This is a genomic window from Paenibacillus sp. cl6col (assembly GCF_900102125.1).
In the GTDB taxonomy this organism is placed as follows: domain Bacteria; phylum Bacillota; class Bacilli; order Paenibacillales; family Paenibacillaceae; genus Paenibacillus_B; species Paenibacillus_B suaedae.
In genome coordinates, this window is the sequence record NZ_FNAZ01000010.1 from 1 (window position 1) to 57,671 (window position 57,671).

The 57,671-nt window shown below is 42.5% G+C and carries 49 protein-coding genes and 3 pseudogenes (1 of these 52 running past the window's edge); 44 read left to right on the top strand and 8 right to left on the bottom strand.

The genetic code is table 11. From position 1 onward, the window contains the following. On the top strand, positions 1–3,132 hold a 3,132-nt coding region (locus BLS15_RS22515), incomplete at its 5' end, for a non-ribosomal peptide synthetase (protein ID WP_139170713.1). Between the two features lie 146 nt (positions 3,133–3,278). On the opposite strand, the pseudogene BLS15_RS30085 reads toward BLS15_RS22515, so the two are convergent. After that, a pseudogene (locus tag BLS15_RS30085) lies at positions 3,279–3,350 on the bottom strand (IS3 family transposase); the annotation flags it as partial. 235 nt (positions 3,351–3,585) lie between these two features. Here BLS15_RS30085 and BLS15_RS22520 point away from each other — a divergent pair. The 17 genes from BLS15_RS22520 to BLS15_RS22600 all read left to right on the top strand — a co-directional run bounded on the left by BLS15_RS22520 (position 3,586) and on the right by BLS15_RS22600 (position 20,029). Continuing rightward, a complete protein-coding gene (locus BLS15_RS22520) occupies positions 3,586–3,987 on the top strand; it encodes a hypothetical protein (protein ID WP_028532704.1) in 402 nt (133 codons plus the stop codon). A gap of 123 nt (positions 3,988–4,110) precedes the next feature. After that, positions 4,111–4,842 carry a DUF695 domain-containing protein gene (locus BLS15_RS22525; protein WP_028532703.1) on the top strand — a complete coding sequence of 244 codons (732 nt, stop codon included), beginning with the start codon at positions 4,111–4,113 and terminating at the stop codon, positions 4,840–4,842. Between the two features lie 317 nt (positions 4,843–5,159). After that, positions 5,160–6,554, top strand: coding sequence for an MATE family efflux transporter (locus BLS15_RS22530; protein WP_021260479.1), 1,395 nt, complete (start codon positions 5,160–5,162; stop codon positions 6,552–6,554). 316 nt (positions 6,555–6,870) lie between these two features. Next, on the top strand, positions 6,871–7,377 hold the full coding sequence (locus BLS15_RS22535) for a DinB family protein (protein ID WP_028532702.1): 507 nt from the start codon (positions 6,871–6,873) through the stop codon (positions 7,375–7,377). A 170-nt stretch (positions 7,378–7,547) separates the two neighbouring features. Continuing rightward, positions 7,548–9,146 (top strand): response regulator, encoded by a 1,599-nt coding sequence (locus BLS15_RS22540; RefSeq protein ID WP_028532701.1) that lies wholly within the window; start codon positions 7,548–7,550, stop codon positions 9,144–9,146. Between the two features lie 7 nt (positions 9,147–9,153). Next, positions 9,154–10,896 (top strand): sensor histidine kinase, encoded by a 1,743-nt coding sequence (locus BLS15_RS22545; protein WP_036667181.1) that lies wholly within the window; start codon positions 9,154–9,156, stop codon positions 10,894–10,896. After that, positions 10,893–11,864: a substrate-binding domain-containing protein gene (locus BLS15_RS22550; protein WP_028532699.1), complete on the top strand. Its 972-nt coding sequence runs from the start codon at positions 10,893–10,895 to the stop codon at positions 11,862–11,864. The genes BLS15_RS22545 and BLS15_RS22550 overlap by 4 nt, the downstream gene beginning before the upstream one ends. Before the next feature lie 136 nt (positions 11,865–12,000). Then, positions 12,001–13,029: a galactose ABC transporter substrate-binding protein gene (locus BLS15_RS22555; RefSeq protein ID WP_028532698.1), complete on the top strand. Its 1,029-nt coding sequence runs from the start codon at positions 12,001–12,003 to the stop codon at positions 13,027–13,029. 96 nt (positions 13,030–13,125) lie between these two features. Beyond that, on the top strand, positions 13,126–14,637 hold the full coding sequence (locus tag BLS15_RS22560) for a sugar ABC transporter ATP-binding protein (protein ID WP_028532697.1): 1,512 nt from the start codon (positions 13,126–13,128) through the stop codon (positions 14,635–14,637). 25 nt (positions 14,638–14,662) lie between these two features. Continuing rightward, positions 14,663–15,673 carry a galactose/methyl galactoside ABC transporter permease MglC gene (gene mglC, locus BLS15_RS22565; RefSeq protein ID WP_021256053.1) on the top strand — a complete coding sequence of 337 codons (1,011 nt, stop codon included), beginning with the start codon at positions 14,663–14,665 and terminating at the stop codon, positions 15,671–15,673. 161 nt (positions 15,674–15,834) lie between these two features. Continuing rightward, positions 15,835–16,176, top strand: a complete 342-nt coding sequence (locus tag BLS15_RS22570; protein ID WP_021256052.1) for a helix-turn-helix domain-containing protein — start codon at positions 15,835–15,837, stop codon at positions 16,174–16,176. A 188-nt stretch (positions 16,177–16,364) separates the two neighbouring features. Continuing rightward, positions 16,365–16,859 carry a hypothetical protein gene (locus BLS15_RS22575; RefSeq protein WP_090513803.1) on the top strand — a complete coding sequence of 165 codons (495 nt, stop codon included), beginning with the start codon at positions 16,365–16,367 and terminating at the stop codon, positions 16,857–16,859. A gap of 44 nt (positions 16,860–16,903) precedes the next feature. Continuing rightward, complete coding sequence (locus tag BLS15_RS22580) at positions 16,904–17,530, top strand: immunity protein Imm33 domain-containing protein (RefSeq protein ID WP_090513805.1); 627 nt, start codon at positions 16,904–16,906, stop codon at positions 17,528–17,530. Between the two features lie 134 nt (positions 17,531–17,664). Continuing rightward, a complete protein-coding gene (locus BLS15_RS22585; protein WP_021256049.1) occupies positions 17,665–18,249 on the top strand; it encodes a DUF5071 domain-containing protein in 585 nt (194 codons plus the stop codon). Between the two features lie 143 nt (positions 18,250–18,392). Then, positions 18,393–18,773, top strand: a complete 381-nt coding sequence (locus tag BLS15_RS22590; RefSeq protein ID WP_302848156.1) for a DUF4279 domain-containing protein — start codon at positions 18,393–18,395, stop codon at positions 18,771–18,773. A gap of 43 nt (positions 18,774–18,816) precedes the next feature. Then, positions 18,817–19,320, top strand: a complete 504-nt coding sequence (locus tag BLS15_RS22595) for a hypothetical protein (protein WP_090513808.1) — start codon at positions 18,817–18,819, stop codon at positions 19,318–19,320. A 163-nt stretch (positions 19,321–19,483) separates the two neighbouring features. Next, a complete protein-coding gene (locus BLS15_RS22600) occupies positions 19,484–20,029 on the top strand; it encodes a GNAT family N-acetyltransferase (protein ID WP_090513811.1) in 546 nt (181 codons plus the stop codon). Between the two features lie 194 nt (positions 20,030–20,223). On the opposite strand, the gene BLS15_RS22605 is transcribed toward BLS15_RS22600, so the two are convergent. Then, entirely contained in the window at positions 20,224–20,697 is a 474-nt protein-coding gene (locus tag BLS15_RS22605; protein WP_090514026.1) for a hypothetical protein, read from the bottom strand. 426 nt (positions 20,698–21,123) lie between these two features. On the opposite strand from BLS15_RS22605, the gene BLS15_RS22610 reads away from it, so the two are divergent. The 3 genes from BLS15_RS22610 (at position 21,124) to BLS15_RS22620 (ending at position 24,457) form a co-directional block, all read left to right on the top strand. Continuing rightward, entirely contained in the window at positions 21,124–21,930 is an 807-nt protein-coding gene (locus BLS15_RS22610) for an AraC family transcriptional regulator (RefSeq protein ID WP_021260465.1), read from the top strand. A gap of 77 nt (positions 21,931–22,007) precedes the next feature. Beyond that, positions 22,008–22,970 carry a proline dehydrogenase family protein gene (locus BLS15_RS22615; RefSeq protein ID WP_090513815.1) on the top strand — a complete coding sequence of 321 codons (963 nt, stop codon included), beginning with the start codon at positions 22,008–22,010 and terminating at the stop codon, positions 22,968–22,970. Positions 22,971–23,251: 281 nt separating this feature from the next. Further along, positions 23,252–24,457, top strand: a complete 1,206-nt coding sequence (locus BLS15_RS22620; protein WP_090513817.1) for an MFS transporter — start codon at positions 23,252–23,254, stop codon at positions 24,455–24,457. A 93-nt stretch (positions 24,458–24,550) separates the two neighbouring features. On the opposite strand, the pseudogene BLS15_RS22625 reads toward BLS15_RS22620, so the two are convergent. Continuing rightward, a pseudogene (locus BLS15_RS22625) lies at positions 24,551–24,802 on the bottom strand (Lrp/AsnC ligand binding domain-containing protein); the annotation flags it as partial. A 47-nt stretch (positions 24,803–24,849) separates the two neighbouring features. Between BLS15_RS22625 and BLS15_RS22630 the strand changes: the two are divergent. From BLS15_RS22630 to BLS15_RS22660, 7 genes are all read left to right on the top strand, one after another. Beyond that, entirely contained in the window at positions 24,850–26,028 is a 1,179-nt protein-coding gene (locus BLS15_RS22630) for a serine hydrolase domain-containing protein (RefSeq protein ID WP_090513820.1), read from the top strand. A gap of 366 nt (positions 26,029–26,394) precedes the next feature. After that, a complete protein-coding gene (locus BLS15_RS22635) occupies positions 26,395–27,672 on the top strand; it encodes a S41 family peptidase (RefSeq protein WP_090513823.1) in 1,278 nt (425 codons plus the stop codon). Positions 27,673–27,776: 104 nt separating this feature from the next. Continuing rightward, complete coding sequence (locus tag BLS15_RS22640; protein ID WP_028532467.1) at positions 27,777–28,379, top strand: YdcF family protein; 603 nt, start codon at positions 27,777–27,779, stop codon at positions 28,377–28,379. A gap of 456 nt (positions 28,380–28,835) precedes the next feature. Continuing rightward, positions 28,836–29,648: a DUF4097 family beta strand repeat-containing protein gene (locus BLS15_RS22645; RefSeq protein ID WP_028532466.1), complete on the top strand. Its 813-nt coding sequence runs from the start codon at positions 28,836–28,838 to the stop codon at positions 29,646–29,648. A gap of 240 nt (positions 29,649–29,888) precedes the next feature. Continuing rightward, a complete protein-coding gene (locus BLS15_RS22650) occupies positions 29,889–32,231 on the top strand; it encodes a S9 family peptidase (protein ID WP_090513826.1) in 2,343 nt (780 codons plus the stop codon). Positions 32,232–32,571: 340 nt separating this feature from the next. Beyond that, positions 32,572–33,159 (top strand): sensor domain-containing protein, encoded by a 588-nt coding sequence (locus BLS15_RS22655; protein ID WP_021256030.1) that lies wholly within the window; start codon positions 32,572–32,574, stop codon positions 33,157–33,159. Between the two features lie 101 nt (positions 33,160–33,260). Beyond that, positions 33,261–35,060: a helix-turn-helix transcriptional regulator gene (locus tag BLS15_RS22660; protein WP_090513829.1), complete on the top strand. Its 1,800-nt coding sequence runs from the start codon at positions 33,261–33,263 to the stop codon at positions 35,058–35,060. A gap of 125 nt (positions 35,061–35,185) precedes the next feature. On the opposite strand, the gene BLS15_RS22665 is transcribed toward BLS15_RS22660, so the two are convergent. Continuing rightward, positions 35,186–37,174 (bottom strand): serine hydrolase domain-containing protein, encoded by a 1,989-nt coding sequence (locus tag BLS15_RS22665; protein WP_090513832.1) that lies wholly within the window; start codon positions 37,172–37,174, stop codon positions 35,186–35,188. Positions 37,175–37,425: 251 nt separating this feature from the next. On the opposite strand from BLS15_RS22665, the gene BLS15_RS22670 reads away from it, so the two are divergent. From BLS15_RS22670 to BLS15_RS22685, 4 genes and pseudogenes are all read left to right on the top strand, one after another. Beyond that, positions 37,426–37,704 carry a hypothetical protein gene (locus tag BLS15_RS22670; RefSeq protein WP_090513836.1) on the top strand — a complete coding sequence of 93 codons (279 nt, stop codon included), beginning with the start codon at positions 37,426–37,428 and terminating at the stop codon, positions 37,702–37,704. Between the two features lie 36 nt (positions 37,705–37,740). Continuing rightward, positions 37,741–38,769, top strand: coding sequence for a methyl-accepting chemotaxis protein (locus BLS15_RS22675; protein ID WP_139170714.1), 1,029 nt, complete (start codon positions 37,741–37,743; stop codon positions 38,767–38,769). A 57-nt stretch (positions 38,770–38,826) separates the two neighbouring features. After that, positions 38,827–39,702: an S-layer homology domain-containing protein gene (locus BLS15_RS22680; protein WP_028532463.1), complete on the top strand. Its 876-nt coding sequence runs from the start codon at positions 38,827–38,829 to the stop codon at positions 39,700–39,702. A 121-nt stretch (positions 39,703–39,823) separates the two neighbouring features. Further along, positions 39,824–41,764, top strand: a pseudogene (locus BLS15_RS22685) (prolyl oligopeptidase family serine peptidase). Positions 41,765–41,897: 133 nt separating this feature from the next. Here BLS15_RS22685 and shc read toward each other — a convergent pair. Then, entirely contained in the window at positions 41,898–43,790 is a 1,893-nt protein-coding gene (gene shc / locus BLS15_RS22690; RefSeq protein WP_090513842.1) for a squalene--hopene cyclase, read from the bottom strand. 506 nt (positions 43,791–44,296) lie between these two features. On the opposite strand from shc, the gene BLS15_RS22695 reads away from it, so the two are divergent. The 6 genes from BLS15_RS22695 to BLS15_RS22715 all read left to right on the top strand — a co-directional run bounded on the left by BLS15_RS22695 (position 44,297) and on the right by BLS15_RS22715 (position 49,676). After that, positions 44,297–44,626: a DUF2834 domain-containing protein gene (locus BLS15_RS22695; protein WP_028532458.1), complete on the top strand. Its 330-nt coding sequence runs from the start codon at positions 44,297–44,299 to the stop codon at positions 44,624–44,626. 32 nt (positions 44,627–44,658) lie between these two features. Next, entirely contained in the window at positions 44,659–45,600 is a 942-nt protein-coding gene (locus BLS15_RS22700; RefSeq protein WP_231515110.1) for an MBL fold metallo-hydrolase, read from the top strand. Positions 45,601–45,841: 241 nt separating this feature from the next. Then, a complete protein-coding gene (locus BLS15_RS22705; protein ID WP_090513845.1) occupies positions 45,842–46,279 on the top strand; it encodes a MarR family winged helix-turn-helix transcriptional regulator in 438 nt (145 codons plus the stop codon). Between the two features lie 51 nt (positions 46,280–46,330). Continuing rightward, positions 46,331–47,548: a serine hydrolase domain-containing protein gene (locus BLS15_RS22710; RefSeq protein ID WP_090513848.1), complete on the top strand. Its 1,218-nt coding sequence runs from the start codon at positions 46,331–46,333 to the stop codon at positions 47,546–47,548. Between the two features lie 390 nt (positions 47,549–47,938). Then, the gene (locus BLS15_RS29135; RefSeq protein ID WP_155987265.1) at positions 47,939–48,094 is read left to right on the top strand and encodes a hypothetical protein; all 156 of its coding nucleotides are present in this window, start codon (positions 47,939–47,941) and stop codon (positions 48,092–48,094) included. A gap of 79 nt (positions 48,095–48,173) precedes the next feature. Beyond that, positions 48,174–49,676, top strand: a complete 1,503-nt coding sequence (locus BLS15_RS22715) for a malate:quinone oxidoreductase (protein ID WP_021255257.1) — start codon at positions 48,174–48,176, stop codon at positions 49,674–49,676. Between the two features lie 105 nt (positions 49,677–49,781). Here BLS15_RS22715 and BLS15_RS22720 read toward each other — a convergent pair whose 3' ends face one another. Beyond that, complete coding sequence (locus BLS15_RS22720) at positions 49,782–50,531, bottom strand: MerR family transcriptional regulator (RefSeq protein ID WP_302848155.1); 750 nt, start codon at positions 50,529–50,531, stop codon at positions 49,782–49,784. Between the two features lie 312 nt (positions 50,532–50,843). Here BLS15_RS22720 and BLS15_RS22725 point away from each other — a divergent pair, with 312 nt between their 5' ends. Then, positions 50,844–51,137, top strand: a complete 294-nt coding sequence (locus BLS15_RS22725) for an RNA polymerase alpha subunit C-terminal domain-containing protein (RefSeq protein WP_028532453.1) — start codon at positions 50,844–50,846, stop codon at positions 51,135–51,137. A gap of 124 nt (positions 51,138–51,261) precedes the next feature. Then, positions 51,262–52,089 (top strand): CPBP family intramembrane glutamic endopeptidase, encoded by an 828-nt coding sequence (locus tag BLS15_RS22730; RefSeq protein ID WP_028532452.1) that lies wholly within the window; start codon positions 51,262–51,264, stop codon positions 52,087–52,089. Between the two features lie 186 nt (positions 52,090–52,275). On the opposite strand, the gene BLS15_RS22735 is transcribed toward BLS15_RS22730, so the two are convergent. Next, positions 52,276–53,934: a S41 family peptidase gene (locus BLS15_RS22735; protein WP_090513853.1), complete on the bottom strand. Its 1,659-nt coding sequence runs from the start codon at positions 53,932–53,934 to the stop codon at positions 52,276–52,278. Between the two features lie 161 nt (positions 53,935–54,095). Here BLS15_RS22735 and BLS15_RS22740 point away from each other — a divergent pair, with 161 nt between their 5' ends. The 4 genes from BLS15_RS22740 to BLS15_RS22755 all read left to right on the top strand — a co-directional run bounded on the left by BLS15_RS22740 (position 54,096) and on the right by BLS15_RS22755 (position 57,242). After that, on the top strand, positions 54,096–54,500 hold the full coding sequence (locus BLS15_RS22740; protein ID WP_036667066.1) for a YhfM domain-containing protein: 405 nt from the start codon (positions 54,096–54,098) through the stop codon (positions 54,498–54,500). A 69-nt stretch (positions 54,501–54,569) separates the two neighbouring features. Next, positions 54,570–54,839, top strand: a complete 270-nt coding sequence (locus BLS15_RS22745; RefSeq protein ID WP_090513856.1) for a hypothetical protein — start codon at positions 54,570–54,572, stop codon at positions 54,837–54,839. A 211-nt stretch (positions 54,840–55,050) separates the two neighbouring features. Continuing rightward, positions 55,051–55,566: a GNAT family N-acetyltransferase gene (locus tag BLS15_RS22750; protein WP_090513859.1), complete on the top strand. Its 516-nt coding sequence runs from the start codon at positions 55,051–55,053 to the stop codon at positions 55,564–55,566. A 185-nt stretch (positions 55,567–55,751) separates the two neighbouring features. Continuing rightward, entirely contained in the window at positions 55,752–57,242 is a 1,491-nt protein-coding gene (locus BLS15_RS22755; protein WP_090513862.1) for a leucine-rich repeat domain-containing protein, read from the top strand. Between the two features lie 185 nt (positions 57,243–57,427). Here BLS15_RS22755 and rluF read toward each other — a convergent pair whose 3' ends face one another. Continuing rightward, positions 57,428–57,671 carry the 3' portion of a 23S rRNA pseudouridine(2604) synthase RluF gene (gene rluF, locus BLS15_RS22760; protein WP_021252566.1) on the bottom strand. The gene runs 470 nt beyond the window's last position, so 244 of the gene's 714 nt are visible here — the last part of the coding sequence; its start codon lies beyond the right edge, outside the window; its stop codon occupies positions 57,428–57,430.

The window sequence follows — 57,671 nt, forward strand, 5'->3', positions numbered from 1 at the left end:
TTCGACGCGTCAACCATCGAGCGGATGGCGGTACACTTCGAGCGATGGCTGCATGAAGTGGCGGAGCATCCAGAGCGATCGATAGGCCAGATGCAGTTGATTAGCGAAGCAGAAACGAAGCAGCAACTGGAGATATGGAACCGGACGGAGACGGCGTATCCACGGGATCCGGTAATTCAAGAACTGTTCGAGGAGCAGGCGGCGGCACAGCCGGAAGCGGTGGCAGTCGTTGACGAAGACCGCCAGCTGACGTATGGGGAACTGAATGCGCGGGCGAACCAACTGGCGCACTACTTGCGGAAGAAAGGCGTGAAGCCGGAGACGCTGGTTGGGATCTGCATGGAACGCTCGGCGGACCTGATCGTCGGGATCCTGGGGATCTTAAAAGCTGGTGGCGCGTATGTGCCGATGGATCCGTCGTATCCGCAGCAGCGCCTGACTTACATGACCCACGATGCAGGAATTGAGTTGATGGTGACCCAGAGGGAGACAAGCGGATGGGTGCCGGAGCCGATCACGCGCATCTGTCTGGACAGCGCTGCCGATCAGGAGATGCTGTCACAGGAGAGCGACCGGAATCCGTCAATCGCCACGACGCCGCACAACATGGCCTATCTGATTTACACCTCAGGAACTACAGGGAATCCGAAAGGGGTTATGGTCGAACATCACACACTGATCAATATGGTGTTCTGGCACCAGCAATTTTACCAAGTAACGGAACAAGATCGTGCGAGTCAAATAGCAAGCATCGCATTCGATGCCGCAGTTGCAGAAATATGGCCCTACCTGAGCAGAGGCGCCAGTTTGCATGTGTGCAAGGAAAGCGTAAGAACGGATCCTGAAGCGTTGCAGAATTGGGTCGTTGAACAGCAAATTACGATCAGTTTTATGCCAACGCAGATGGCCGAAATCATGATTCATCTGCCCTGGCCGTCGCATACATCCTTACGCTGTTTGCTGACGGCGGGGGATATGCTGCGGCAGTCGCCGCCAGCTTCATTGCCTTTTGCACTCATCAACAACTACGGCCCTACAGAGTGTACAGTCATAGCTACAGCAACAGAGGTCAGCCCCTTGCAGGAGGGCATACCGCCAATTGGAGGACCAATAGCGAATACGAAGTTATACGTATTGGATCCACATCAACAACCTGTACCAATCGGTGTCGCCGGGGAGCTGTACATTGGCGGGGCAGGGGTCACTCGTGGATACTTGAATCGTCCAGAGCTGACGGAGGAGCGATTCCTTCCGGATCCTTTCAGCGGTGAGTCTGGAGCGAGAATGTACAGAACGGGAGATGCTGTTAAGTATCAGCCGGACGGCAACCTGATCTATGTAAGCAGGATCGACGACCAAGTGAAAATCAGAGGATTCCGGATTGAGCTCGGAGAGATTGAAATGGTGTTAAGTCAGTTGCCGGCGATCAAGCAAGCTGTCGTCATCGTGCGGGAAGATAGGCCGGGGGAAAAGCAACTGGCGGCGTATTTGGTCGGAGAAGGAAGCGCACAGGAATGGCGGACATACTTGAGCGAGCGCTTGCCAAGCTATATGGTGCCGACCTATTTTGTGCAACTGGACAGTTTGCCGTTAACGCCGAACGGGAAAATCGATACGAAATCTCTCCCGAAAATCGACAGTGTACTGCAAACATCTGCAAGTTATATCGCGCCTCGTCATGCAACAGAGAGAAAACTTGTACAGATTTGGTCAAGCGTGTTAGGGATGAAGGAAACTTCAATTGGCGTCCACGATTCCTTCTTTGACTTAGGCGGACACTCCATGAAAATTATGGAGGCATTGGCAAAAGGGCTGACAGAAGGATGGCATGTAACGGTTAAGGATTACTACGATCTGCAAACCATACAAAAAATCGCGCAAAAGATTGACCATGGTTCAAAAAAATACTTGCATTCCGATACATCTAGGCTGCAATTTCTCAAGCCTCCGAAGAAAGACATCGCTCATGCAACCTACGACCCTATCGGTAATGTATTGCTTACAGGGGTCACGGGTTACCTGGGCATACATTTACTTGCGGAGCTGCTGGATGGAACCAATAGCAGAGTATACTGTTTGATCCGGGGAAGTGACCCGAGGAATCGGTTGTTGGAACAGATTTCCTTTTACTTTCATGACAAGTTTGAAAAGTATAAAGTTATGCTAAGCAGCCGGGTTGTTATCGTAAAGGGGGATTTGTCTGAGAAACAATTCGGCTTAAGCGATGCTGAATATGCTCAACTTGACAGTACGATCAATAGTGTCATTCATTCTGCCGCGTTGACCAAACACTTCGGTAATTACGCTGATTTTGAAAAAGCGAATGTGACAACACTGGAAGAGCTTATATCGTTCGTAGGGCGTAATAAAAGACTGCATTATATGTCCACGATGAGCGTATCAGGTCATATAACATTTGGGGAAGAGCAGCATGTATTTACCGAAAATGATTTTTACGTACAACAAAATTATGAGGATAATGTGTATGTGAAAAGTAAATTTTGGGCGGAACATGCACTGTTCCAAGCGATCTCGAATGGGGTGGACGCTGCCATTTACCGGGTGGGCAATCTGACCAACCGGCACAGTGATGGGCAACATCAACATAATATCGCGGACAATGCATTTATGAGCCGCTTCAAATTTATGTTGCAACATGGGGTTGCATCGAACCAATTCATATCTAATGATATAGAGTTTACTCCTGTTGATGCGTGCAGCAGAGCCGTCGTTGCCTTAATAAAAGCAGATGCAAGCGCTGGGGAAAACTACGTTTTCCATTTGTACAATCATCATAAAGTGGGACTCGGCGAGGTCGTGCAATTGCTATACAAGTCAGGGCATGCGATTGAATTGTTGGATGGTGCGGCGTTCCAGGATCTTATGCTTCGATTATCTCAGGATGATAAGCACATTCATGACATTCAAATGTTAATGGCAGCTGGAGAACAGCTTGAAGGCGATTATGCCATTGTCAAGCATGATTCGTTACAAACACAAATCGCCTTAAGCAAGGCCGGATTTTATTGGCCGAAAATTGATGCACTGTATATGCAAAAAATCGTGACCTACTTGCAAAATTCCGGATACTTACCAGTGAATGAGATGAGAAGCTTGATCCAGCACGTGTAGTGCTATGGCTGTGTAACTTGGTTTCGATCTCACATGATTCCAGGATTGACATCTAAACTGAGCATATATGTAACCTCGCAGCAGCTCCATTGTGATTGGAGCCTTGCTAAACTCTCGTCAAGTAGACATCACTAAAGAAGCAGCCTTTAAGCAACCTTAGTTCGGTATTGAACCGGACTAAGGTTGTTTAGTCTATTTGGAAAACGCTCGTTGTTATAGAACTCTTAAAACCTATATCATTTACGTATGGCTTATTGTCTTTTCCAAATAAAAGCTTACAATAGGTCTTGTACCATTTGCTATTTCGAGGAACATTTTGTCAACGAAATTCATCTAAGGGAAAATAAAAATGAAAATAACATTTCGAATTAGACTTCTATGATCGAGAACTCTGGAAAAGATGAACATCACCTAACAACTATTTACGCATCGGGCTAGAAAGGTATGAGAGAGATGGAACAAATCAAAGCTATAAAAACCGAATTGGGTGAAATTCATGGAAGAGACGCGATCTTCCTTGATGATATTCAATTCAATTATCAAAAGAATGAAGTTACATTAATTGGTGAGATAAGTGGAGGATTATGCACAGAATCAGATGATGATGAGTTTATTAAATACGAATTGCTATTCAAGAAAGTTTATTACTTTAATATGGTTGAGTTAGATGTAAGTTTACAGATGTTTGATCATTCATATCATGAAAGTAGTAGCTTCGTAGAAATAGGTAATACAAAAATACTTAGAGATATAAAGAATGCAAGAGGTCTGGAATTAAAGCAATATGTAATATATACATATGACGAGGTTTTCGTTATCGCATGTCAAGATTTTGAATTACGTTTAAAGAAATAAAAGCAGGAAGCAACAATACACGAAAGATTGGGTATAGGTTTTGTCGTAATATATGTTTGGCTAAGCACTTGGTTCGCAAATAGTATGAAGAAGATGAGATTTCCTGAGGAGGTATAGATCGATATGTCTGATCATTGGGATATTTATTTTTGTGAGATTGAAGGTAAGTTTGCATCAGTTGTATTGGATATGGATATCTGGAAGGAGATTGAGAAATCTGAGTATCCACATCCGATGGTTTTAAGAATACGAATCAAAAACCCTGGAGAAAGCGGTACTCCAATTAATGAAGAGGCTGAATTAATCAACGACCTAGAAGATAAAATCAATGATGAAAGTGCAGATTTTGGATTCCATGTTGGCAGGGTGACTACTGATGGGATACGGGATGTATTTTATTATTTTTCTAAACCTTACGAGCTAGAGAAAGCAGCAGAGACGTATTTTTTGGAACATGGATATGAGATAGAGGTTCTTCATCTTGAAGAGGAAAATCCTTGGGATTTTTATTTTGAGTACCTTTACCCCGACAAATATCAAATTCAACATATGGGGAATCGAAAAGTTGTCGATCAATTACGAGAGTCAGGGGATACATTTGAAGATGTGAGACAGGTAGATCATTGGGTCTATTTTCAATCTATTGAAGATAAAGAGTATTTCGATGCTAAGGTTAAACTTTTGGGATTCGAAATCGATTCAGATGCTCCTAATGACGATAAAATTTATTCTCATATCTATCGTTCTGATTACGTCGACTTCCATTCGATAAATGAAGTTACGGATATTCTTGTTGATTTAGCAGGTGAATGTCATGGTGAATACGATGGATGGGGAACTACAGTAGTTAAGTAGATTAGAGGAAGAGGCAACTTCGCCTGGCTCAAATCATAACAACAAGAGAAAGTAAAAACCCACCCTAAGGTTGCACGCCGAAGGTAAAGTATGTTTCATTATGATTGGACATGATGTGAAGGCGAGTAAGAAGCCGCATCTCTGCTATATGTACATAAAATGACTGCAAAAGCGAGTGCGGTGCTCGGAAACCACGAAATATGCGTAAATAAGGACACACACCTCACTTTCATCTCCTCTAAAGAGTGGTATAATAGTGCGTCACTATGTGAGGTCAAGGGGATCCTTGGCACAATACACGAAGAAGAGATGATACGGTGAGTACAATTGTTCCCAGTATAAAGAGAAGAACGACCTTCCTGTTGAATAAATATTTCACAGGAGAAACGCTTGATTATAAGCAAATTATCGCGATTATTATTCCGATATTTGTGGATCAAGCTTTTATTATTTTGATGAGCCTGTTGAATACGGCCATGATCAGCTCCTCAGGGGTAGCGGCGGTAAGTGCGGTCAGCATGGTGGACTCGTTGAACATCTTCTTGGTCAACGTGTTTGTAGCTGTGGCGACGGGGGGAACCGTCATCGTCGCACAGTATAAAGGCAGGGGCAATGCGGATATGGTTTCGAAGTCAGCTGCTCAAGCCATATCGGCAGTTGCACTGCTGTCGATCTTGATCAGCGCGGTCGTTATTATTTTTCATAACCCCACACTGGACTTATTGTTCGGTCGTGCGGAAGCGGATGTACTGGATAACGCAAGGATCTTTTTGATCGGGAGCTGCCTCACGTACCCATTCATTGCAATTTTCCAAGCTGTGACGGGGGCGTTGCGCGGCGTGGCAGAGACGAAGGCCTGCTTGGGTCTATCGTTCATTATGAACTTGACCTACCTGTTTCTGAATATATTGTTCATTACGGTACTCGATATGGGCGTAGTCGGATTGATCATTTCCATGCTTACGGCTCGTGTGCTGGGGATGGTGATATCGTTAATTTATTTGTTGAAGATAAATCAGACGCTGCAGTTCCGAATTCAGAATGCACTGAAGTTGGATTTCTCAATTTTGAAAAAAATTATGATTATAGGCGTTCCATTTGCAGCGGAGCAGATGTTCTTCAACGGCGGGAAGCTGCTGACGCAGACGTTTATCGTTCAGCTCGGTACGCTTGCGATCACGGTCAATGCCATAAGCGGCTCCATATCGCTTGTGTTCCAGATCGGAGCGAATGCCTTAAGCATCGCGATCGTCACGGTCGTAGGCCAATGCATCGGACGACGCAACATTGAGGACGCGAGGAAGTTTATCAAGTCGTTCCTGTGGCTGTCCTCCATCATATTCGTTATTGCGGCAGTGATTCTCATGCCTTTATTCCCTTGGATCGTGAGATTGTTCTCTCCTCCGGCGGAGATCATTCCTGAGATCTTTAAACTTACGGTGCTGATTGCGATTACCCAGCCATTTTTATGGTCGATCAGCTTTATAATGCCATCGGCTCTTCGTGCAGCGGGTGATTCCAACTTTACTTCGATTACTGCTATGCTCACGATGTGGTTGTTCCGTGTCATTCTGGGCTATGTACTCGGGATACCGCTTGGCCTTGGTATCTTAGGGGTATGGATTGCAATGGTCATAGAGTGGGGGATCCGAGGCTCCGTCTTCCTCTGGCGCTTCCGCGGGGAGAAGTGGTACAGCCGGAAGTTGATTTGATAGTTTCATGAGCCATTACGTTAGCTCTTAAACAAGTAGAAAAGACAGCGAAATCCTAGTTAAGGAGGAGTCACGCTGTCTTTTTTTGCTCTCGTACACTGGATGACTCCCGGAGAGGAAGGAACAGGAAGGCATTTTGCAGAATATTCTAAATGAAATGTATTTACATATGATAGTAGCAGCCCAGTCATACATCGGCAATTACGTTTATCCGCATCGTGCAGCCCCATCTATTGTGCAATTTTACAGCCACCTGACAACCACTTCGTAATGTTCCAAACGTTTCATCACAACAATTAATGAAAGGGAGGTTTCTATGGAACTGGAAGAAATCAAGCAAAACATAAAAGAAACAAGAGACAAACTGCTCGGAATTCTGAAAGGATTAACTGAAGACCAATTAAACGAACGGAAAGACGAAGATAGTTGGAGTATTGGTCAGATATGTCAGCACCTTGCCAAGGTGGAAGAAGTATATGTCGTAGCCATTAAGAGAGGGTTACAGAACACAGAAGAATCATCCGTGGAACACAAGCCAATCGATTCTTTACTAGACAGAAAAATAAAGCTAGCGGCTCCGGACATTGTAAAGCCAACGGATGAACGTTTCGAATATGAAGACATCATTGCAAAGCTAAACATTTCTAGACAACAATTTGTTGAGATGCTAAACGCCTTAGAGGATCCATCGATACTGAGTAGAAGACATTTTGTTCACCCTGCCTTTAAAGAGATGTTATTGATTGATTGGGTGAAATCAACGTATGTACATGAAGAAAGGCACATTCAACAAATTCAAGACATTATAAATGGGGTTAGATAAAGACTGGCATGCGGAAGATTCGGTCAATTAATTCCGAATTATACAGGTGAAGTCAATTCACTAGCGAATAATAATTTCATACGAGCAACAGCCGGTAATTGAAAGCGACTTTACGCTTGCATTCGATTGCCGGCTTTTTTTTCAACTTTTCTCATAAAAGGGGGATGTCCATGTACAAATTAATACTCGTTGATGATGAAGAAGACGTACGAGAAGGTGTGCTGCATGAAATGGATTGGGAGTCATTAGGGTTTACAGTCGTGGAGACGTCAGAGAATGGTCAAGAGGCAATGGAGTACATAGAAAGATTGCAACCGGATATTGTGGTGACCGATATTCATATGCCTTTCATGAATGGATTGCAGCTAGCGGAGTGGATTCGCAGTCATGATCCTTCAATGAAAATAATGATATTAACGGGCTACGATGAATTTGAATATGCGCAGAAGGCGATCAAACTCCATATAGACGAATACGTGCTCAAGCCATTTTCCGCTGCGGATTTGCAAGCCGCATTGGTGAAGGTCAAGCAGCAGATGGATCAGGAGGTTGCGGAGAAGAACAATCTACTAACGCTACAGGATCATTATCGAAAGAGCTTACCTGTATTGCAGCATGTGTTTCTATCTTCTCTTCTTACCGGCAAATGCTCTTTGGAGGACATTCAAGAGAAATGTGAGCGCTATGAGATTGATTTATCGGGTATCGCTTACTTGGTCTCTGCGATTCAAATGGATCATAACAAAGAAGAGAAGAACCGTTATTTATTGCAATTCGCCATATGCAATATTGCTGAGGAGCTTGTGCTGAAGCATATGTCGGGACGGGTATTTATTCACCATGATCATGTCATTGTGTTAACGATGAGCGCAAGCCGAGAGGGAGATAGGATGAGTCAGGAGACGATCGGGATCGTAGAAGAAATTCTTCAGAGTGTCCATCGATTTCTCAAAATAACGGTAACGATTGGCGTGGGAACTGTCGTGAATGATTTGTCCGAGTTGGCATCTTCTTACCAGGAAGCGGTACAAGCACTGCATTATCGATTGATTCACGGAAATCATCGCGTCATCTGGATTGAAGATGTAGAGGCGAAGCGGGTGAATCCACTTGTATTCGACGACATGAAGGAGCAGGCCTTAATCCGCTGTATGAAGGTAGGGACGATAGAAGAAGCGCAAGCGATGATGGGCGAGTTATTTGATGTCGTGGAATCCAGCACGGTTTCGCTGCAAGATTTTCAAATCTATTGGATCGAAATTTGGACAGCCATGATGAAAGTGGCGAAAGATATGGACGTCAACTACGAGCAGTTCCTCGGAGGTGCCGCACATCCATTGATGGAAATCTATCAATGCAATAATGCGTCAGAGGCAAAGAATTGGATGCTTCATCAATGTATGAAAATTATGAATTGCATCGCCGTCGAGCGGCAGACTGGCTACAAGAAGCTGGTGGATGACGCAAAAGCGTATATGAAGCTTCATTATGCGGATCTGGATATTTCGATTCATACGGTGTGCAGGCATTTGCACATCAGCACAGGCTACTTCAGTCATATTTTTAAGAAGGAAGCCAAAACCACCTTCGTAAGCTACCTACTGGAGCTGAGAATGGAAGCGGCGAAGGAGCTGCTGCGGTCAACGGATCTCAAAGCGTTCGAGATCGGTGAGAGGGTTGGGTATGCGGATCCGAATTATTTCAGCTTTAGCTTCCGCAAGCGCTACGGATTGTCGCCCAAGGAATACCGCAATCGGGATCGAGGGTGAAGGTGGCATGATCAACGTCAAGAGCATTCAGTTTATTATCGCAAAAACATTTATATTCATAACCGTTGCGGCGGTGTGTATGGTCAGCATCATGCTGTATAACAAATTTTCCAGTACGGCGGAGACAAATGCGGACTTGAATATTCAACAAGTCGTAGAGCAGGTCAATTATAATTTGGAGATATATGTGAACAACATTACAAGTATCTTCGACGTCGTTCAGGACCTGATTCGTAGGAGTCCTTCTGTGACGAATCCTATTTTAGTAGAGCAGCTGAAATCTATTATGAAAACAAGAGAAGATTTGATTTCGATCGCCTTGTTTACCAAGCAAGGAAAGCTGGTCTTCAACACTCCTCAACTGACCATGCGGAGCAATACACAATTAGAGCGGCAAAGCTGGTTCGAGGCCGCTATGGCGCGCCCAGATCAATTATCGTTCTCCTCGCCTCATATTCAGAATTTATTTAAAACCACTTACAAATGGGCCGTCTCCATCAGTAAGCAAGCTGGGTATCGTACAGGGGGAGGGCAGCCCGATCAGGGTGTGCTAGTTATCGATATGAACTTCAAGACGATCAACGAATTAAGCAAGCAAGTATCCTTTGGCAAGAGGGGCTATATCTACATTATCGATTCGTTCGGCAACATCGTCTACCATCCGCAGCAGCAACTGATTTATGCAGGGTTAAAGTATGAGAACTTAGAACGCGTCCTTACCTACGCATATGGAAGCTTCCAAGATAGCAGCAATGACGAGAGCAAGCTGATTACCGTCAAAACGGTAAATCCGATCGGCTGGAAAGTTGTAGGCGTCGCCTACAAAGATGAGATCGTAACAACCAAGTCTGAACTAAATACCTTTATACTGTGGTTTCTCGTCATCGTCATTCTGATCGTTCTATTCGTGTCGATCGTCGTCTCTGCGAGAATCTCACTGCCCATTCAGAATTTAGCGAAATCGGTAAAGAGCGTGGGGGAAGGGGATTTTACAGTACCGATCTCGACGATGGGCATTTATGAAGTGGACCAATTGTCCAGTAGGTTCAACATGATGCTTCGGCAAATTCGGCAGTTAATGGATCAGATTATTGTGGAGCAAGAGGCGAAGCGAAAGAGTGAACTTGATGTGCTGCAGGCACAGATCAATCCACACTTCCTATACAACACCTTGAATTCGGTCATCCGGCTATCGGAGCGGGGAGAAACAAGGGAGGCTGTTACAGCAATTACATCCTTATCGCGATTTTTCCGGATTAGCCTGAGCAAAGGGAAGAACATCATCACCGTGCAAGAAGAGATTGAACATGTCAGACATTACTTAATCATTCAGACCATCCGTTATAAACGCAAATTTCAATATGCAATAGATATCCAGGATGAGGCATTGGATTGTATGACCATGAAGCTTATTTTGCAGCCAATTGTCGAAAATGCGATCGTGCATGGGATTGAGATGATGCAGGAGGAAGGGAAGATCACCATAACAGCCGCTATTGTAGAAGATAAGTTGATGCTGCAAGTAACGGATAACGGATTAGGCATGAGTCCTCAGATTGTGAACAGTCTTCTAACGAAGAAGGTAAGAAGTGAAAGTGGGTCAGGCGTTGGCGTGAAAAATGTACATGATCGGATCCAGCTATGCTTCGGTCAAGGCTACGGTCTGGAGTTCGAGAGTGAGCTGGAAGAAGGCACAACGGTCAAAATCTGGCTTCCCATTGTCCGGGATGATAGGGAGGCAGAGTCGTGAATCGAAGAATGAATCTATTGTTAATCGTGATTTTATCACTCTCCTTCTCGCTGTCGTCCTGTTCCATCCAGTCCAATATGATGTCGGATAATATGCTCACCATTGACCTGATCGTCAAAATGAATCAAGGCGATTACTGGAACACGCTGAAGAGCGGGGCTGAGGCTGCAGCCAAGGAATTCAATGTGAAGCTTCAATTCTTGGCTCCGAATCATGAAGATGATATTCCAGGTCAGATTGAATTAGTGAATCAATCCATTCAGAACCGTCCGGATGCCATCATTCTTGCAGCGAGTGATTATATGGGGTTAGCACAAGCGACTGATCGAATTGCCTATGAAAACATACCGATCATATCCATCGACTCAGAGGTTGGATCCGCACGTGTGAAGACGTATGTCGGTACGAACAATTATGAAGCAGGGCAGCTGGCCGCGAAGCGAATGATCGAATTGATTCATGAATCGGGTCAAATTGCGGTCATGAACTTTGTAGCGGCAGCCAAAAATGCGAATCAACGGGAAGAAGGGTTTCAAGATTATGTGGCCAGATTTCCTAATGTTCGTGTAGTGGATATTCAATATTCACAGTCCAATCAACGAAATGCGGAGGAGATCACACGCAGATGGCTCGCACAATATCCGAGTCTGGATGGGATAGTCGCACTTAATGCAGAATCTTCAATTGGCGTAGGGCGTGAGGTTCAACGATCCGGCCATGGTGGAAGTGTGAAGGTGATCGCATTCGATAGTCCACCCGAGACAATGGGGTTGTTGCAGGATGGAGTTGTTCAGGGGTTGGTTCTTCAGAATCCATTTAATAACGGATATCTCGCCGTGAAGTACGCCGTCGACATTATTGAGGGGCGAAACGTACCTGAAAGAATAGATACAGGCGTTAAGCTAATTGATCTGGACAATATGCTGTGGCCAGAAAACCAGAAGCTGTTGTTTCCGTTTGTAAAATAACTCAGTGCGCAAGGTGATGAGAATTTCGATAGAACTCAGGAGGATTTTCGATACCGGATCCCATGAGAATCCATCATAATGAAAGCGTATTCTTTTCTAGGGTATTCAGGAATGATGTTGAGGAGGTCTTGATCAGATGAAGAAAGTATCAGCTTTGATTCTGGCGAGTGCATTAATTGCGACAGTTGTTAGCGGCTGCGCAAACGGGAAAAGTTCAGGTGGGAATGGCGGCAGTGAACCCCAAGTAGGTGTTGCGATTTATAAGTTCGACGATACGTTCATGACAGGCGTACGGAATGCGATTTCGGATTCAGCGAAAGGGATTGCCCAAGCCGATATCGTGGACAGTCAGAATTCACAGCCGACCCAAAACGATAAAGTGGATTTGTTCATCACGAAAGGGGTTAAAGCCTTGGTCGTTAACCCTGTTGACCGTACGGCAGCGGGTGTCATTATCGATAAGGCGATGGCCAAAGACATTCCGGTTGTATTTCTGAATCGCGAGCCGCTGCCGGAAGATATGAAGAAATGGGATAAAGTCTATTATGTTGGTGCAAAGGCCGAAGAATCCGGTACGATGTCCGGTCAGCTCATTGCGGATTACTGGAAGGCGAACCCGGGAGCGGATAAGAACAAGGATGGCGTTTTGCAATATGTCATGTTAAAAGGGGAGCCTGGTCATCAGGATGCTGAACTCCGTACGAAGTACTCGATCCAAGCGATCGAAGACGCGGGGATTAAAGTTGAGAAGCTGCAGGAAGATACCGGGATGTGGGATCGCGTAAAAGGGCAAGAGAAGATGGCGGCGTTCTTGGCTGCACATGGCGATAAGATTGAAGCCGTCTTTGCGAACAATGACGATATGGCCTTGGGCGCCATTGAGGCATTGAAGGCGAATGGCTATTTCAAGGATAACAAATTCATTCCTGTGGTAGGTGTCGACGCGACAGCGCCGGCGCTGCAGGCATTGGAAGAAGGAACCCTGCTTGGAACCGTTCTGAATGATGCGAAGAACCAAGGAAAGGCTGCGATCACGCTTGCAAGCGTGCTGGCGAAGGGCGAGAAACCTACGAAGGAAAATGTCGGCTATGAGATCACGGATAATCATTATATCTGGATTTCTTATAAGAAAATTACGAAAGACAATATGGCTGAAGCGAAGTAATGTGAACCGTTGAACTATTGGCTTCAAGTTGGGGAGGTAGAATGATTCGTTATTCGTACCTCCTCTTTTTACGAAGAGACTTAGGGGGCGAAAGGGATGGGACAGCATGAGTTTGTGCTCGAAATGAACAACATCTCCAAGGAATTTCCAGGAGTTAAGGCGTTGGATCAAGTGACGCTGCAAGTGCGGCCTGGAACCGTACATGCACTGATGGGCGAAAATGGAGCGGGCAAATCAACGTTAATGAAATGCCTCTTCGGGATCTATACCCCTGATGAAGGCGAGATTATGGTGAATGGCGAAGCTGTGCAGATTCCGAACTCCAAAACGGCATTGAATATCGGGATATCGATGATTCATCAGGAGCTTCACCCTGTACCTTACCGAAATGTGATGGAGAATATTTGGCTGGGACGATTCCCGACGAGAGGGATTGGCCCTATTCAATTTATCGATCATAAGCGCATGGCGCGAGATACGCGTGATTTATTCAAACAGCTGGACATCGAGTTGCAGCCCGAGACAATGGTTCATACGTTATCGGTTTCCAAAATCCAATCCATCGAAATTGCCAAGGCGGTATCGTTCCATTCCCGTATCATTGTGATGGATGAACCGACGTCATCGCTTACTGATGTCGAGGTTGAGCAACTGTTCCGAATCATTCGAGAGTTGAAAAAAAATGGCGTCGCCATTATTTATATATCGCACAAAATGGAAGAAATCCTTCAGATATCGGATGAAGTGACAATTATGAGAGACGGGAAAAAAATCGGGACGTGGCCGGCATCCGAATTAACAACGGATCTGATTATTTCTCGAATGGTTGGACGCGATTTGACGAACCGATTCCCACCACGGAACAACGTGCCCGGCGAGGTTGTGATGCGCGTTCAAGGACTGACCTCCCCTCTACCAAAATCGTTCAACCATGTGAGTTTTGACTTGCACCGTGGTGAAATCGTTGGGATCGGCGGATTGGTAGGCGCACAGCGCACCGAATTGATGGAGGCCTTATTCGGACTTCGGGACATTCAATCGGGTACCATCTCGATTCAAGGCAATGAGGTACGGATCGATTCTCCCGTCATTGCGAAGAAACATGGTATGGCATTGTTAACGGAGGAACGTCGCGTGACAGGCATTTTCCCGGTGTTATCGGTTCATGAGAATGCGGCAATCGCGAATTTGGAGCGCTATCGCAAGCCTTATTTCCTGTTAGACGGGAAGAAGAAGAAGGCGGAAGTGGATGCGATGGTTCAGAAATTGAGAACCAAAACACCGTCTACGCGCGAACTCATCATGAACCTGTCTGGCGGGAACCAGCAAAAGGTGCTGTTTGCACGCTGGCTCCTGACGGAACCGGATATATTGCTGTTGGATGAGCCTACCCGCGGCATTGACGTTGGGGCTAAATATGAAATTTACTCGATCATTGCTGAACTGGCCTTGCAGGGCAAGAGCATTATTATGATCTCTTCGGAAATGCCGGAACTCATCGGGATGTCGGATCGCATTATGGTCATGTCCGAAGGGCGGTTAACCGGGATTTTGAATGGGAAGGAAGCGACGGAAGAGGAAATTATGCGGTTAGCGGCGCAGCATTAAGCGGCAGAGAAAGGTGAGATCTACGATGAACGCGAAGCGAATTCAAACTTTTATTTCCCAAAATGTCATCTATATGGTTTTGGCTGTTCTTATCATTGGAATTGCGATTTACGATCCTTCATTTATAGGATTAAATCCACTCCGGGATATCCTGAATCAGTCATCTACACGGGTCATTATCGCCCTGGGCGTTGCATTTGTGCTCATTACAGGCGGTACGGACTTGTCTGCAGGCAGAATTGTGGGTTTATCCGCGGTCGTATCGGCGTCCATGCTGCAGACAACCGATTATGCGCGCAGGTTTTTCCCTGATCTGGAGGAACTGCCGTTATTCGTGCCGATTCTACTAGCAGTCGTTGTAGGCCTAATATTTGGACTCATTAACGGTATAATCGTCGCGAAGTTCAAGGTGCCTCCATTCATAGCGACTTTAGGTACGATGGTGGCTGTGTATGGCGTCAACTCCTTGTACTTTGACACGGCTCCAAATCATTCGCAGCCGATCGGCGGCTTGCGGCCTGATTTTAAAGAATATTTCGGTACAGGAAGCATCGGATATGGCGGCGTATCCATTCCGATTATTGTGGTGATTGCAATCGCAGTTGCGTTTATCGTATGGGTTGTGTTCAACCAAACGAGATTGGGCAAAAACATGTATGCGATCGGCGGGAATCAGCAGGCAGCAAGGGTATCAGGCATTAATGTAGGCAAAAACCTAGTGTATATCTATGCCATTGCTGGCGCGTTGTATGGCCTGGCCGGGGTTCTCGAAGCGGCAAGAACCGGGGGAGCGACGAATAACTACGGAAATATGTACGAATTGGATGCGATTGCCGCTTGCGTAGTCGGCGGCGTGTCAACCACTGGGGGCATCGGAACGGTTCCTGGTGTAGTGACGGGCGTGCTTATTTTTACGGTCATTAACTACGGTTTGACCTTCATCGGCGTAAGCCCGTATTGGCAGTTGATTATTAAAGGATCGATTATCGTAGCGGCTGTTGCCTTCGATATGCGGAAATATGCAGCTAAGAAGTAATGGTATTGATTTGTATAGGTTGAGACCCTTCCTTTATGGGAGGGGTTTTTTATTTGTTAGTCCGTGGAAACTTTTGTGGGGGATTGAATGTATAGTAATGGGAGAGGTGTAAATGTTCTTTGGTTTGACTATGTGTGATTTTATTTGAAGGAGGACAAATCATGAAGCAACTAAATCTTAGTGCCATCATCTGTTCATTCCTTGTAGGGCTTTCTCTTGTTGTTAGCAGTGTCATTATTAGTCAATCCTCGGACAGAGAAGTAATGAAATACGGATCCAGACATAAACCGCTCTTGACGATCGAAGAGGCAGCTGAGTATTTACATATTCCTGAATCCAAAGTAAGAGCCATCATTTCAAGTGAAGAATTAATGTTAAGGAATGGTGTTGATACTAGTAGATTATTATTTCCGATCGTTAGGATTGGAACCGACAATTTTATTAGTACAGATGGGTTACAAGAATGGTTGAAGGAGCCTCTAAAACATCGATTGCAATATTAAAGAATATGCTTCGAAGAAGGAGGAACTTAGATGGCAGCGTAAACCGATAAAGTCAAAAAATGAAGAGTTGAGAGAACAACCCTGCGAGGCTAAGTCCGTCGGGCTCTGCGCTTTCGCTCCCTTAAATCACTTAGGCTTGTAGATACAAGAGCATTAGCTGAAAGTCCCGATTATTGGAGGTGTTTTTGGTGAAGGCTTGGGTAAAACGTCAAGATCCTAATAACAAATATGGAGCAAAATTTACGTTAGGGAACAGAGATGTTGAGTTGCCTGAAACAGCCATTATATCAGTAACACGTGGGGAACGATTTAATATTACACGTATGATCATTAATGGGATTGTGAATGAAATTGTAAAGAAGCAGCTTACAAAGAATGAGAATTTGTTATATGCAGAGCTTTCAGGTCAACTTCAAGGAGGGATCGGTCAGACCGTAACTGTATGGAAAGATGCTAGTTCAATGAATTATTTTAGAACGAATGGAGCACATAAATTTGCAAAGAAGTTTTTTTCATGGGTGTTTTATAGTGGTGAAGTTAGAGCATATTTTTTAACATGGAAAACCGGAAATAGAATCCCATTAGATATAGAAATAGAAGGGATAATAAAGAAATATGGCAAATATTTTGACGGTGGAAAGCTTATAAGACATGCTCAGCAACCACCCGATAATTCCAGATGATAAAGTAGATCGACTCTGAAAGTGCAAAGGAGATACATATAAAAATGACTTGGAGTTTGGATAGTGTTGTAGAAAGACATAAGGAAGCGCCCTATACGTTTTATGTTCCGAGTGAGTATGTATTGAGTAAGATTGTGGTTGGAGAGTTGGTCAAGCTTAGCTTTCTTAGTGATGAAGAAGATTCAGAATATTGTGGAGAGAGAATGTGGGTTGAAATCATCCATCGATCAGGTGATGAACTGATTGGAACATTACGGAATGAGCCGGTATCTATCAAGGATCTGGTTTTCGGTCAAGAAATCCATTTTAAAATTGAACATATTTGCGACACGATGCATCATGATCCTAGCGCTGTAAATTGGGATTATTATTTTGAGAAGAAGGTTGTTGTAACGAACGATGTGCTGGAGCGAAATGAATTTAATTTTATGGTAAGGGACTTTCCTAATGAAAGCTCAGAATCGGATACGGGATGGAGTTTCTTTACGGGGTATGAAGAAGAAAACGATCCTGATGATATCAATAATTATCAATTTATTTCGATAGGGAAGGTATTGAATATAGATGATTCGATTCTAGCTTTTATAGATCGGGAGCCTCAATGTGCCTTTGAAAGGAATCTTGAGACGAAAGAGTTTTATGAGGTATTTGATTATGAGTGGGAAGAATAGTTGAAAGGGTTGCAAAAGATTGATGCATCAGCTAATCAAATTTTCTTGCTCTAATATTTTTTTAAAAGGGAAGAAACAGAGGATGTCACATAAATGAAATCAAAGTAGCATGGAGCTGGAGGGGGCAGGGCAACATGGACGATCTTAAACAGTTACTAACTTATCTGCATTGGGATACTCCATCCGATAAACTTCAAGAAGCAAAGATTCAATTCAAAAAATTGAAGGATGAGGAGCTCAAAATTCTAGTTCAACCGATTGATAAAATGCATTGGGATCATGCTGCTAATGTAATAATAGAAATTGGTTATCCGCGAGTACATAAAATACTTCCTGATCTTTTAGAATGGCTTATGGATATAAATTGGCCGGGAGCTATAAGAATATCTGAATTTTTGGTCTCAATAAAAGAACCTTTGATACCGTCTATTAAAGAAGCGCTGAAAAGTGAAGATATGATTTGGAAGTATTGGATTATAGAGTGCGTATTAATAAAATGGTCAGTGGATTTAGTGGAACAAATAACTGATGAATTAATATTTGTAGCTTCAAAATTTGATGATGAAGAAGTGCATCTATCAGCATTGAAGTTGTTGGTTCAATATAAAATGTTAGAATCTAAAGAATCTTTGAATTTAATAGATAGTAAATTACAGGATATTCGAAACTGCGATATTTTTGATGAGCTTAATCAATTGAAAACGATGGTGCTAAATTGAAACTGCATGGATGAAAATCTTAGAGATAGGATGATCAATTAAGTGCTTAAGTTGCAATGAAAAAACACCTCCAAGGTTGACAATTATAAAAGATGAGGTGAAGTGAACTGGGGGAGAAAACAAGGGTAAAAGTTTACTACAGTCTGTTCGGAGATGATTTTGATGTAGACGAAGTGACAAGACGAATAGGGATAAATCCCAGCTCTGTATCACTAAAAGGTGAAAGAATAAATGAAAATCGGACTAGAAAAGAAACATCGTGGACAATTAGTACTGATTATGAGGAATCACTAGATGTAAGTGGTCAATTAAATCAGATCATTATACAGCTTCGCGATAAGTGCGAAATAATTAATACAATTCAAAAAACGTTTCAAGCTACCAACAAGCTTTTTATCGTGATAATCATTGAGGAGGGAATGACTCCAGCATTATACTTAGATTCAGAACTGATTAAATTTGCAAACGATATTAATGCCGAGTTCGATATTGATATCTATGCTAATAATTCGGAATGGGATTGATGCAAAAGTTTTCAGAGCTATTCCGTTAGTTAAAGGAGAAAAAATGAAGAAAATCATCTTTTTATTAATTGCTGCCTTGATTATTTCTAATGTTATTTGGGGGTACTTATACTTTAAGGTAGATCATCCTGCTGTCCATGTGTATAACCTCAAAGGTACCGGAGAAATGTGGGACATTACGGATTACAAAATAATAGTCACTCCTAGTAATATACTGCGCGGACATGGAAAGTTAGCGTACAAAGGTGATCCAAAGAATTTTGAGAAGATTACTTATTATCAAATGAAATTTGAAGAATTGAATTTGGATGGGAATTATGACATCGTTTATATGACTGAAGCAAGTTCTAAAGAAGGGACTGTAGCTATTCCCGCCAATCTAAATGATATAGGTTCTATAACCAGAGAATATTCTTATAATGAACCAAAAAAGGATATACATAACTATAATAGCACTACGTTAACGATTACATGGAATGATAATGATGGTAAGCTTCACTCTGAATCCATACGTCTTTCCATTGAAAATGAGATTAATCTTGATTAATGCATATTGTGTTGCGAATGAACGTAAATTTCATTCTACTACCAGGTTCGGCATCTTGTACTCCTCTTTCGATAGATGTATAATCATGGAAAAATTTCGTAAATATACGACCCAGCCTAAGAGGTAAGCTATCTAGGGTTGATTCGCAACGGGGGGACGATATATGAAGCAATTGCCGACGATTGAATTAGAAAGATTGCTATTGCGACCGTTTCGTTTAGATGATGCGAAAATTGTTCAAGAATTAGCAGGTGATAAATATATTGCAGAGATGACGCTGTATATCCCGCATCCCTATGAGGATGGAATGGCAGAACAATGGATCGATACACATGCCGTTAATTTTGATGGAAATCGTTCACTCGAACTAGCAATTGTACATAAGGAAGATCAATATGTAATCGGAGCCATCTGTATTGGACTGAATCCCAAGTTTGAACATGGTGAATTGGCCTATTGGATAGGGAAAGCGCATAAGAACAACGGATATTGTACAGAGGCAGCGAAGGGAATTGTCAAATATGCATTTGAAGAAATGAATGTGAATCGAGTTTATGCACGTTTTTTAGGGAAAAACCCTGCATCGGGACGAGTAATGGAAAAGCTGGGTATGAAATACGAAGGAACACTGAGACAACATGTGAAAAAATGGGGTGAATATGAAGATCTCATTTATTACGGGCTTTTAAAGGATGAGTATCTTAATTAATGAAAATCTGCAATAGATTGAAATCTTAGAGATAAGGATGATCTTGTGATGGATATCCCGTTTATCTCGAGATAAGCATTTCGAATTGTTAAGAAAGACATGTCAAGTTTTCAACGTAAAAATACCTCCAAGCTTGACGCCCGTATCTTACGATATAAGGGCATTTACTTGGAGGTGTTTTAATTTGTCTCACGTTACTTATTTTTTATTTGCACTAAAACTCTTGATATTGCCATCCATAAATTGATAAACATCAAAGTTCCGAAAATATCAGCCATAACTACATTATATCCTGTAAATAGGTTTTCAAAGCGAAATAATGGCGTGTTATAAATGGCTATGAATAAAGATATGATCATTGATAACAGAAACAGTTTTTTCTTGGTTATCATATAAAGGCAATACAGGAACGTATAGTAAGCCCAAAATTGCGCGGCAAACCATGCATGAGAGAGTCGAATGCCTGCTTTTGTATGTAGAGTTGTTAAAACCAGTACGAGTAATACAAGCAAAGCAATGAAAGGAGCAAATTTAACGAACTGCAAAAGCTTTATGATAAAGCTTTTTTTTGTGCTTGGATGAGTAACTTCATTTTGAATCATCTGGCTCGATAAATAATGAATGAAGAACATTAAACCTAGACTAATAGCCAACATCAAAAACATCATCATAATTATTCCTTCTTTTCTAATGTAATCAACTAAGATGTCGTAAGATTGAAAACTTATTTTAACTTTTATTATTTTTTTCTTTATTTAGTAATTTTCAAGTTTTTTTTAAGGAGAATGGTTCAGTCGAATACTCCGATTAGGTGGGGGATGCATTGAAGTATGTAATGAGTTTTCTGATTACAGGTTCTCTACTTGTATTGCTGTTTCTTTCATGCGATGATCCGGTTACCACGACAGCTTCTTATATTCACTACCTACGAGTATACCGATATAAACAAGAGGGTGGAATTAGTCTCTGTAAAATATCCATCATAACCACAAAACAGTCATAATGATGTGAATGTCTGTTGTTTGCAATGCGATTGGCGAAATAACGTATTGAATATGATTGGGAAGTATAGTTGAACATTTGGAGGTTAGAAAATGACAGATGTAACCTTTTACCGTGATGAAGCGCTCCCTTTTCTGGAAGCGAAGCGCTGCCATAAGAGTGACCTGGCATATCAGAAGCATTTTCACGAAGAGTATTCCATCGGTTTAATCGATGAAGGCGAAACGCAGGCATGGTGTGATGGCGACTTGTGGCGCGTTGAGAAGGGGAGAATAATCAGCTTTCCGCCGCTTATCCTACATGCCTGTCAGCCTGCGGAAGATGAAGAATGGAAATACAAAATGCTGTTCATTAAGCCGAAATGGTTCGCTCATCTTGAAATGCCTGATATTAATCGTCTTCAAATCCCTTTCTTGCTCGAAACTGGGAGGAATAAAGCTTGCAGCATGCTGCTCAATCGCACCATGGAGGCACTGACTCGCAGTGCTACTCCACTAGAAATTGAAACATCGTTAATCGAACTGGTGCACAAGCTTGTAGATAAGCATGCATACGATCTGACGCTTGAGCCATATGGAATAATGGAAACGAAGTACGTCAATTTGATCAAGGAATATATCCATGCGCATTATACGGATCGAATCACGCTCGACACGTTGGAGCATGAAGCCGGGATCAGCAGATATCATCTTATCCGTATGTTCAAAAAAGGAACGCATTTGCCGCCTCATGCGTATCAAAATCTACTTCGTATCAATCATGCCAAGAAGGAACTGAAGAAACGGCGCTCTATTGCCGAAATTGCCGTAGATGCCGGCTACTATGATCAAAGCCATTTTATAAAAGCCTTTGCCAAAATAGTAGGGGCAACACCTCAAGCTTATGCTATCTCCGTTTAGATAAGCGCAATTTTTTACAATCGTAACCTCCTCTTATCCTGTAGATTGAACCTATAGATAAGAGGAGGTATTATTTGATGATAACAACGACTAATGTGGAAGAGCAATTTTCTAAAACGATGAAATCCATTGCCCGTCGAGCTGATTTGAAGGCTTTTGTTGAACAGACACCCGCCATTTATCAGCTTTTGCAGCGCGCGGCAGCAAAGTATGTGACAGGGGAGAATCGCCAGGATGGCCTTGAGGTAGGACGAAAGCTAGCCGATAAAGGGTACGCTATATCGCTTGAATATATCGGTGAAAATACGACGGATATCCAAGACTGCGAACATGCGGCTCTGGAGCTTACGCTGCTTATTCATACGTTGGCTCAACATGGAATACCAGCTCGCGTATCGTTTGATCTATCTCACATCGGCTTATCGATAGATAGCGAATTGGCCTATAAGAATTTGACAGCAATGGCCGCACTAGCTCGACAGGCCGACGTCGAGCTGTTTGTCAGCATGGAGGAATCAGCTAAGACAGACGCCATACTTTCGATTTATACAAAAGCAGCAGCCGTATATGCGAACCTCGGCATCACACTTCAGGCACAATTGAACCGTACGGCACAGGATTTGAACGATATCTCAGGACGGATTCGCATTGTGAAAGGTGCGTACCAAGAAATGGAGAAGATCGCCATGCCGCGTTCATCTGCCTTAAATGAGCGATATATACAGCTTATAGAGCAGGCCATCCGCAAAGGGCATCGTCTGTCGATCGCTACTCATGACGAGTCTATCATTGATCAAGTTATTAAGCGGGGATGGATCCATGAGCCGGGCGTTGAATTCGAGATGTTATATGGGATTCGGCCTGATTTGAGCAGTCGATTGAAGAAGGCAGGTTATCCTGTTCGGATTTATCTGACGTTTGGTCGTGAATGGTATTTGTATCTATGCCACCGGATTGCGGAATACCCGCCAAATGTATTTCAAGCAATTCTAGATATGACGGAGGCTGGAGCAGCCGATCCCGTACAGAATTATGAATAAATCCGTGTTTAGCTTCCACTGCATGTTAGCTACTATACATCCATACGAAATTTGAGAGTAGATAGAGTAATATTCAATAGGTGGAGATATACAAGTAAGTCGGAAGGCGGTATCTAACGATGCCGCCTTTTTTTGCATTTATTATAAATGAAATAACAGAAAAATAACTGGATAATGACGAAAGATCGTTGAGAATTCCTTTAATCATGCATGCCAATTTGCAACGGTTTTCTATATGCTTAAACCCGAAGCATGAAAACCATCGATAAAGGAGACTTGGCATGATTGTAAACACAAGAACGAGGGTTGCATCCCAGAACAGCTCTAACGAATTGCCTGCAAACCGTCTTCCGATCGTTAGTTTGTTAGCGTTGGCTATGGCGGCCTTCATATGCATTCTGACGGAAAGCCTGCCGGCAGGTCTTTTGCCACAAATCGCACAAGATCTCCGGATCACGGAGTCACTTGCTGGACAGCTAGTTACGGTATATGCAATCGGTTCGCTGATTGCCGCCATCCCGTTAACAACAGCTACTCGCGGATGGAGACGTCGACCGCTGCTGCTGTTCTGTCTTATTGGCTTTCTTCTATTTAATTCAATAACTACATTCTCTACTTCCTATAGTCTGACCCTTGTGGCTCGTTTCTTGGCTGGGGTATCAGCTGGCGTGTTATGGGGGATGACCGCGGGCTACGCCCGTCGCATGGTGCCTGATTCACAGAAGGGGAAAGCAATGGCCATAGCCATGGTTGGAACGCCATTAGCATTAGCGCTAGGTGTGCCTATCGGAACCTTTTTGGGGACTCACATCGGATGGCGATTGATTTTCGGTTCCCTATCTATATTGACCGCCTTCTTACTTGTCTGGGTACAGTGGAGGCTGCCCGATTGCGAAGGGGAACAGACTAGCAATCAACTTCCACTCTTCCAGATCTTCACACTTCCTGGTGTGAGATCAACCCTGTTTCTTGTGTTCACTTGGGTGTTGGCGCACAACATACTTTACACCTATATTGCTCCTTATCTAGCCGGAACTTTACTTGCCAATCGAACTGATCTGGTGTTGCTGGTGTTCGGCATTGCTTCGGTGCTCGGCTTATGGATTGTAGGGATGTTGATAGACCGTATTCTGAGAACGCTCGTGATCATCAGCTTTGCAGGATTCGCGTTGGCTTCGATCGCCATGGGCATTGGCAGCGAACAACCGATCATTATTCTGTCAGCTGTTGCGGTGTGGGGACTTACGTTTGGTGGTGCGGCCACACTGCTGCAGACCGCAATTGCTCAAGCAGGGGGCGAAAGTTCTGATGTTGCTCAATCCATGCTTGTAACCGTGTGGAATCTTGCCATTGGTGGAGGAGGAGTGAGCGGTGCGCTCCTGCTTGAGTTGCTGGGGTCAAATTTTCTCCCAGGATCCCTGTTTATCCTCTTACTTCCTGCTCTAATTGTTGCCTGGTTGGTTCAAAGTCCCGCGTTCTCCAAATAAAAAGCATAAAAATACGGAAACGAATACTGAAAAAGGAATCCGATATGAGGATTCCTTTTGTGTATTCTGCCTCAGTTAAAATACCGATACTTACTACGCCAGCAAATTCGTCCCCTCAATTAGATTTTTATATGCAATAGGGGATGACATCACAATTAGGGTTGTATAGGTGCCATAAGGGTCGCACTTATTTTCAAACGCTTCTAAACCATGCGTGGAGTCTGTCGATACTTTTAATAAATAGTTGTGTTCGCCACTGATTCGATAACACTCTGCGACTTCAGGAGCTGCACGGCAAAAATCTAAGAAGGCATAGCAATCCCTCGTTCGAAAAAGCATGTAGGCCGTACAAGCTTATGAATCAACAACTATGCCTGGAGAGGAATGAGGATATGCGCAGCATCGAGACAAATCTGCAGTCATTCGTAAATAATATCATTGACCACACACTTTCGGAAAAAAGAATTGTGGGTACTGTGGTTCAAATTTCATGGAAAGGAAATGTGGTATTCAATAGGGCAGCAGGGCTTGCTGATCGAGAGCAGCAGCGGGTGATGCAAGAAGACGCTTTATTTAGGTATGCGTCGGTAACGAAACCAGTCGTTTCTGTTGCGGCTTTAGTCTTGATTTCACAGGGGAAATTACAGCTTAGCGATTTGGTGGAAACGTGGCTTCCGTATTTTCGTCCCATCTTGTCAAATGGGGGGCATGCTTCTATAACAGTTCATCAGTTGCTGACACATACGGCCGGGCTAACCTATCGGTTCTTTCAAGAGGATAACGGAACCTATGAATTAGCTGGTGTATCCGATGGGATGGACGCAGCAAGAATCACATTAGAGGAAAATCTGAGGAGGATCGCATCAGTGCCCCTTCTCTATGAACCAGGAACAATGTGGAGGTATTCGATAGCAACGGACGTACTGGGCGCTGTAATTGAAAAAGTGACGGGCATGCCTCTCAGTGAAGCCGTTCAAAGACTCGTTACACAACCGCTTGGTATGACTGATTCGGCTTTTGTAGCTGTAGATGAAGCGAGACTTACAGCTGCTTACGCAGATCATCCAGAAGAGCCTCGGCGCTTACTCGAAATGGATGCCGTCCCTTTTGTGGAAGGGACAGCTGGTTTTCGGCTTGCCCCTAATCGGGCACTTGATAAGGCAGCGTATCCTTCCGGCGGGGCTGGTATGATTGGCAGTGCGGGAGATTTCCTGAAGCTGTTGGAAACATTGCGATTAGGCGGTGCACCTATTCTCCCACAAGCGCTGGTTGCTGAAATGACAACCAATCAAATTGGTGACCTGAATATGCCGTTTTGGCCTGGGAGAGGATTTGGATTAGGTTTTACATTGCTGAAGGATCCGCTAGCTGCGAACACGCCTGAATCACCAGGATCGTGGAGGATGGGTGGTACGTACGGTCATTCTTGGTTTGTTGATCCACAGGAAGAGCTAAGTGTTGTGGCCTTTACGAATACAGCACTGGAGGGGATGTCCGGTAGATTCACGACGGATATCTGCGAGGCGGTCTATGCCGGTATTCAGCAGGAGAAAAGTCATTTTGCTGATTAACGCATTGAACAAATAGTTATTTCTCTAAATAATTTTCAGTCATTCTACTTCCCGATTCGACACCTTGTGCTCCTATTCCACTAGATGTATAATCATGGAAAATGCTGTGTAAATACACGACCCGACCTAAGAGGTAAGCTATCTAGGGTCGGGTTTATTTACAAAGGGGGACTATTAGTCGGAAGCTTAACTTTTCACTTATTAATGAGTGTGCTTTTGAATATCCTCCTGGTCACATGATGCGATGTAATGACTGGCGTTAGATATTTGATGTTGAAGCCGAAAAAAGATCATAAAATGTTCGAGTATTACCAAACTATTCGATGAGAGTCTTTATCTAATAAAGATACGGAGGGGAAATATAAATTGAAATACGTAAATATATTTGCTGAGATTGTATCTATCATGCATCAGGATTATGCAGGGTATGAGGAAAAAAAAGGTTGGGATAATCCTGATTTTTTTGCAAAAAAAATAGAGCGCCTTGAATCCAGTGAATTAATGACACCGCAACTGTTTGCTGAAATTGTGAATGAATACCTTATTAGTTTCCAAGATCGTCATATGTATTTTCACTTACATCATTCAGAAAAGGTAGAAGTTAAAACATGTGGTTTTTTTGTGAGGAATTACGAAGATACCTTATACGTAACAGAGGTTTATGAAGAGAACAGATTTGGAAAAGGGGCAAGAATTGTTTCTATTGACGGACAATCGATTTCTTCGATAAGAAAACAGCAACGTGCAATGCTTAGAGAATCTCATCCGGAGAGAGAGGAATGGGATGAAATCCTAAACAAAGCTAAGTATTTTGAGCTTATTAACGAAAATGAAGATGCAGTTAAACTGGAATTGAACTTATATCGACGAACTCCTAAAAAGTCAACTTATGATATTCGTTCTATTAACGAAGACACTTTATTGGTAACCCTTTCTGATTTTGGAGATACCGATCGTATCGTGAATCTAATTGAAAAGCATAAGGATGACCTGCTTACAAGTAAAAATGTAATTGTTGATGTCCGACATAATAGTGGTGGGAATGCTCATGCTGGCAATTCTTTAGTGAGATATTTTTATAAAAAAGGAGAAAAGCCAAGTTCTGAACTGAAAGTACGAGAGTTTAATTGTTCTGACCGTAATGTGGAACTATTTCTAGAACAGGCCGAGCATGTTCGAAATTCAACAGATGATGAAGATACGCTGAAGATGGTAGAGTTTGCTGAAAATCAATTTAAAACCTCTCGAAATCAAGGATTTGTTGCTTTTGACTTTTCGGAATATATAGCAGACAGAGTAAACGATTTTGAAGGGGAAGATAACCCAGAAAATGTAATTATATTATCGGACTATTATTGTGCAAGTGCCGGAGAGGAATTTGTGGGGACTAGTAAAGGATCATCCAAAGTAACAATAGTAGGACGTGCTACTATGGGACTAAATGATTATAGTGACTTAGTTAGTATCAATTGGGACAATCAGTATACTCTATATTATCCCATATCAAGACTTGAACAGAAAACCGAAGTACACCCAATACACGGAAAAGGAATTCAGCCAGATATCTATATCAAATGGACACCTAAACATATTGAAGAAGATATAGATTTACAGCAAGCCTTGAAATTAATTAATAGAAGCTAATGGTTACGATAGACTTTCGAGTCACGTAAAATGCCCGAAAACATCATTATTTTGCCCTTCGAGCGACACTTTGCATATATATGATTAAGAGAGGAGGGACAACGTTGTATCTATCTGAGTTAGAAGAAGGAGAGGTATCCAAGGAGCTCGCACATCAGATTTTGTTTCAGGGAATACGAGATGATGACGCTAAGTGCGATTGTATTGTTGTGCCGTCTAGCAGAACGAGCAATAAATATAGAACGCCAGCTGCAGTGGAGCTGTTTTTCCAGGGACGTTCGTCTAGATTGCTCTTCTCAGGAGGATATAATGGGGAATTTATCGAGTCTGAATCCATGCGATCGTTTGCGATAGAAAAAGGTATCCCGGAGAATGCGATCATTATAGAGACGATTTCAACCAATACGAAGGAGAATGTGATTGAATCCTTAGCTGCATTGGATAATCATATCGGGCTGAATAATATGAAGCGAATTTTGATCTGCACAGCCTTTTATCACATGCGAAGATGTCATTTAACATTTTTAAGATATGCGCCTTCATGGTTTGAATATAGTTTTCATCCAGTATTAGATCAAACAACTAGGCCAGATAATTGGTGGAAGTATGAAAATGGAACGAAAAGAGTTCAAAAAGAAGTCAATGGATTGATACACTACGCGAAGCATGGGGATATTATGGACTTTAATCTTGATGAATTGAGATGAACGAAAGCTTTGATCCAGGTAGATTGTTTAGGCTAAAGGGACACGATAGTTGAATACGTTACATTGTTGAGCAGACTACCGCAGTCTGCTCATTTTATTATGCTGATGGGCAGGATAGTTTGAACGATCTTCAAAAATTGGCTCGTGGTCTGAGAGAGGCTAAAATCAGCTTCGTGGATAGTTATTTGAACACATATGTTTTTGAACAGCGGCAATCATCGCTCACAGAGTCAGCTTAAGAAATTCGTAAGAGTAATGTAAGAAAAAAGAAGATTACGTCCTGTAGGATATTGTTATGGGAGAGAGTGTGGAGAAAAGAGTATGGAGCATATAGTATGAACGATTCGATTGACCAAGGTTTTTCAAAGGTAGGAAGTGGTCTCGAATGTCAATATTGATATGAAGAAAAAGTATATTTGATATTTTTAATCCAATGGGAAGAAAGGAAGATAAACTTTGAACAACAATAAGAAGTTAGCTATGATTCTCCTGGCCGCTGCCAGTATCGGACTCGCCGGATGTACGAAAGAATCATCCGCCATTAGTACACCAAGTTCGTCCCAACAAAACTCTTCAATATCGACAAACACAAATGTAAATTCAGAAACATCGGACATTAGAAATGTCTCGAATACAGTAAAAGGGGATATTTCTCAAATAGACGTAAATAACATTCATTCCCTAAAAATTCAGAGTAACGCTGCTATCATTACTGTCATAGGCGACAAACAAATCAATCAAGCAGAATTGGAAGTATCCAAGGGCAATTCACAAGGAATGGATACCAACGTGACTACGTCGATCCAAGATGGAACATTACAGATTCTACTTAAAAATAAACTAAAGATTATAAATACGGAACCATTGCCATCTTTAACGATTCGTCTTCCTTATAAAGAATTCAAATCTCTTGAGATAGATAATGAAGTTGGCAACATATCCGTTGAGTCAGAATTGTCGGTCCAACACTTAAATGTGAGCAGCGGTACCGGCGACGTTACTGTAACGGATGTAATTGGTATGGAAAGCAGTAACATATCTACTGACGTTGGTAGCGTCGAATTCGCTCTGCCTGATCAACCAGCACCTCTATATGTAAATCTATCAACAAAAATAGGAACTATCGATAATCAGGTTGCTCTTGAAAAAGAAACAAATACCACAAAGATTGTAGCCGAAGAACTCCATGGATATGTTGGTAAGGCTCAATCCGAAAGTGCAACGCTCAACATTTTCACGCAGGTGGGTGAAATTACGTTCAAAAATTAAGTGTCATCATGTACCAGGCTCACCATAATCATCATCACGTGAATGAGAGTAAGAATATAGTTCATCAAGATTATAACATTATAACCTTCAATATGAGCCAAAAACTAGATTCAAAGTTCTTCGGCAAACGATATATGTTCTTGTCATTGGCTTTTGAGTAAAAGGGGATATTTCTCAAAAAGAGTAATTAACATTCATCCCCTAATGTAACGCTTCCAGCAGAGAGGGGAAACTTAAATCATGAATGCAAGAAAAAAAAGACTAGTCTCCACAGCGATTGCGGCTATTATGGCCGTATCCGTTCCCATGTCAGTCATGGCACAGGATGGAGCGAAACAAGCAGCACCTTGGTATCAAGATGGAGTACAGACACTCGTAACGAAGGGGATTGTTGACAAAGGGGTACAACAAAATCAAGAGATTTCTGTTAAAGATTTTATCCGCTATGCGGTAGTATCGCTTACCTATCAACATGGCATCGATCCGATGAAGGTTGCTTCCGAGAAAGGGTGGTTGAAGGAAGGAGAATTCACTTCCGTTGACGCTCCGATCAAACGCGGCGAGATGGCACGCATGATGGTGCGAGCACTCGGCAAGGAACAGGGAGAAACGAGCTTGGCAGAATATGCAACAAGCGCCAAGGCACTTGGGCTCATTCAAGGGAATGCAGATGGAAGCTTACACGAAGATCAGTCAGTGACTGTAGCTCAAGCGGCTGTTGTGCTTAAAAATTACAGAAATAAAATGCTATCAACGATGGACGACAGAGGTGTGTCACAAATTTCCGTGGAAGACTTCATGCGGAATCCGAGCAGCTTTGGGTATGAGCTTTCTCCAGATGGCAAGTATCTTTCTTATGCGGGTACTTGGGAGAACCGTTCCAATGTGTTTGTAGAAAAAATCGGAGAGAAAAGCAAGCCTATTCGTGTGACAAGCTCGAAAGATCGCGATGTCGCCGACTTCTTCTGGAAAGGCGATAACATTCTATATCGCAAAGATAAGGGCGGAGACGAGAATTTCCATGTATATTCGTCCACTTTTAATGGTAATAAGGAAGTAGACTTGACGCCTTACGACAAGGTCAGTGTTCAACTCGTGAGCGATTTACCGGGTGTGGGGGACGAAATTCTGATCTCGATGAATAAAGAAGATGCTGCCATCTTCGATGTATATAAATTGAATGTAAAGACAGGGGAAACGAAGCTGATCGCCAAAAACCCAGGGAACATTACGGCATGGGTAGCTGATCGCCAAGGCAAGATTCGACTCGCTTCTGAAAGCGACGGAGTCGTAAGTACATTGTTGTACCGCGATACGGAGGAAGAAGCGTTCAAACCGCTGGCTACGTTACATTTTGGAGATACGATAAATCCGCTTGGTTTCTCGGCAGACGGTAAATCGATTTATGCGATCTCTAATAACGGTCGGGACAAGACGGCGCTCGTCAAGCTGAATGTAAAGGGTAAGGAAGAGGTTCTGTATCAGCATCCGGAAGTTAACGTGACTGGAGCATTTTACGACAAAAAACAAGATAAAATGCTGGCGGCTATCTATGTGACAGATAAAACGCATTTGAAGTTTTTCGATGATAAATTCGAGGCGTTGCACCGAAAGCTGCAGCAGAAGCTTGGCGTCAGTGAAAGTGAAATCGGGCTAAACGATTATAACGAGGATATGACGAGGCTGATCGTTAGTGTTTCGAATGACAAGACTTACGGGATGTATTATTTGTATGATAACGTATCCGGTGAGTTAACATTCTTAGGTAATATGAGTCCGTGGCTTATGCCAGATCAGATGGCTGATATGTATCCGATCTCTTACAAGAGCAGAGACGGATTAACGATTCACGGTTACTTAACATTACCGAAAAATAAAAAGCCTCAAAACCTGCCAATGATCGTTAATCCGCATGGTGGGCCTTGGATACGTGATATGTGGGGCTTCAGCCCGGATGTACAATTGCTCGCAAACCGCGGGTATGCCGTACTTCAAATGAATTTCCGTTCATCCATGGGGTATGGGAAGTCCTTTATGGATGCAGGAAATAAACAATGGGGATTGAAAATTCAAGATGATATTACTGACGGTGTGCAGTGGGCGATTCAGCAAGGGATTGCTGATCCGAAACGAGTTGGAATTTATGGCATATCGTTTGGCGGATTCTCAGCCTTGACGGGCATTACGAAAACGCCGGAATTGTATGCTGCTGCTGTTGATCATGTAGGTATAACGAATATGTTCTCGCTCTTGGGAACGGTTCCACCGTATTGGGAGAACATGAGAAATCTCTATAACGAACGTGTCGGAAATGTCGAAAAGGACAAAGAAATGCTGAAGCAAGTTTCGCCGGTGTTCCACGTCGATAAGATCGTAACGCCATTATTCGTGGCTCAAGGGGCGAATGATCCGCGGGTGAAAAAAGCAGATTCCGACCAATTTGTCGAAGCACTCAAAAAACGGGGCGCGCAAGTGGAGTATATGGTCAAGGATAATGAAGGACATGGCTTCACTAACGAAGAGAACTTGATCGATTTCTTCAGTACAATGATCAAGTTTTTGGATAAATACTTGAAGCCGTAGAGCAAATAAGGTATCCATAGGCGAGGAGCATGGCGTAGCCATGAAGCTGAGGAGAGGAGGCTATAAGCGTATAGCAATTCGAGTTGCCGAACGAGGTGTTTATGTAGAACATACTTTGTCAGAACGCCGGAATCAATGGAGAGCGCCCGCAAGGTTGTGGGCGTCCTTTTTCTTTTTTTATGGGCATTTGCTCGAACGGAATTGCAGGTATTGCGCTAACGGAACACAGTAGAGAAGCAGAATGCTTTCGCTATGTGTCATATGACATGATGTTACTGGCGGATATGACATCGAGAGCCGTAGACTATCATGACTACTTGCAAAGGATGTGGGCTCTTTGATGACAAGAAACGTCGTCAGTTTTATTCAAAATGGCTATTTCCTGTTATTCACCTTCGTTACTGGGGTATTTTACTTTTTCTTTTATCTTGTTGCGCTTACGCTAGGATTCAGTCTTTCGTTTACCGTTGTAGGCATTCCTCTGATTACTCATGTTCTGCAAACGACGTCCACCTTTCTACAATTTGAACGCATACAGACCAAGATCTATACGGACGTTACCACAGCACTGTGTGTTAAACACATAAACACTGATACCTCCATCTGGCTCCACGCAAGGAGGGAGATGCTGAACCGGCGCAATTGGATCGCTATCTTCTGGTTGATGCTAAAGTTTCCGATAGGGATTGTAAGCCTCATCCTTACGGCCTTTCTTTATGTACTTCCACTCGCGATGATTGTCATTCCGTATTTGTTTCCGTTTATCAACATTTCCTTTATGGATGTTCCAATAGACAATTTTGCAAAATCTGTGCTGGTATCGGCCGTAGGCGTTGCATACATGATGGCGAGCAGTAGGCTTGCAGGCTGCTTGACACGAATGCTAGGTCACTACACCCGTCTTATGATGAATAGCGTGAACCGTTAGAAGGCATGCCTCGATTTTGCCTAAAAAGTATCGTAGGGTGGTGGTGTACTCTAAAATAGTTACGTAATGTTATACTGAAAGCTCTGAGGGGTTGATTCATAATGTTCGATATGGTGAAGCGGTGGTTCTGGTATGACTGGTTCATGCTCATGATCCGGTTGATTTGCGGTAGTTTTCTTTTTTTCACAATCGTTGAGCGAGCAGCTTATTTCACGTTGCCGCTATGGGGTCTTGTGATTTGGCAGATTGTCTCTTTTTCTGTTCCTTGGCTGTGCTTACAGCTCAATTATACATACTACTTGGTTACAGAGATCGTGATCTCGGGCGGATTGTGCTTGTATTTAGCTTCCTTCTTTCCGGAAGCTTATCTCTCGTTCTTGTTGTATGCATTTTTAATTGCCGCTAACAGCGGTCAAAGAGCCTATCTCTGGTCGGGGCCTATATCTGTTATACTCGTACCCGCCATTATTAAATTGCTTGAAGAGCAGAGTGATTTCTGGCTCATGATCACTCATATTGGAATAGCGTATGTGTTCGGTTTTTCCTTCCATTTATTGATGGTTAGTCATCGTCAAAGCGAGATTATCCGGGAGCAAAATGGGGTGTTGGAACAGTACTTATCGCAAGTCGAGCGTATCACTTTGGCTGAGGAACGAAGCCGGCTCTCCAAAGAGCTCCATGATACCGTTGGACATGCTTACACTTCCCTTATTATGGGGTTGGAAACCTTCCGGCCTGAGCTAGTGACCAAGACAGGAATGGAACGGCTAGATTCCATGTTGAACCTAGCCCGTCAAAATATGGAGGAAGTAAGAGGATATCTGCATCAGATTGAATCTCCCCAGGAGGCGCTCCCGCTGATTCAGTATTTGCGGAAACTGGCCGAGGAGTTTCAGGAGCATGCGAAGGTAGCGGTTCGTTTTCAGACCTTTGGTGAGGAATATCCAGTAACGAAGCAAGCGAAGACAGCGCTGTATCGCTGCTTGCAGGAATCGCTCACAAATGCAGTGCGTCATGGACGTGCGAAGGAGATTACCGTAACAATGAAGTTCGAGCCTCAGCAGACGAGGCTGGAAATTCAAGATAATGGTCATGGAATGGAACAAGTGCAAGATGGCTTCGGCTTAAACGCCATGAAAGAGCGAGCGTTGAATTTACAAGGTCATGTTGCTGTCTATACCCAATCGGGTGAAGGCACCCTCGTTACCTGCACCTTGCCGCGGCAAATGGAGCTTAAAGATGAAGTCATCCGCCTGTTAGTCGTCGATGATCAACCCTTTATTCGTGAAAGCTTGCGGACTCTTTTGGAGGAGCAGCAGGATTTGCAAGTTGTAGGGACAGCTGAGGATGGCGAACAAGCCATTGAGCTTTGCAAGCAGGTTCAACCTCAATTGGTTCTTTTGGATTTGGACATGCCAAACATGGATGGGATCACCGCATCTCGTACCATTAAGCAAATGTGGCCTCAGATACGTATTCTGATTCTTACTACGTTCGAAGATACTAGACAAGCCCTGGAGGCATTGCAAAGCGGAGCTGACGGATATTTATTAAAATCCATCAAGCCGGCAGAACTTGCTGAGACGATACGCACGGTTTATCGCGGAGGTACCTTGATCGATCAAGAGATGTCAAACAAATTGTTCGCACAGCTGGAGGCGGATAAGACTAGAGACGATACGTCGCCAACCCAGATGGGAGCTGCCTATGATTTAACCTCACGGGAGATTGAAATATTGCAGTTCGTATCGAAAGGTCTACGATATAAAACAATTGCTTCCAAATTGTATTTATCCGATGGTACGGTTAGAAACTATGCATCATCGGCCTATATGAAGTTGGGAGTTCGCAACCGGGAGGAAGCGGTGCAAAAAGCACTAGAGGCCGGGCTGCTGGAATAACCTTATCGCTCGCTGTAGAATGCCGCTGGACACGGCAATAGCTAAAAACAAGCGGCGGCATAGGCAGCCGCTTGTTTCTTACTATATAGGCCTTCAATTTGGCTAGAGTTCATGAATCGAATTCATTAGTGACGGATGGGTAAAGCATAATTAAATGCTAGATCCAATAAGGCACTAGCTTCCTGACGTTTTAAAAGTTCCTTTGAACGGAAGTTCACGGAGCCATCAGATTTAACCTTGGTATCCGGGTCCATGATCCCTTGGGATACAAGCGCTTTGATGGCTTCAACTGCCCAAGCATCCGTTGTGCCACTCAGTTTAACCTTCGTTTTAGGCTCTACCTGTTTCAGGTTTTGGATCATTACCGCCGCCATTTGTCTAGTGATCGGAGAATTAGGCTGAAAATTAGGCAGTCCGGCTACCATTTGCTTCTTATTGGGTTCAATCATGTAAGGCTGTTTATCCCATCCCTGGGCGCGAAGCAGCACTTGTGAGAATTCAGCTTGAGTCATCGTTCCTTTTGGATCAAAGATATGGGAAGACTTCCCGTTCATGACGTTTAAAGCCTTGATATTGTTAATATATGGTTTATACTTACTGTTCGCGGGTACATCAGAGAATGGTGAATCAACGTTAAGTTTTTCTGCCATTGAAGCTGCCTCTGGTAGAGTCGTAAGATACATATATGCAATTTTGCCAGCTGCGTTTTTGTTAAACGTCACTTTATTACCTGATTCATCCTCGAACAATAAAGGGTGGATCATTTGCAGCGTATGCTTGCCTGAAGGTGTTTCCGAAACTAAGTGCCCGTTCGAATAAGAAACCTTATATCTAAAACTATTCATACGAATGTTTTCATATAATCCGACATACGCTTTGGCTTGCTGCTCACTGATTGCCGAATAGGTTGGCTTTGAAACATCCGACTTCTTTGGATAATAGTGGTTCATAAATGCTTCATACACATCAATGCTAAACTGGGCGTTGTCGTCATTGTTGGTCATATAAAAGGCTACATTTTTCTCAGGCAAAATAACAATCAGGGATGAATGCCCTGTAACATTCCCTCCTTTTAGAATCACATGCTGACCATTCATCTTCTCACGCATGTAGCCTTCGAAGCCGATTGTTGTAATAGGAATCGTTTTATCAGCAAAATACTGGTATGTGTGCATTTGCTCTATGCTTTTTTGGCTCAGAATCTCTTTGCCATCATACTTTCCTTTGTTCAGATGCATGATGAGATACTTCGCCATGTCATCTGCTGTTGAGATGATACCACCTTCAGGTTTTTCTGTAGGCATAGTTCCCTCCATAGCGATCAGCTCACCCTTCGGTCCATAGTGAGCAGCCATTCTGCCTAGTAGATCAGGCGTAATCCGCACACTCGTGGAGGTCATGCCTAACGGATTGAAAATGTTTTTCTCCATATACTTCGAATAGGGCATCCCCGAGACGTTCTCTACCGCATACCCTGCTAGCAAAAACCCAAAATTGTCATAAACGTAAGCTTCTCCCGGAGGCCTCACAACCGTTGTCATATGTGTTTTGAGAAAATCCTTTATTGGATATTCTTTATTAACATATTCCGTTGAATAATACGAAGCGATATCGTCATTTTCAAATCCGGTTGAATAGGTAAGCAGATCATACATGGTCAGCTTTTTTCCTGTTTTGTTCGGAATCTTCAATCCTCCTAAGTACTTTTGAATGTCGCCTCGCAAATCGATTTTCCCCTTATCGACCATCTGCATAGCAGCCAAGGCCGTGAATTGCTTAGTAACAGAGCCGATCTGGAAAACGGTGTCTTTATCAACGGGAATCTTCTTTTCTTTGTCGGCATAACCGTAACCTGTGCTTACTAACACTTTCCCATCGGCTACGAGCGAGAAATTAGTACCGACTATGTTATGCTTCTTCATCATGTCTTTAAAAACACTATTTGCAAATGCTTCTACTTCCTTGGCATCGCGGGGCCCCTCCAAGCTAGCATTTACAGGTGCATTAGTTGTGGACATTGTTGCTGCAGCTGCCTGGCTGCTAGGTGGGATAATTGCGGTCGTTGCCATAGCGGATAATAGCAGAACCGCGATGGTGCGAGTCTTTTTGTTCATAAATGGTCTCTCCTCAAAATGGTTTTGCCTCATAACACCGGCTGATCCGAGTATGGCAAAAGGCTTGTCATATCAACAAGTTTCATTTTGTCACCCCAAATATCAAGACACTTCAAAGTGTCATATGACAATTAGGCACTAGGATTTATGACCCTAAAAAAAGTAAGATTCCCAAACACGGCCGAATAAAACTGTTCTACAGAGGGTTGCCATCATTTCTAATATCTAGATTACTTATTGAGGAGACACTTATGACAATTATTGACACCCTAAAGAAATGGACAGTTGAGTCCATTAAATTCAAGCTGATTTTCCCCATCGTGCTCGTGCAAATTCTCGGTACGAATATTGGTGAGTTCGTGAATTTCATCTTGGATACCAGTAAGGAAGTTATCGCCAAGGCAGGAATCCAAAACGAGTTTATGGAGGGCAATATTGGTTTATATGTATCTTCTGTTTTTAGCACACTGATATCGGTACTCATTGTTGTTTTCATGTATGATCGGCTAGTCCTAAGGAGAGTTCAATAGGTTGCGAGATTTACAGATAAGCTTGGAGCAGGCGATTTGTCTTCTGAACTATGCTTCAAGGGGAATGATGATATAAGCAAGTTATGCAAATCTTTAAATACAGGCTCAACAAGTATCAAGAGATTGGTGGTGGAAATTGATAACGCATCGAATAACATCCAAAAATCTAGTTCAGCAATGTTGGACGCAACGCGCAATTCAACAGCGAGTATAGCAAGGATTCAATCGAAGTCACATATTCTTGCACAGGACGCGACAAATTTGTTGAACGATACACAACGCGCTAAGTTGTCCCTTCTTAAAATAACTAGATCCAATGATGAATTATCACATAAGGTAAAGGCTTCCTTAGAAACCTCTAGCGCCATAAAGACAAGAGCGACGCAAATGGAAGTCGAGGCCGTTCATTCCCTTGAGAAGGCTATTCGAACGTATGAAGAGAAGCAGCAGAATCTTCGGAAAGCCATAGAGGCTGGACGCATCGTGGATGAGATTCATGTGATTTCTGCAAGCATCAAGGAAATTTCTTCACAGACCAACATATTAGCCTTAAATGCTTCCATTGAGGCAGCGAGAGCCGGTCAACAAGGGAAAGGATTTCAGGTTGTAGCCGAAAGAGTAAAAAAATTAGCCGGTGAATCAACTGAAGCTATTTCTCATATTGATGAAATGGTCGTACAAGTAAAGAATGCATTCCTAAAACTGGGGAAGAGTTCTCAGGACATATTGGACTATATGAACAATGAGGCAAAAGCGGATTATGAACTGCTTATCAAGACTGGTCAACAATACCAGCGAGATGCACAAGCCATCCTGTCGCTTTCTGAGGAAGTACATACTTCTACGGAACTGATGGGTTCTGCCGTAGCGGATATTGAGGAAGTCATTGAAGGCGTTTCCGAGAGTTCTTCTAGGGCTGCAGGTTACACCAGTGAAATGAAGGAAAGCCTAGGAGAAATGAATGTGGCGATGAGTAAAGTCACTGATTCCATGGAGGGACAAGCCGAAATGTCCGTACAATTAAGGGAATCGATTAAGAGGTTTATTATTTTTCCATCTATGTAACATATTTCAGCACATTCACGTCTAGGAGAATAATAAAGATATGCGGAGGGAAACAAGATGAGAAATGTAATGAAAAAGCCATTGATTCTACTCATGTTAATCGCCGTCTTCAGCATGGGCATTAGCGGTTCCGCTTTTGCTCATAAAGAGAACAATCAGAGAAAAGAAGAAGGGAAAGAAAGCTTGAACGCGGCAACAGCAGTAACAATGATCGTAAAAGGCTTGGATTTAACCATCGACAATATTAAATTTATCAAGAACCCGGAGGCAACCGACTATTATACGAAGGTTAAAAATAACTCTTCATACGCGGAAGACTTCATCATCGCTCACTATAACGGGCTAGGCATTCCGAAAGACATTAATCCTTCTGCTAAAGTCACACGGGAGCAATTCGCCAAATGGCTATTTGGGCAAGTAAGCCATAAACGAAATTATGCATGGATCGAAATTTTCCAAAGCGTTTCGGATGCCGACCAGGTGACAGACGGATACATGGACAGTATTCAGAAGCTGCTCATTGCCAAGATCGTATCCCTGGATAGCAAGCAACGCTTCTATCCTAAGAGCTATATCACCCGAGCAGAAGCTGCCGATATGATCCGCAAAACGTTAACATTCATTAAAAACACAAAACCGGAAACACCTGATACTTCCGATCTCAACCAAGTAAAAATCACTTCGGAAAAAGAAACGGATTCTGTCACACGAGTTACGTTATCCGCTCTAGCTCCTCACTCTGGATATGGACTCGAGATCACGGGCATCCAATTCTCGAAAGGCGTGGCCACTATTCAATATAGAGTCGTGCAGCCTGATCCTGACAAAATGTACATGCAAGTCATCACGGAGTTAAAAGCTGTGACTTATATACCTTCGGACTACAAAGCTGTACTTGGGGTAGTAAAACCTACAGCTCCATTCAAAGGCTAATATTTTTGAGCAGGCTGCCGAAGCCTGCTCATTTTGCTAGTTACGAGTTGAAAAGTTGAATAAACCTCCGTTGGACAATGTTCCCAAGATAAGAATTGTTACGAGGGGGTTTACTAATCAAATGTATGAAAAAACATATCTAAGTATAGAAGAGATTATTTCATTACCAACCTTATCAGGTACAAACATAAGTGATAATGGAAAAAACGTAGCATTTGTCAAGAAGACAGCTAACTGGAAAGACAATAAATATAGGAATCATGTATGGATATATGAAAAAGATAAGGGGCAGAGTTATCCATTAACAACTAGGGATATAGATAGTACATACCCATTATGGTCTCCAGATTCTAGAGATATGGCATACCTCAGCCCAGTTGGTGACGAGGATAATAAAAAAAATCAGATCTTTGTTAAGTCAATAGATGGTTATAGTGGGGTTCAAATTACTGATGAAAAAGAAGGGGTCAGTAAATTCTAATGGGAGCCTACTGGCAAGGGTTTTTATTATGTTGCACAGTCAAAAGAATCAGAGGCGATAAAGAAACGTAAGCAACTATATGGAGATTTTCATCACATAGGTAAGGAATACCAGAATAATTGTTTATATTACATAGAAATAGAAAACGAAAATAGCGTTGTTTATCAACTAACTGATGGTAAGGATTTTCATATCCATGAATTTGATATTTCAAATGATGGAAAAAAGGCTGTATTTATGGTTACACCAAGCTCAAATCTGGGAGATTATATGAATGGAGATCTATACATACTAGATATTAAAGCTCGAGAACTACAAAAGATGAATATAGATAAGCTGTTGGGAGGGAGCGTCTGTTTTTCTCCTGATGGCAGCAAAATATGCTACTCGGCAAGCATAAGGGAGAAGGATTACTATAAGACCCATATACAAGACAGTACACTCGAGATATATGATATTAATAATGGAGAGCTAATTCAACCTTTAACAGATTTTGATAGTACGGTTATTCCATTACGGTGGACAGCTAAAGGAATATTAATTAGATGGCAGAATAAAACGAATTATCTTATTGGGTTGTTATCTGAGAATGGCACTGTGGAAATGGCAAGCGAAAAAGTAGATGGCTTTATAATGGACGCTTCTATAACAAGGGATGGCAATCATATATCCTATAATAAGGCTATAACAAATGAAACTTTTGAAATCTATTTAGACGATAAAAAAATAACGAATGAAAATAGCTTTTTCAAAGGAAAGCTTAAAAGTAACAGGGAAATAATCTCATGGAAGAGTAGTGATGGTCTTGAAATAGAGGGTGTTTTATCAACCCCAGTAGAAATTGACGCAAATAAAAAATATCCCTTATTAGTGGTAATCCATGGTGGACCGGCTTGGGCATCATTTCCTATATTTTCTGACTGTTTTAATGAGAAATATCCGATTGAACAGTTTATCGAAAAAGGCTTTATCGTTTTAGAACCAAACTACAGGGGAAGTTCGGGTTATGGTAATGAATTTTTACAAGCAAACTATAGAAAACTGGGAATTGCCGATTACGATGATGTTATATCTGGAGTGGATAAACTAGTAGACAAAGGGATTGTAGATAAAGATAGAGTAGGAGTTATGGGATGGAGCAACGGGGGATATATATCAGCTTTCTGTTCTACATATAGTAGTAGATTTAAAGCTATTTCAGTTGGGGGTGGAATAACGAATTGGAGTACTCATTATGTAAATACAGATATACCTTACTTTATTAAGATGCATTTAGGAAATAATCCATGGAATGATCCAGAGATATATACGAAAACATCACCAATGACGTATATTAAATCAGCCTGTACGCCCACCTTAATCCAACATGGCGAAAAGGATGCAAGAATTCCAATTTCAAATGCATATGAGCTATATCAAGGATTAAGGGATATGGGAGTTGATACAGAATTCATTATATTTAAAGGAATGGCATATAGTTCTGACCAGCCAGGAATTAATGTGGCTATTATGAAGCAGAATTTGATGTGGTTTTCACACTATATTCTTGGAGAAAGTATGAAAGATTTTAGGATTTTATGATTAATAAATGGATATCCTCACAGAATAGTGCTCAAGTTTTTGATTGTAAGTCAGACACCGCGATAGTTGTGAAACACCCAATGGAAAAACGAGAACGGCCCGTAGCGATTGCGGTGCCGTTCTTTTTTTAGATCTATGGATTTCCATATCGCTTCTTATAGTGGCTCAGCGTCAGAAGCGGCCAGATATAGCGATAACTGTGATAATGAGAATAGAAGTAACCGGGGAGGCCGGCACCTGTGGGATAAGTGCTCTTCCAGTCGTCTTCATGAAGTAATGCGATAAGTCTCTGGATTCCTTGATCGACCTCAGGTGTTGGCTGTGCCTGAACAGCGATTAAGGCGTCTAACGCCCATGCGGTTTGAGAAGGAGTGCTTTCCCCTAAGGGCACATAGTGCCGCAGCCGATCGCTTTGACAGGATTCGCCCCATCCGCCGTCCGGGTTTTGGATGTCCATAAGCCAACGGGCTCCTTGTTGTAAGGGTTCATGGTTAGCTGGAAGGCCGACCGCTGCCAATCCCGTCAGTGCCGCCCAGGTACCGTAGATATAACAAACGCCCCATCTTCCGTACCAAGATCCATCCTTCTCCTGGTGGCGGACTAGCCAATTTGTTCCCCGTTTGATGAATTCGTGTCGGATATCGAGTCTGGCAAAGTTCCCGAGGTACTCTAAGGTGCGCCCTGTAAGATCAGCCTCCGAGGGATCAATGGCCGCAGATTTGGCGCCGTTTAAAGCGAGCCAGGTAAGTATTTCGTTGTTTGTATTTTTCTCAAATGAGGGCCAGCCTCCGTCATTATTTTGCATGGATATAACCCAATTCAGTCCGCGATTCCAAGAATCCAGGTAAGTAGAATTGGTATTAGATAACCTCCTGATCGCCCGTAGAGCTGCGGTTGTATCATCCACATCCGGATTGATCGTATTGGTCTCCGAGAATCCCCAGCCCCCGGGAATGGTGTCCGGGTTATGAATGCTCCAATCGGCAGTCTTATCCTGCTGTTTGGACAGCAGATGCGCGGCGGCACGCCGGATCGCTAGATGGTCAGCGGCGATTCCAGCTTCCTGCAATGTGTAGGCAAGCAGTGCGGTATCCCATACGGTTGAGGGGGAGTTCTGCATTGTAGTTGTCCCGTTATAACGAAATTGCATGTCGGTAAGTCCCTGAATGCCACGGGTGATAATCGGATGCTGCTGATCATACCCGAGGGCCAGCAGGGCGAGAATCATGAGAATTGTACTGTTTGCATAGCTGTAGAGGGTGCCATCGGCTTCAATTCTTTCTAACATGAACTGCTCGGCCTTGGTTGTAGCTGCTTCGTGGATATAACGGGGGGTGCCGATAAGCAGTTTTAGCCCTTCCTTTATGCTGTTTTGTATCTCCTGGAGATTGCGGGGGAGAGGATCTTCCTCGTCCATCGTTCGAACATAAAAATCAGATAGATCTGGTGTATGAGCGGAGGTCATCGAGAACTGCTTGTCGCCCATAATGAGCATTGGGATAAGATGAACCCTTGAGTATCCTGAAAAATCATAAATATTAATCGGGAAATAAGTTGGGAAGAGGAGAATCTCGAGCGGAATGGACGAGATGGATGCAGGCCATTTTCTCTGACCAGTGGCGGCGAGAATTGCTATGGTCATGATGTTGGACACTTTTCCGAGACCGCCTTTGGATAAAATGTATCGCTTGGCTCGCCGAATAGGTTCGTCTGCCGTCTGGCTGTACCCGGAATAGAGCAGAGCGTAATAGGCTTCAACCGAAGCGGACAAGTTTCCTTCTTCTTCATCGGCAAACAGTCTCCAACAGCCATCTGTTTGCTGCGCGGCAAGAATCCGGTCATGCAGCTGTCTAATCAACTCTTCATTCGGAACGTTCAGCACTCGAAAGAGAATAAGCACATAAGCATCAACTGACGTCCCGTTTTCAAAGCAAAAACGCCAGGATCCATCCTGTCGCTGCTGTTCGATAATTGTTTTCGTCAGCCGTTCTATTTCATTATCCACTGCACGTAGCACATCACTCATTTGCATGGTACCCCCCGGGGTGGTTTTTTAGAATTATATGCAGGTGGTGTAGTCCATTGTAGGAAAAAGTTACACATATGGTCTATACGCGGAAAATGATACTGGCTGGGGTAATACAGAAACGAAGTTTGATCTGCCACGGCCTTTTATCACATGCGAAGATGTCATTTAAAGTTCAAGGCTTGTACTGCATTTCTTATTCGGATGTGGTTTAATATGGAATTGTGTATTACACTTATTCTCTTAGTTGGAATAACAAAGGGGTAACTAAACAATGTACTAGTTTTACTGTTTATCATATTTGGATGCGTTGTGATTTTAATAAAAATTTCGTTTGCTCTTTATTGCCTAATAAAGAAGTAGGAGGAAACCGATGGGAATCGATCTGGTATGACATGAACATGATCAACGGGAGAATTGGGTTCAAAGAACAAAAATACATCTGAAGTGCTGTGAAGCCATGGGCTTTTTCCAAAGATGATGTCATTATTTAGAGGGGGAATCGTATGAAAGTTCTATATGGGGTTTTATCGTTGCTAGGGATTGTGCTGCCGTACTCTCAGCTCATTCCCTGGATATACGAACATGGATTGCAGTTACCTTTGCTTATCGAAGAAGCAGCGAGGACGAGAATAGGCTCATTTGCTTGGTATGATGTCATTGTATCTGTGGTCGTATTATTAGTGTTCATTCGATACGAGGGAAAACGAATTGGGATAAAAATGAGTTTGTGTTGGGTTCCGATACTTGGCACATTAACTGTAGGAGTTTCTTTTGGGCTGCCTATGTTTTTATTGTTGCGAGAGCTGCATTTGGAAAAGACGACAGTTGAATAACCCTACGTATAAGATCTCTGAGAGTCGCTGGAATGATTGCTGATAGGGAAAAAGAAATTAGAAAGAAAATGAGTTTTCTCCGGAGAGATTATGAAAGCGGAGGAACGGATTTACGACCTGAAGAGGGGGATATCTCAATGAAATTAACGGTGCTGGTTGATAATAACACTTACATCGACCGCTACTTTGTTGGTGAGCCAGCTGTTTCTTATTTAATCGAAGATGAAGATAAGAGGATACTGTTCGACGTAGGATACTCAGATGCGTTCATTCGCAATTCAGAAAAAATGAGAATTGATTTGAGAAAACTTGATTACGTTGCGCTGTCACATGGACATAACGATCATACCTGGGGATTGGATCCGCTCATTCGGATGTTTTCTGAAGCGAAACTTGAACAATTAGAATTCAGACTTCCCGCCATTATTGCTCATCCCGATGTATTCTACAGCAAACTCTTGAATGGTGAAGAAATAGGGAGTTTGCTAACTGCTGAGAAAATCACTAGGCATTTTAAATTGGAATACACCAAAAAGCCGGTGTGGCTGACGGAGAAGTTGGTCTTCCTAGGTGAAATTGAAAGGATTATGCCTTTTGAAGCGGATAATGCTATTGGACAAATTGCAAGAGATGGTGAAATCTCAGAGGACTACCTGCTGGATGATTCTGCACTGGTTTATAAAGCTGAAAACGGACTCGTCATCATTGTTGCATGTTCACACTCAGGAATCTGCAATACCATTGAGTATGCCAAAAAAGTTTGTGGAGATGATAGGATTCTCGATATAATCGGAGGATTTCATCTGCTGAACCCCGGAGAATATCAGATGAACAAAACCGTGGAATATTTTCAGACTGTCAAACCGAAACATTTACATGCTTGTCATTGTACAGATTTGAAATCGAAAATTGCATTATCAGATGTGGCGAATGTATTGGAGGTTGGAGTGGGTTTAACTCTTGAATTTAGATGAGACTCATTTAAGCTAATTTCCGTGTTATCCGGCTCTTCTTGCAGTTGATAGTTGGACCTTATTCCAAGTAGACTGGCAGAATATCTTCCGCGATTGTAGAAGGTTGCGCAGTAAGGGCAGGTTAAATTCAAAAATACCTCAACCTTAATACCACACTATTATCCATCATCGAATAATTTGACTTATCGCAGCTGCCCCTCTAGTATATTAGGTATCTAACATATTTCAGAGGGTGAGCTGCGTGAACATCTATGAACAAGTAAAACAAATTAATGAAGCTGATTATGCCATTAACCGCTTGATTTTTAAACACTATGAACCATATTTAGCTAGCTCTATCACCACTCAGCAAGCCGTGTTGCTGGATATTGTATACGCAGCCAACAAAATAACGGTAGGTGAGATTGCTATAGAAATGAACATTAGTTCTAGTGCAGTAAGCCAGCTTATTGCGAAGATGGAGAAAAACCAGTTTATTCATCGTGCTATCAATCCTGATAATCGTCGCGAAGTTTTTATTACGCTAGGAACTAAAGGTATGGAGTACTTTGAGAAGCAAGAATATGTCGAGCGCTCTGTGGCCGATCGTTTATTTTCTAAACTGACTGTTGCCGAACGTAACGAGTTAGAAAGAATTACGAAAAAATTGAAAGAAATTGCAGCTGAAGAGTTCATTTGAGTTCTTCTCATCCAATATGTTAGATAACTAATATATTTAGGAGGCTTAATTATGTTTAACTCTATTTATTCTACGCTTGAAAAAATCCAATTCAATGGTGCAGTTTATGTAGAAACGAGCAATAACGAAATTGTAGATGTGACAATAGGTTTTGCAGATATGAAGAATTCAGTTCCGATTACGGGGGAAACACTATTTAACATTGCTTCTTTAAGCAAAATGTACACTGCTGTAATGGTTCTTCAATTAATAGAGCAGAAGGTGATTCATTTTCAAGACAACCTAACAAAGTGGTTTGACACTAGTACCTTCAATGATGTAACGATTGAAGATTTGTTGATGCATACATCCGGTATCCCAGAATATATCGATAATTCTTCAGTTGAGAAAATTGAAGATATTTTACATAACAAGGAGCCTTATTTCCTACCAGGTAGCGGTTGGTTTTATACAAATACAAATTATGTTTTGCTAGCTAAAATTATCGAACAGGCAAGTCAACTTTCTTATGAGGATTATTTACAAAGAATGATCGCCCAACCTCTTCAACTTCAAAACACGACAACGAAGCCAAAATTGAAACTAACTGCTGTCGGTAAGCTATTTGATTTTATAAATAAGAAATATATCCATGTAACAGACGATCCGATTTTTAAAGATATCGATAAGAAACACGATTTTTATGGTGACGGAGGCATTTATGCAACAGCTCAAGATATAGCCCGATTTGTAAAAGGGTTTCTTCAAGGTAAATTAGTATCGCTTGAAATGGTGAATCGCGCCCTTACTCCTTCACCGTTACATAACTCATATGGTTGTGGGTTTATCATTCAAGACGGTTCTATTGGTCACTCCGGTGGTTGGCCTGGCTATTCCTCGCATTGCTTATGTTCTGTGACAAGCGGAGAGGTGACGGTTCTCTTAACAAATGAAGAGGTAAGCCCTTTTTACGAGCGGCAAATATTAGAGTTCTTAAACCAAACCAATGATAGTAAAGAACCTGATGCTCCAAAGCATCCTAATATCATGAGATTCAATAGTGCTGATAATCTCGCAGGTACTTATCAACTCGCTGATGAATATGGTACATCCTTCATAATTAAAGAGGGGATAAACTCCTATGTTATATCTTTCGATGACCAACATGATACCCATTTATTTAAAGTTGAACCTAACCTGTATTGGATTCGAAACACGATGAGTTACATCCATATTTCTGAAGGAATCTTTATTGATGAGGGTGTAGAAATACCATTTCATAAACAATAGTCATCTATGAGTGTAACTTGATCATATGAAATAGGGACACACTGGAATACATCTCCAAGCCAAAGCAAGAGAAGTAATCTCAAACAAAAATCAATGACTATCCATACATTTATGTTTAAAATCAATACTAACAAATGGATTTTTTTATGTTATGATAATATTAATCCTCTAAAGGAGTCACGGCACCCCAGATATACAGCAAATGAGGAGATTCAATCGCTTTTGAATCTAGAGCTTAACAAAGGGGTCTCAATTGATATTCCTTTCCACTGAGAACATGGATCTTTGCTCTCAGGTTGAATTTTTTTGCTGTTAAGATTGCTGTTTACAAGTCGTTGGTGAGAAAAGCATATTGGGGATGATCGCTAATCCAAAATTGGTGGTACCACGATGTTATTGCGAAGAGCATTTTTCAAGTCCAAAAAAGCAGTACAGCGCAAACTAGGGGGCTCGCAGGGCGGTTATTCACTGGAATCGGAGCAAACCAAAGCAACATTCCTTGCAAGTAGTTGGGAGAAGGCCTTGGTTTTTATGCATCCCGATTGACTATCTGGATGAATGAGTCAAGCAGGCAGGTGCGCCTATATCTTTTCTACAAATACATTAGCATGTAAGGACGGTAAAAATGATCAACAGACAAACTAAAACAGACGTTATCTTAATTGGTGCCGGAATTATGAGCGCGACTTTGGGGACAATGCTGAAAGAATTAGCACCGGATTGGGAAATTACAGTTTTTGAAAAGCTCGCTAACGCAGGAGAAGAAAGCTCTAACGAATGGAATAATGCAGGAACAGGGCATGCTGCGCTGTGTGAGCTTAACTACACCGTCGAGAAGAAGGACGGATCCATAGATATTAGCAAGGCGATTAAGATTAATGAACAATTCCAGCTTTCAAAGCAATTCTGGGCTTATCTCGTAAGCAGCAAATTAATCCGTAATCCGCAGGATTTTATTATGCCCTTGCCTCATATGAGCTTAGTCCAAGGGGAAAGCAATGTCGCCTTTTTAAGAAAACGTTTTGAAGCGCTATCAAATAATCCGCTGTTTCAAGGTATGGAATTCTCCGATGATACGGCCAAACTATCGGAATGGATTCCGCTTATTATGAATGGGAGAACTACGAACGAGCCGATGGCAGCTACCAAAATTGACACCGGAACGGATGTTAACTTTGGCGCTTTAACGCGCATACTGCTTGACCATCTGAAGAGCAAAAACGTTGCGATTCAATACAAGCATAGTGTGGATGATCTGAAGCGGACGAAGGATGGCTTATGGGAGCTGAAGGTTCGGAATATGCAAAGCGGTACCGTCGAACGCCATTCGGCAAAGTTTGTCTTTATCGGCGGCGGGGGTGGCAGTCTTCATTTGCTGCAAAAATCAGGAATTCCTGAAGGCAAAGGCATCGGTGGCTTCCCGGTAAGTGGATTGTTTATGGTATGCAATAATCCGGAAATAGTAGAGCAGCATCATGCCAAGGTATACGGGAAGGCTCCTGTTGGCGCTCCGCCAATGTCTGTCCCGCATCTGGATACGAGATATATTGATAACAAGAAGACATTGCTGTTCGGACCGTTTGCTGGCTTCTCGCCAAAGTTCTTGAAGACGGGCTCCATGTTCGATTTGATTACATCGGTGAAGCCGCATAATCTCTTTACGATGCTAGCAGCTGGAGCGAAGAACGTCCCATTGACAAGATACCTTATTCAACAAGTCATGTTATCCAAAGAAAAGCGCATGAAGGATTTACGGGACTTTGTCCCGGACGCAAAAAGTGCGGATTGGGATTTGGTGGTGGCAGGTCAGCGTGTGCAAGTTATTAAAGATACGACACACGGCGGCAAAGGCACACTTCAATTCGGTACAGAAGTAATTAGTGCTGCTGATGGATCGATTGCTGCTTTGCTTGGTGCATCTCCAGGTGCTTCAACAGCCGTTCATGTCATGCTGCAGGTCATTAAGCAATGTTTCCCACAGTATGTGAAGGAGTGGGAGCCAAAAATCAAGCAAATGATTCCTTCCTATGGTGTAGCGCTTGCGGAAAACCCGGAGCTATTTAAAGAAATACATGCGTTAACTGAACGTACGCTTGGTCTTAACAGTGAGCTTCAGCCCGTTGTGTAGACGATAAACATAATGAAGAGGCCTTAGTCCTGAGATTTACAGGATCAAGGCCTTTTTAGTAATCAAATATATCAGCTTATATGCCCATTTGTTCTGGGCGATGCGTTATGGGTTTGTTGTCTCGAAAGACGCTGCCGCAGCTGCGAGATAATAAGCCAACCCAGTCTGCTGACTCTCGAGCATGTTAAGATGAAAATCATCACTAAGAAAAAATCGAGTCTGTGCGGCAAAGTCTTTAGCAGACGTATTGTGCCCATGGTTATTCATAAACGCCAGATGGTATCGAATAAGACTGACTATTTCCTCATCGTTATGCTTGATTCCATCTCGTAAGGAATTAGCCATTTTGTTCATGAATGTCATGGCTTCAACTGCTTGTTCATTGATACTCTGAACTTCCTCTGGAGCAATCTCTAGAGAATCCATCCCATACGATGCCTTCAAATACTCATTTTGTTCAATCAGCGCTTTGTTCCACTCTTCTTCGCTTGCAAACCCGATAAACATTTCCTTGTTATCCATCATTTCACCATCCTTAATACACTCAATGGATTTACGTAATGTTTGAACAATGGTGTCCAACCTGTCTTTACGGTTGAGGAGCAGCTTCTCCTGCTGTGCAAGAATAGACAATCGATCAGAATGATGTTCCATCATGTCCTTGATTTGATCTAAGGAGAAATCTAATTCTCTGTAAAATAAAATCTCCTGCAGACGTTCAAGCTCTTTCGTTCCATATAGCCGATATCCAGCCTCGCTTCTCTTGCTAGGTAAGAGGAGACCAATTTTGTGATAATGATGAAGCGTTTTGACTGTAATATTGGACATCTCGGATACTTCTTTTACGGTGTACAAACGTTTTCTTCCTCCCTTCCTTATGTAGTGTAAGGCCTTCCCTAAGAGGAGAGTCAAGACATCCTTCATAACGTATTGACTCCTCACATAGCGTTAAATCCCCCTCAAATGTAAACAAATATCTTTTGTCATAACGTAATCGAATGTATAATCATGGGAGATATTATGAGAACCAGCACCCCGGCCTAAGGTTTGGGTAAGGGAGTTATGGGAAATAGTCATAGATGTCGACGGATTGGATCAACATTCAAATAATATGATGGGTATAATAGATACGTACTATTAACAGCAATAGGAGAGGTGACAGCCACTATGACCGCATCCAATAAAACGCTAAGAACTTGCAAACAGGGACATCAATACTATAAAAGCACGGATTGTCCGACTTGTCCGGTATGTGAGCAAGCGCGCAAGCCGCAGGAGGGGTTCCTGGCGGTTCTCTCAGCGCCAGCTAGACGTGCGTTGGAGCACCATGGAATAACCACGTTGGCAGAGCTAGCTAAGTATAGTGAAAAAGAGATTATGCAGTATCACGGAATGGGCCCAGCATCATTGCCTAAGCTTAGAAATGCTTTGCAAGAAGCAGGACTGTCGTTCAAACCTTGAAACAAATGAGCATAAAAAGCAATAGGAAACGCAACATGAAATGCGAATACGCAAGCTAAAGCAACAATTAAAAGATAGGAAAAAAGAACCGACAGACTTTTAGGTAGAAAGCGGGAGAATGTGGATGTCACTGTGGGCTCAGATTTTACTATACGGAGTAGTAGGAGCACTGGTGTACTGCGGTTTGTATGTTTGGACACCAAAGCTTGTAAACAGGGGCGTCTCTCTTTTGTTCTCGTTTTGGTTCTTTTTATGGTCACCAGTTCTCCTGTTGATACCCTTGAGTATACTGCTGTATTGGATAGATGGCGGTGTTCTGTCTCTAGCATCCTTCGTAGAGCGATTCCGCTTAACGCCCATTGATAGTCAGGACTGGCTGTGGGTCATTGGAGCCGTTGTTTTTACTATTTTATTTGATCAGTTATTAGAACCGGTAGGTAAATATTTCGCACGCAAACGCCTTTTTGCTCCACCTCCATACCTTCCGGCGCCTTTCAATCCGCTTAAGAAATTTTCCATACCGCCTACTGAATTTTTTCATACACCGCTGCGTCGAAATGGGAAGCTACTTGCTTGGTTCATTCCGCTGCATTTGATTGCTATGTTCAGCGAAGAGCTAATGTGGAGAGGGTATATGCTTCCCTTGCAAATCGATCTATTCGGTTCATACGCTTGGGTCGTTAACGGATTGCTGTGGGCTTGGTTGATACATGCATGCTTAAAATGGCATTTTATCGGAATGCTTCCGGGCATGCTCATTGCACCATGGATTGCACAGTATACGGGTTCGACATGGGCTTCGTTCGCTGCACATGCAATTGGCAATGCGCCACTCTGGGTCTTGCTATGGATTGGCGTTATGCATACGCCGACTACGAAGGTGGATAATGGGGCTGCTAAAGGAGAAACTTCATCTGCACAGCAGTCCAGCAGCTCAGATGCTTCAGTGTAGCAATATTGAAGTGCCGCTCCCATCGCATTCACGTAGACAAGCGGTAGCGGAGCCATAGATTCATTGCTTACAGGAAACTGGAGTAGGGAGTGCGAACATGGTTAGTAATGAAGGAGCAACAGCTTCCACACATGGAAGACGGTTGCTCCTTCCTATGTCATCTAATTAGACCGGTCACATCTGAAGTTATTGCAGTGCTTGAATCGCATATTTCAACTCCACATCTATACCATCAACATACTTGGCCTTAAACGTTTCTCTTGTTAGCGGAATTTGAATATCTGGGGTAACGCCTCCTTTTCCGCTAAAGTCGCTGTCGACTTGAATCTCATGGTTGCGGTTCAATGATCTGCCATCTGGCAATTGTACGACATATCCCTCTGGCAGTTGAATGGTAATCGGAGCTGTGTATAGACCAAATGAGCCATTGGTAGGCGTAAATCCAATGATTTTGACATTGGGCATTCCTTTCAAGGCTAATGGAATTCCTTCTCCAGAGCTGACCGTTTGACTGTTGATTAAGATGGCAATTTTCCCGTTGAACGATGGTTCTGTTGGTGTGAGCGTTCTAGTTTCATTATGATTCAACTCGAATTTGTGGGTATACCTGTTATAATAGCTCGTAATTTCGTAAAAGCGTTCCTCCTGTACAAAATGCCGGGCTATATCCGCTACTAATTGGTCTTCACCGCCTCTATTATCTCGAACATCAATGATCAATCCTTTCATTTGATGATCCAGATATGCCTGCAACTTGGTAATCAATATTTCTTCCGGACTTGTAGCGAAGAGCTCCTTCTGAAAAGAATTAATCTTCAAATAGCCGTACCCGCTGCTTAATAATTGACCTTCAATGATGTCCTGTCCAGCATTCTCCCTTTGTAAAGTTAAAAAGTTGTCGTCGTATGCCTGAAATGTAACTTTTTGGGTTTTTGTTTCGTTTAGATTGATAAAGGCGACTTGCACCTCTCTGCCAATTGGGGCTCGTGTCATAAGCAGACCTTGATGATGCATCTTCGCTTGTTCTGTGGCTAAAGAGGTAACAATGAAGCCTGAGTTATTATAAGCTTCTTTCGCATCACGGCCATCCCAAGTCACAATCTCTGCACCGACTTTGATTCCTATCTGTTCAGCAGGACTATCGTTAATGACCTTGTTCACGAGTATCGTACCATCATCCAGCCGGATCGCGGTTATGCCGAATCCGCCTCCAATTTCAGCCTTAAGCTCTGCCTTATTTTCTTTAAGTCCGACATGACCATCGGGAATGGAACTGACATATTCCTTCAAGGTCTGGTAGTAGAGAGCTCTATCCTGATTTTGATCGGCTTTTTGGAATATTGGCTCGAACTTACTTCTGAGTGCTTCCCAATTGATTTTTTTCCAATCACCGAACGGGTATTCCATAGACAGTCTCTCATTCATTTTTACAAATGCTTGGGAGTAGCTCAGGCTGCTTAAGTCGCTTACCGGATTGTACCTCAATTGCCCTGCGAACATCAGTGCAGCTACAAGCGGGATCACCCCGACGATACAAACTATAATCCGCCATATTCGATACTTAGGAACAAGGATGTGTCGAGAAGGCTTGAATACCTTTTTGATGGTGCAGATGAATACAAGGAATGTCCAAGAATAGATGAGTAAGGATAGATCTGAAGTATTCCCATCTAGAATGCTTATCACTGCTCCAAGAATGGCGATACTAGGCACAAAGTCTAACCACCTGTAATATTTCTGAATCGGTACAGCATACCAGATCAGAACAAACAAATTCAAAGCGCTAAGGATTAAGTCCCAGACCGTAAACCACTTAATGGAATCAATCGTGCCGTAAAAGCTCATGAAAGAGCACCTCTCCCCATAAAATCAGTTTCTATATAATGCCATTCAGAAGCTGCTTGAACGATACATAAATTGTTCCTAAATTTTCGCACGCTCGTGAATACTGCTCTACAGTGTGTCTGGTCTAAACAGCAATCTTATTTTGAAATGAGCTGATACTTATGCATAAAGGAATCTTTACATTACTGCTTTTATTAATGTTGTTAGGCATTACCGGTTGTGGAAGTAAATCCATAGTTTCTATAGAGCTAGAGTGTCAAGGGTTGGAACGAGTGGAGAAGTGCAGCAATTATAGCAGTAGTAATGAGCAGATCATGAAGAAGTTCGAAAGGGCAACCGATACAGCGACGAAATTGCCAGGAGCATTAGATTACGCAGCAGAATATCGCATGACCATTACTTATTCTGACGATACGATTGCTAAGTACGATTTATCATTAGGTGCAGAGAGAGGAAAGAAAGGCTTACTAGTCGACCTGAATCATTCTGAAGTAGGATACGAAATAGGAAAAACCTATGCCAATCAACTGCGGGAAGTTATCAACAAATCGGGGAAGAGCGAGTAGAAGGAATACGACTGCTTGAACGTACCCATGTAGAATTTCGAATCTGATAAAAATAAAGGGGTGAATACGATGCCCAACTCATCTATGCTCTCATTTATCGTTCTTTTTATAGTGCTGCTTAAATCGGTACTCAGCAGATTGATTATAGGGCCAGAAAAAACGGAGATTCGTGAAGAAGGAAAGAAATTACAATGGTGGGGCTTGATCCTTATAGCAATTATCGGTTTAGGTGGAATCACCCTTTATTATGATTACATCTATTCCAATACCATCGTACTGAAGATGTTTTGGATATCATTTTTGACGATTTCAGGAGCGTTCAATTTTTTCATCGAATGAAGTATTCCAGCAATCGAAAACAGTGTATCGTAACCGCGATCATTATCCCACTAGCAGCATTACTGGTTGCCGTTGTTATTTATGAACCTTGATTTCGTACAGATTTTATTCATTGGAAAAGGGATTAATTGGAACATTGTCGAAGATTGAGAGAGGCAGATATACAACGAAGTACCGTGTTAATTCATTTATAAGAGAGGAATGAAGGAAGTTGAACATAGAGATCACACGGATTGGAAGAGATCAGAAAGAAACTTTTTTAAACCTATATAATTTGTATTTATATGATTTGTCTGAATTTACGTTGGAAGATCCTACAAATAGCGGCGTGTTCGACCCAACAAACACCTACATATATCTTGAGAAAGACGAACTGCATCCCTATTTTATTGTGAACGATAGCAAAATCATCGGCTTCATTTTGGTTTGTGCTTCACCGTTTGTACCCGAAGATGTTGATTATACCGTTCAAGAGTTGTTTATATTGAAGAAATATCGGGGTACGAACATTGCATCGATCACAGTAGAGAAGGTGCTTGGGCAGCTTTCTGGGAAGATTTCCATCTGTCAGTTAGCAGCAAATCAACGAGCGGTAGCCTTTTGGAAGAAGTATTATCGGGAACATCATATTGATTACGTTGAAACTCGAGAGTGTATCCCGATAGATGGACTTGAAGGATTGCAAGAAGTTATTTCCCAATCCTTTGAAATTCAGCGCACCTGTTAGTCCACAGCGTTGAGGGCGTGGATGTCCTATATGTCACCCTCACAATACCCAACATTCTCCTATTTATTTAGAAAACTTTAGGTGTTACACTAATTTGTCAATAGCGTAACGGATATTCATTATGTCTTTTCTTATCAAGAGTAGCTCAAGGTAACAAAATACAGTCATCAGAGGGAATGATCATCATGAAGAAACGTGCTCTAAGCTTACTTATTTTTATTTTTCTCCTAAGTTTGGCCCTTCCAGGACAAGCTTCGATGGAAGCGGTTAGCCAAGAACCGATTATTAAAGATGGAAATCTCGAAAAATCGATTCGTTCATGGATAGGTAAAAAAGACGATGAACCACTTACCAAAACGGATTTAGAATCTCTCACCGTTGTATCTTTGTCAGGTAAAGGAATTAAAGATCTGCAGGGATTGGAGTATGCCGTTAATATCACGGATCTCGATTTAGACATTAATGAAATTACTGATCTTGCACCGCTAAAGAAACTCTCAAAGATCCATACTCTCAGTCTCAAAGCAAATCAAATCTCATCGATTGAGGAATTGTCAGCTCTGAAGCAGTTGAAATATCTAGAAATAAGCTGGAATCGGGTCTCATCGCTAGATGTAGTGAAACAATTGCCTCGTCTAATTGAGTTGGGCGCCGCCCACAATCAAATTTCGAATGTTCCAGCACTCTCTAGTGCCGCAGAATTAGCGTATTTGAAAATGGACGACAATGCGATAGAAGACATAGCTCCTCTCGGCAACATGAAAAAGTTGACATATCTTAATGTATCTAACAATAAAATTAAGGATTTCTCGCCGCTACGAATGCTGTCCAAAAGTCTCACATATCTGGGGATTGATGGACACCGGGTGACTGATCTTAAGCTGCTAGAAGGATTCAAAAACCTCGAAGGTCTCTCTGCTAACAACAATAACATCGAGAGTCTTGCTCCTTTAGCAAAATTAACTAAATTGTCTACATTGGATCTATCCTCCAACAGGATTAAAGATATAGAACCATTAAACCATTTGAACAAGTTGGATTCCCTCTACTTGAATAACAACCGAGTGTGGAATTTGGAACCGTTAAGAAATTTGAAAGCCCTAAAAATCCTACATTTGAACAACAACCGGGTGTGGGATTTGGAGCCGATTCAAAATAATAGTTATGATTTTCATTGGGATACGGGGGCAGAACGATACGGACTGCAGTTGAACGATAACTACTTGGACTTAAGCCAAGGCACCCAAACCTATAAAATATTTAAAAAATTAAATGCGGATAACTATGGTATTAAGTCTCAGCGTAAGACTCAACGCTTGGTGATCGGCAGCAAGACAGCCTATGTGGGCGACAGTATCTACAATCTAACAGCAGCGCCATTCATTCAGACAGGCCGTACCTACGTACCTATCCGTTTCATTTCCGAGAAACTTGGTGCAAATGTAAATTGGAACCAGAATACGAAAGAGGTAACGATTCAAAAAGACAGCAAAACGATTCGTTGGGTTGTGGGGAATAAGCAAGTTAAGATAAACCAGCAAACTGTGATGTCCGACGCTCCTTTACTACTGAGAAATAACAGCACGTTTGTTCCAGTTCGCTTTGTGTCGGAGCAGCTTAATACTTCGGTTGAATATTTAGGCAGTAAAAAAATGGTCATCATATTCCCAGAATAAGACCGCATAACAGAACTCAATTTTGGACGCATCTAAGGACAACTGGATTGCGTCCTTTTTCTTTACTTGCTGTTACAGACAGTGCGGAGATTATGGCGGGGACATTTTTTGAAAAAATCGAGTTAATCGACAAACGTTAAGGAAGTCCATCCTTAAGTAGGATGGACTCTAATGTCCCTTAGTTTTTACCATTCTTTTGGCTCATAATTTAAGTCTCTAAATAATTGAGATAGCTCTTTCTTGGTTAAATCTCTCCATTGTCCAACAGGAAGGTTGGCTAAATGAATATTCATGATTCGGATTCTTTGCAATCGGCGAACACTATATCCTAATGCAGTGCACATGCGGCGAATTTGACGATTAAGCCCCTGTGTTAAAATGATTTTAAAATCAAATTTTGATAATTGAACTACTTTACAAGGCAGTGTT

What these genes read in the sequence shown, in the direction of transcription:
- BLS15_RS22520 (WP_028532704.1), top strand. Translation starts at nt 3,586, where the DNA reads ATGGAACAAATCAAAGCTATAAAAACCGAATTGGGTGAAATTCATGGA.
- BLS15_RS22525 (WP_028532703.1), top strand. Translation starts at nt 4,111, where the DNA reads ATGTCTGATCATTGGGATATTTATTTTTGTGAGATTGAAGGTAAGTTT.
- BLS15_RS22535 (WP_028532702.1), top strand. Translation starts at nt 6,871, where the DNA reads ATGGAACTGGAAGAAATCAAGCAAAACATAAAAGAAACAAGAGACAAA.
- BLS15_RS22540 (WP_028532701.1), top strand. Translation starts at nt 7,548, where the DNA reads ATGTACAAATTAATACTCGTTGATGATGAAGAAGACGTACGAGAAGGT.
- BLS15_RS22545 (WP_036667181.1), top strand. Translation starts at nt 9,154, where the DNA reads ATGATCAACGTCAAGAGCATTCAGTTTATTATCGCAAAAACATTTATA.
- BLS15_RS22555 (WP_028532698.1), top strand. Translation starts at nt 12,001, where the DNA reads ATGAAGAAAGTATCAGCTTTGATTCTGGCGAGTGCATTAATTGCGACA.
- BLS15_RS22560 (WP_028532697.1), top strand. Translation starts at nt 13,126, where the DNA reads ATGGGACAGCATGAGTTTGTGCTCGAAATGAACAACATCTCCAAGGAA.
- mglC (WP_021256053.1), top strand. Translation starts at nt 14,663, where the DNA reads ATGAACGCGAAGCGAATTCAAACTTTTATTTCCCAAAATGTCATCTAT.
- BLS15_RS22570 (WP_021256052.1), top strand. Translation starts at nt 15,835, where the DNA reads ATGAAGCAACTAAATCTTAGTGCCATCATCTGTTCATTCCTTGTAGGG.
- BLS15_RS22580 (WP_090513805.1), top strand. Translation starts at nt 16,904, where the DNA reads ATGACTTGGAGTTTGGATAGTGTTGTAGAAAGACATAAGGAAGCGCCC.
- BLS15_RS22585 (WP_021256049.1), top strand. Translation starts at nt 17,665, where the DNA reads ATGGACGATCTTAAACAGTTACTAACTTATCTGCATTGGGATACTCCA.
- BLS15_RS22595 (WP_090513808.1), top strand. Translation starts at nt 18,817, where the DNA reads ATGAAGAAAATCATCTTTTTATTAATTGCTGCCTTGATTATTTCTAAT.
- BLS15_RS22600 (WP_090513811.1), top strand. Translation starts at nt 19,484, where the DNA reads ATGAAGCAATTGCCGACGATTGAATTAGAAAGATTGCTATTGCGACCG.
- BLS15_RS22605 (WP_090514026.1), bottom strand. Translation starts at nt 20,697, where the DNA reads ATGATGTTTTTGATGTTGGCTATTAGTCTAGGTTTAATGTTCTTCATT.
- BLS15_RS22610 (WP_021260465.1), top strand. Translation starts at nt 21,124, where the DNA reads ATGACAGATGTAACCTTTTACCGTGATGAAGCGCTCCCTTTTCTGGAA.
- BLS15_RS22615 (WP_090513815.1), top strand. Translation starts at nt 22,008, where the DNA reads ATGATAACAACGACTAATGTGGAAGAGCAATTTTCTAAAACGATGAAA.
- BLS15_RS22620 (WP_090513817.1), top strand. Translation starts at nt 23,252, where the DNA reads ATGATTGTAAACACAAGAACGAGGGTTGCATCCCAGAACAGCTCTAAC.
- BLS15_RS22630 (WP_090513820.1), top strand. Translation starts at nt 24,850, where the DNA reads ATGCGCAGCATCGAGACAAATCTGCAGTCATTCGTAAATAATATCATT.
- BLS15_RS22650 (WP_090513826.1), top strand. Translation starts at nt 29,889, where the DNA reads ATGAATGCAAGAAAAAAAAGACTAGTCTCCACAGCGATTGCGGCTATT.
- BLS15_RS22655 (WP_021256030.1), top strand. Translation starts at nt 32,572, where the DNA reads ATGACAAGAAACGTCGTCAGTTTTATTCAAAATGGCTATTTCCTGTTA.
- BLS15_RS22660 (WP_090513829.1), top strand. Translation starts at nt 33,261, where the DNA reads ATGTTCGATATGGTGAAGCGGTGGTTCTGGTATGACTGGTTCATGCTC.
- BLS15_RS22665 (WP_090513832.1), bottom strand. Translation starts at nt 37,174, where the DNA reads ATGAACAAAAAGACTCGCACCATCGCGGTTCTGCTATTATCCGCTATG.
- BLS15_RS22670 (WP_090513836.1), top strand. Translation starts at nt 37,426, where the DNA reads ATGACAATTATTGACACCCTAAAGAAATGGACAGTTGAGTCCATTAAA.
- BLS15_RS22680 (WP_028532463.1), top strand. Translation starts at nt 38,827, where the DNA reads ATGAGAAATGTAATGAAAAAGCCATTGATTCTACTCATGTTAATCGCC.
- shc (WP_090513842.1), bottom strand. Translation starts at nt 43,790, where the DNA reads ATGAGTGATGTGCTACGTGCAGTGGATAATGAAATAGAACGGCTGACG.
- BLS15_RS22695 (WP_028532458.1), top strand. Translation starts at nt 44,297, where the DNA reads ATGAAAGTTCTATATGGGGTTTTATCGTTGCTAGGGATTGTGCTGCCG.
- BLS15_RS22700 (WP_231515110.1), top strand. Translation starts at nt 44,659, where the DNA reads ATGATTGCTGATAGGGAAAAAGAAATTAGAAAGAAAATGAGTTTTCTC.
- BLS15_RS22710 (WP_090513848.1), top strand. Translation starts at nt 46,331, where the DNA reads ATGTTTAACTCTATTTATTCTACGCTTGAAAAAATCCAATTCAATGGT.
- BLS15_RS29135 (WP_155987265.1), top strand. Translation starts at nt 47,939, where the DNA reads ATGTTATTGCGAAGAGCATTTTTCAAGTCCAAAAAAGCAGTACAGCGC.
- BLS15_RS22715 (WP_021255257.1), top strand. Translation starts at nt 48,174, where the DNA reads ATGATCAACAGACAAACTAAAACAGACGTTATCTTAATTGGTGCCGGA.
- BLS15_RS22725 (WP_028532453.1), top strand. Translation starts at nt 50,844, where the DNA reads ATGACCGCATCCAATAAAACGCTAAGAACTTGCAAACAGGGACATCAA.
- BLS15_RS22730 (WP_028532452.1), top strand. Translation starts at nt 51,262, where the DNA reads ATGTCACTGTGGGCTCAGATTTTACTATACGGAGTAGTAGGAGCACTG.
- BLS15_RS22735 (WP_090513853.1), bottom strand. Translation starts at nt 53,934, where the DNA reads ATGAGCTTTTACGGCACGATTGATTCCATTAAGTGGTTTACGGTCTGG.
- BLS15_RS22740 (WP_036667066.1), top strand. Translation starts at nt 54,096, where the DNA reads ATGCATAAAGGAATCTTTACATTACTGCTTTTATTAATGTTGTTAGGC.
- BLS15_RS22745 (WP_090513856.1), top strand. Translation starts at nt 54,570, where the DNA reads ATGCCCAACTCATCTATGCTCTCATTTATCGTTCTTTTTATAGTGCTG.
- BLS15_RS22755 (WP_090513862.1), top strand. Translation starts at nt 55,752, where the DNA reads ATGAAGAAACGTGCTCTAAGCTTACTTATTTTTATTTTTCTCCTAAGT.